This window comes from Streptomyces sp. NPDC001401 (assembly GCF_042895385.1).
GTDB lineage: Bacteria > Actinomycetota > Actinomycetes > Streptomycetales > Streptomycetaceae > Streptomyces.
Genome location: NZ_JBIAWI010000020.1, coordinates 163,627 through 219,365, shown reverse-complemented (window position 1 = coordinate 219,365; position 55,739 = coordinate 163,627). Strand labels below are relative to the sequence as shown.

Below are 55,739 nucleotides of genomic sequence, written 5' to 3'. Positions count from 1 at the left end.
CTACAACGCCGCCGGCGGCACCGGCTACTACTTCGGCCTCCCGGGCATCAACACCTTCTGCTGGCCCTGGTCGACCGCCAGGCTCGTCAAGCGGCTGAACGCCTTCGACCCGGCGGTCTACACCTGGTCGCTGCCGCTGCCGGCCCAAGCCGGCGCCGAGCGGGACGGCCTGCCGGCCCGCCCGTCGGGCCGAATCCGGTAGGTCCCGGTCACGCGCTCGGCGAGTTGCACCTCTGTCGATTCACCGCGCGTTACGGCGCACACAGCGGGAAACACAGGGCCTACGTCACCACGGCCCGCTACAACAGGCTCGTCGAGCGCCTGCGGGCCACCGGGCACGTGGGCGGCCTCGCGGCGGCGTCCGCGACCTGCTCGCCGAGTCGCGTTCTTGGGAGGTCAGTCCCGCAGGGTGGATGCAGTGGACAGGACCTTCAGGGCCACGGCATCCACACCACCGTCGCCTGGCAGCGACTCTCCGCAGACGACTGGGCCACCTGCGCCGCCGAAGTCAGCCGGGGCCGGTGAGAGCAGATCAACACCCGGCCTCGAATACATGATCATGTCTCGACGCTCCTCGCCCACCTGCTGCCAACTGCGCAGCAGACCCTCCCGCTCAAAGCCGACACGCTCAGCCGTCCGCTGTGACACGGCATGCCACGGCTCGGCTCGACGTACAACTGAAGACGGGCAATCCGCAGGTCATCGACGGCCCAGCGGACAACCGCCCGGTGGGCTTCCGCCGCGATCCCCTGGCCACGAGCCGACCCGGCAAGCCAATGCCCCAGCGACGCTCGTCCCTCGCTCCGGTCCCTCACTCAGAAGCCGACCACCCAAGCGGATGCCCGTCCCCGATCCGCACGATGACGAAGGGATACCTGCCGCCAGTAGATGCCCGCGCCCACTGGCGCCGGACAGAGGCTTCACCCGCCGTCTGCGAGTACGCGGAAGGAACGGTCGTGATCAACGAGATGTAGTCGTCGCTCGACACACCTCCCGGACGAGAGGCAGATCTCCGAGCTCCCAGGCGCGGAGCACAAACCTGTCACCAGCAGCCAGGCGCGGGACGTCCAAGGGGGCAGCGACCATGCTCGCATCGTGTCGGGAACGCCGCCTCAACGCACTCCATGGCTGTGGGATGACGCTCAGCACGTTGACGAAGCGCTGGGTTCGCGACGCCCGAGATGGGCAAGATTTGTGATCTTGCTGGGCACTCTGTGCCTATTCGTGCACGACGACCGTGTGTGTATGAAGGATCTGGACATGCCCTACGCCTCAGTAGGCTTGTGCGTCGAAACAAAGGAGCGCTGCGCATGAGCTTTCGCCTCAAGGCGATCACCTGTGAGGATCATCTGGCCTTCGTCCGGGCTCGGCCTGCGGTGAGTCACATGCAGGTTCCCTCGTGGGGAGATGTGAAGCCGGACTGGCGGGCGGAGAGCCTGGGCTGGTTCGACGAGAGCGAGCGTCTCGTCGGCGTGGGGCTGGTGCTGCTGCGGCCGTTGCCGAGGCTGAAGCGGTATCTCGCCTACCTGCCCGAGGGGCCGGTCATCGACTGGGCCGCGCAGGATCTGGAGCGATGGCTTGAACCGATGCTCGCGTACTTGAAGGGGCAGGGGGCGTTCTCGGTGAAGATGGGGCCGCCCGTGGTGGCCCGCCGCTGGAGTGCCGAGGCGGTCAAGGCGGCGATCGCTGACCCGAGGGCTGGGCGGTTGCGGGATGTGGAGGCGACCGTGCATGAGCCGTCGGCCTTCGACGTCGCCGACCGGTTGCACCGGATGGGCTGGCAGCAGAGCGAGCCCGGCGGCGAGGACGGTTTCGCTGCGGGCCAGCCGCGTTACGTGTTCCAAGTGCCCTTCGCAGGGCGGTCGTTGGAGCAGATCCAGCGGGGCTTGAACCAGCAGTGGCGCCGGAACATCAAGAAGGCGGAGAAGGCCGGTGTCAAAGTCGTTGAGGGCGGATACGAGGACCTGCCCGCCTTCTACGACATCTATGTGGAGACCGCCGAGCGGGACCGGTTCATTCCCCGCCCGCTGGCCTACTTCCAGCGGATGTGGACCGCACTGAGAGCCGAGGACCCCGACCGCATGCGCCTCTACCTCGCCCACCACGAGGGCGAGGTGCTCGCGGCGGCCACGATGCTGATGGTCGGCGAGCACGTCTGGTACTCCTACGGCGCCTCCACCAGCCGCAAGCGCGAGGTCCAGCCGAACAACGCCATCCAGTGGCGGATGATGTCCGACGCCCATGCGTTCGGCGCTGGTGTCTACGACTTCCGCGGCATCACCGACACCCTTGAGGAGAGCAACCACCTGCTGGGACTGCTGCGGTTCAAGGTCGGCACCGGCGGCGAGGCCGTCGAATACCTCGGCGAGTGGGACTTCCCGCTCAACAAGGTGCTGCACAAGGCCCTCGACCTCTACATGTCCCGCCGCTGACACTGCGGCCGCCTCGTGCTGATCGTCGACGCCGATGCGGTCAGCGCGGAACGTCGGCTGCAGACCGGCCGGTTGGCCTGCCCGCACTGCATTGGTGTCCTCGCGCCGTGGGGGCACGGCGGCCGCGGGAAGTAGGTGACGATCTCAAGGCTCGGCTGTTCGTACGCCCTCGCCGGTCACGGGGTTCGGGTCGCGGGATCACGCACGTGCTGCTGCCGGAGTCCCTTTGACCGCGACGAAGTGGTCTCACATGCACACGGTGTCGGGGACGAGGACTGCCGCTGGGCGGAGATCGCCCGGCAGGTCGGTCTGTGCGGTCACAGCACCTGGCGGGCATCGGCAGCGCGGCCCGTGGCATCGACACTCCAACGCACGCCGTGCTGGACGAGGAATTCCAGGAAGTCGGCGGGGGAGTAGGCCTGAGCCGGGGCAAGGACGCCAGGCTTGGCGCCGTCGGCAACGAGCCGGCGCGCGCTTTCGACCGCGATGACCGCTGTGCTCCCCTGCATGTCGATGCCCTGGACGACGCCGCGAGCGTGCCGGCCGTCCTCGCCGGTCGCCTCGACGACGATGATCCAGCGCGCGGTGCGGCGGCTGTCCGCGGGCGGTCCTTCGGGAACGCTGTCGATGAGCGCGGGGGTGATGTCGGCGAATGCGGCCGCCAGTTCCGCAGGGACCACACCCTCGACCCGGCGTGCCGCGACGTGGTGGGGAACCGTGACCACCGCCGGAAGGGGAAACTTCACCACCGGCACCGGGTCGGAGCCGTCCGGAAAGGTGAGTGCCGTACGCCGCGCGGCGATATCGGGATGCCAGCGGCCGTCTTCGTAGCCGAGGCCGCCGCCGGTGAACGCGTCGATGTTCTCCAGCGCCGACCGGAGAGTGCCGCGGGACGGCATCGCGCCACTGCGGACCAGCTCCAGGGCGATGACGAGGTCCCGTACAGGACGGACACGTTCGGCGACGAGGTGAGCGAGCAGGTCACTGGGCAGACCGTCGTCGTTGGTGCCCGGGACCACTGTCACCCCGCCCGCCGCGGCGGGCGCGGCGAAGGCGCTGAAGATCCGATCGAGGTGGTGCTGTTCACCAGCGATGTCGACGTAATGACACCCGGCGGCGATGGCGGCCCGCACGACCGCTTCGCCGGACAGAACGAACGGGCCCGCGCAGTTGATGACCGCGGCACAGTCCTGGAAGGCATGGACGAGTGCGGTGTGGTCCCCGGACTCGGCGCACCGTATTACGGCGCCGTCGACCGCGGCGAGTCCAGCTAGTGCGGCTGCCTCGCCGAGGCGTTCGACGTTCCGGCCGACCAGCACCGTCTTGATGTCCCGCCGGGCCAACTCGGCGACGACGAGCTTGCCGGTGTAACCACCGGCGCCGTATGCCGCGATCCGCATGTCCGATCCCCTTTCGACGACCTCCGAAGGCAGCGTATGGCTCTTGACCGAGACGGTTAATTCGTCAACGTCTCTTCTGCATACGTGATCGTCTTGGGCACCGAGCATCCGGATACGCTGGCCGAATGGACCTGCTCAGCGACGTGATCGCCGCCATGCGCACGGGGCGGGCGCACTATGCGCGCAGTGAGCGGCACGCCCCGTGGGCGGTACGCCACCGGCCCTTCGCCGGTGCCGGCTTCCACCTCGTCCTGGAGGGCAGGAGCTGGCTGATCCCTCCGGACGGCGCACCGATCGAACTCCGGGCCGGAGACGTCGCCTTCCTCCCCCACGGCAGTGCACACTCCGTGGCTGGTGATCCCGCCGTGCTGGTGGCCGACCTCCCCTCCTCACCGCTCGCCGAACCCCACCAGGACAACCGCCCCGGCGGCGCCGGGGCGGGGTCCCGGACCGTGATGCTCTGCGGCGCCTACCTCATGGACCGGGCCCGACCTCACCCACTATTAGGGGAGTTCCCGGAGTTCGTTCACCTGCCGGCCCGCCTCGGCCGGCACTCGTCACTGCGCGGAGCCACCGAACTCCTCGCGACCGAACTGGCACAGCCCCGCCTGGGCAGTGACGCCCTGCTGCCCGCACTGCTCGACGCCCTGTTGCTGTACGTCATGCGGGCATGGCTCGATGAGCGGCCCCGGCACGATGCAACCACCGGCTGGACCGCGGCCCTGCACGACCCGGCCGTCCACGCCGCGCTCCAGGGCATTCACGCCGCGCCGCACCGGCCGTGGACGGTGCAAGAGCTGGGAGCAGTGGCCGGGCTGTCCCGAGCGGCATTCGCACGACGGTTCACCACCCTGGTGGGTCAGCCACCGCTGTCGTACCTGACCTGGTGGCGCATGACCTTCGCAGCCCGGCTCCTCCGCGCTTCCGATGCACCGCTGAAGACCGTGGCCAACCGGATCGGATACACATCCGAGTTCGCGTTCAGCACCGCCTTCAAGCGCGAGCACGGCCTGACCCCCAGCGCCTACCGACGCCAGACGACATCCGCAGATCTTGACACCACGGACGCCGACCGCCGCGTCACCGAATCTGGCGGACGTATGCGGTCACAACACTGATTTGTGGGGCCGACCTGTCAAGGGGCAGTCTTCAGCGGCGTCTCGGGATACGGGTATTGGGCGGCGCCGCTTGCGTGCGTGGGGCCGGACGGTGCCTGCTGGCGCGCGTGTCGGTCTCGACGCGTGGTCCATGCTGATATGCGCCGGTTAGTTATCGCAGGACGGGCTGTTCGGCGGGAGCGTTTCCGGGGGTCTGGAGATTGAGCGTGGCGGCTGTCACCGCTGCTCATAGTGCTGCCGCGGGTCGCTCCTCACGCCGCCGCCACCAGGTCGCCTGCCGGCCGGTCTGTGGGCCCGTCTCAGTCGGGCAGGGTGGCCAGTGACCAGCACCAGCCCGCCAGTTCGCGGGCGATGGCCGCGTTCGCGACTACCGGCCGCTTGTGGTGGGCGATGAAGGTCTTCCAGCGCTGGTTGAGCCGCTGGTTGCCCAGGTGTCCGCGGGTGCGCGCTGCGGCCGGTGCGCGTTGCTGATGGCGATTCTCGAAATCGGCCGGGGCTGCTCCTTGCCTCACCTGGTTGGTCCTTGAAGCGAGTGAGGGCGGTGGGGAGTCAGGAGCGCGTCTTGATCACTCGTCGGTAGGCTCGGTCCATGAGCGGTGACTGGCGGGCGGACCGGATCGGGGCTGCTCTGCGGGGTGAGAACCCGACCGTGCTGCGGCGACTTGAGTCTGGCTTCGCGGTGATCGGCGACGTTCAGTTCCTGCCGGGGTACTCGGTTCTCCTCGTGGACGAACTGGGTGTCCAGCGGCTGTCTGACCTGCCGAGGGCCAAGCGACTGTCGTTCCTGTCCGACATGGACCAACTGGGAGAGGCGGTTGAGCGGGCATGTCGTCGGCTGGACGCCGGCTTCCGCCGGGTCAACCTGGAGATCCTCGGCAACACGGACCCGTTCCTGCATGCCCACGTCTGGCCGAGGTTCGAGTGGGAGCCGACCGAGCTGGTGGGCAAGCCGGTGTGGCTGTATCCGCGTGACCGCTGGAGTGACGAGCGGTTCAGGCTCGGCTCCCAGCACGATGTGCTGCGGGATGAGATCGGTAGCGAACTGGAGCGGCTGGCTTCGATGGCGTGAGGGTGTGGGCCCGCAGACCGTCAGGTGGGAGGGCTCGGTGATCAGTGACGGTCAGTGGACGTCAGGGAGTTCGTCGCAGCGGGACGATGTCGGGTGTGGCCGTGGGGACGGAGGGGCGGGCCGCTTCCGGGGTCGCCAGCAGCGCGACGATGGTGACCGGCTGCTGGCAGACCGGTTCAGGGGGAGGTGTGCGACCAGCCGTGATTGGAGATCTGGTGGCCGCTGTCAAATATCCGCGTCAACTGGCCGGCTGGGATCACCGCATCCGGCGTGCCGGAGCAGTTGCTCTTGTTCAGCCATACCCCAACATCGTTGGTGGTGGCGTTTGTGACGTCCAGCTCGGTGGTGCTTGGTGCGTCGCTGTCCACCGTGCAGCCAGTCTGATCAACGTCGACTTGATCTTGCAGCAGCAGGCCGTCGCTGTTGCGGTCGAGGAAGTCGATCCCCCCGAGAGCCTGGGCGGGCCCCGTTGAGATGGCGAGCGTGGTGGTCGCAACGGCCGCGACCGCGAGGGACAGGATTCGAAGGTGTTTACGGGGCATGGCGGACTTCCTTCCGCAGGGACGAACGCCGTGTGACGCGTCATCCACCACTACCTAAGATGTCAGTGGAGGCGAGTACGAACAGCGGCGCGCGCAGGGGCGCGCGCAGCGCGGCCGTGCCGGGCCAGTCCGCCCGCACGCTGGTGTAACTTGCCCCGCTGTTCGTCGCCCCGGACCTCGGCAGCCCGGTCCGTCCCCGGCTCCCACCGCGAACTGCGCGAGTACGCCAACGACTCCTGTGTCCTCTACGAGGCGCCGGTGATCTGCGTGTTGGTCCGCCCGACCTGCCATCTGCCCGATGCGGCCTAGTACTCCCAGTGGGCTCGATGAGAAGAGCGGAGTGACGGGAGACTTTCACGCTCCGTTCCGTGGGAGCCCGGAGGTGCGATTCAGCCGGTCACGCGACCCTTTGTCGTCGTCAGGAGTTCGCTTGCAGCGCATCAGCCTGGCGCTTTACGAGCAGTCGAACCAGTGGGTGTAGGGCTGGTCGGGGCACTGTTGGCAGATGAAGAGGTAGATGCCGCCCATGTCGCCGAACATCAGTCCCGGCGGGCTCTGGATCAATCGGCGGTCCTCGTAGGGGAGGTCCCAGATGGTGCCGGTATCGGGTGTGTCCTCCACGGGCAGCCAGGTTCGCCATGATGCCCCGTCGAATTCCGCGCTGTTGACCGTGAGCAGGTGGTCCATGCGCTGACCGCAGCCCGCGCAGTCGGGCCAGACCGGTTCCTGTGTCCACGTCGGGTATCCGCCGACCTTGACGCCGTCGGCCACCGACAGGTGCTGCCAGTACGACCAACCGGTCTCCTTCTCCACCCGATCGAACCGCTCCTCCAGCGCTTCGGCGATCTCGTCGGGCAGATCCCAGCTCGGATAATCGACGACCCGTTCAGGGTGCAGGACACACGGGTCGGGCAGGTAGTCCTCCTCGGCGCCGTCCGGCCGGGGGTGCGCGGCGAGTTCCCCGCTACACCTGGAACTGTCGCGCCAGTACAGCTTCGGCAGGGGAATGTAGCCGTGGTCGAAGGGGCACCACAGAACCTGCAGGACGTCCGTGCCGGACGGGAAGGGCAGTTCGGGAACGTCGGTGGCCAACAGCTGGAGCACGGGCACCAGGGGCACCGCACCCGCTCCAGGACTGAATTGACCGTGGTCGTCGTCGCAGTGCGGCCAGGGCAGGGAGTGCGGCCACAGCAGAGGACCACCTATCGAGCTGTCCCGGGGACCGGGATTTCCCGTTCGTGGATGCAGCCGGACGGTGTCCTTGCGATAGGCAGCAACCTCGGGAAACAACATCTCCACGTCGACGGGACGCGGCGGGGTGGTACGAGCCATCTCAGACTCCTGGGGGACCGGCACGCCATCGGCTGATGCCGCGGCGAACGGCAGCGTAATCGTTGGGTGTGACACCCTTGCCGCGCGGCGGCTGGCTCGGGCATTGGCTCGGGCAACACGACAAACCGGTGCCTCCGCCGAGCCCACGCGGCCCCTGCCGGCCCACGGCGCGCGGACTCGGCTCACGCCGAAGCCGCGTTCCGCGCTCGCCTTCAAGAGATGGGGCCATGCTTCTGGAGCCGGAAGGATGGGTGCCCTCAAGCCGCACCGCGTTCTGTGGGCGTCAGTAGTCAGGAAAGGGCAGGGATTTGCCGCCCGCGTGTCGTCGAGGCGCGAATGGTTCCGCGCTCGCCCGAGACCGAGGCGGCCTTGCGGCGCCGACCTGTTGAGTTCGGCGCCACCCTGGTTGAGCCTGAGTGGCTCGGTACCTCGGTCCTTACCTGACGTCGACGAAGTCGCCGGGCGCTGTCGAGGCGGCGGTGGTGGCGGTGCCCGCGAAGACGTAGCGGTAGTACCCGTCGACCGTGGCCGTGGTGGTGGTCTTCAGGACGCCGGTGCTGCTGGTCGTGACGGTCTTGAGGGTGGTGTAGGTGCTGCTGCCCTTCTTGCGGAACTGCAGCTTCGCGGGCTGGGACGCGTAGCCCGCGTACTTGCCCGTCGACCAGTTCGCGCGGGCGAGCTTGCCCGTGACCGTGATGGTCTTGCCCTTCTTGACCGGCTCGGGCGTGGCATCGGCGGTCAGCGTGGAGAGCTTCTTGATCGCGACGATGGCGACGTTGTCGTTGTAGCTGGCGTTCGCGTACAGGTCCCACGCGCCCAGGAACAGCTTCCAGGTCCCGGCCACGCCGTTGTCCTTCATGTCGGTGGCCGGGTGGATGTTGAAGACAGCCTTGCAGTTGTAGACGCCCTGGGTTGCCGTCTCCGTGCAGCTGGGGTCGTCGTCCGTCCCCAGGCCGCCGGTGATGCCGTCCGTGGTCGAGCTGTCGGTGCCCTGCCACAGGAAGGCCTCGGTGAGGGCGACGCCGTTCTGGTCGGTGGCGGTGTACGTGACGGTGACGGACTTCGTGCCGGTGGTGCCGAGGACGATGTCCTTGCCGCCGTTGATGACCGCGTTCGAGAACTTGGTGTTGCCCAGCGAGTCGTTCGGACGAACGGTCTCCGAGGCGAAGGAGCTGAGCTTCGCCGACACACCCGCACGCTCCGACGCCTGGGCGGCAACCGGAAGAGCGAGCGCGGACAGAACGACGGCACCGGAAACTACGGCGGCCGCAACGCGTATACGCATGAATCCCCCACGGGAACCTGAGAGGCCCGCCGAAGTCTCCCTCTGGCCAGGCCTGTTGATCGTCGCATCATATGAACTCAGGTCGGAAATAGTGAAGATCCTTTGTGCAATAAGTGCGTAACGGCCTAGTAGTGCTTCGTTAGGTTCTGGCTCTGAGTCTGCCTGTGGTGAGGGGGCGGCCGCAGGTGGTGCAGGTGCCGGTCCAGCACCTCAGCAGGTCCTGCAGTGCGTCCAGGACCTGGTAGAGGGTCAGCCCGGTATGTCGGCTTTTGGGGCGAGCCGTTGCAGGGTGAGGAAGGCCTGGGCGGTGGTGACGAGGGTGACGTGGTGGTGCCAGCCGCGCCAGGTGCGGCCTTCGAAGTGGTCCAGGCCCAGGCCGTGTTTGAGTTCGCGGTAGTCGTGTTCGATGCGCCAGCGCATCTTCGCCCATCGCACCAGATCGGCGGTCGGGGTGGTGGCGGGCAGGTTGGTCATCCAGTAGCGGGTCGGTTCGGCAGCGGTGTGGGGCTGCTCAATCAACAGGGTCCGCACGGGCAGCACACCGTCCCACCGGCTGCGTCCACCCGCGTGCTCCTGGGCGGTCCGGGTGGCTTCCTTGCCTGAGGGCCGCACCTCCAGCACGGCGAAGCGTGAGGTCATCGTGCCCTTGCTGCCTTCCCGCCAGACGACTTCCTTCAGCCGGGTATCGGCGTCGATGAGCTGGGGCAGTGGCCGGGGAGGTTCTCGGTAGCGGGGCAGCGTGGGCGGCCCCAGCCCGCCGTAGGCAGGCTGATACGGCTCGGCCGCAGCCGGGCGGGCGATCTCCTTGGGGTCGACGGCCATGACATATGACCAGCCGCGTTCCTCCAGGGCGAGCGGGAAGGATACACTGCGGCCGTAGCCGGCGTCGGCCACGATCACCGGCACCGTGGGCAGCCAGGTGGCCAGCCGGTCCAGCAGCCCCAGCGCCAGCCGGGTCTTGGACACATACCCGATGCCGTCCGGCACTCTGGCTGCCCGGCGCCGCTTGTCGTCCGCCGCCCACTCCCGGGGCAGGAACAGCTCCCACTCCAGTGGGCAGGAGGCAGTGTCGGTCGCCGCGTGCACGCTGACCGCGACCTGGCAGTTGGCCCGCTTGCCCAAAGCCCCGCAGTACTGGCGGGCCACCCCGACCGACGCCGTCCCGCACTTGGGAAACGACACATCGTCCACGACCCACACCTCAGGCTGGACCGCCTCACACAGCCGCTGCGCGATCCGCCGACGCACCGGTGTCCACTCCCACGGCGACTGGTTCACGAACTGCTGCAGGGCCTGCATGTTGCCGTCCGGCAGCCGCTCGGCCATCGGCTGGATCGACTTGCGCCGACCGTCCAGCATCAGACCCCGCAGATAGCACTCGCCCCACCGCCGCTGATCCCGCCGCGGCAGAGAACCAAACACATCAGCAACGAACTCCGATAACTCACCCCGGAGCCGTTCCACCTCCCCGAGCTTCACACCCGCCAGCATGCCGCTGACCAGGCAAGATCGGCAGAGCTAACGAAGCACTACTAGGGCGCCCGGGAGCTTCCAGCGAAAAACAACGCTAGGAAGTTGATCTAGGCGCTGCCGGGCTGCCGCTCGCGACAGGCAGCGCTCCGGAACGCATCTCAACGACGACCCTGAACCGTGCGTGTTGACCTGGTCGGATCTGAAGCTTGCCTGCACCCTCACGCGATACGGCAACGGTTCCTGGTCGAGACGGCGTGTTTGATCGCCGTACCAAAGGGGCGGACGCTGAGCCGGCTCAACGTAACCCCGAGCGATACCGGCAGATGCGCGACGAACACGGCCCGCATGAGCCCCGCTTGGTGCAGTTCAGCGCCAAGCGGGTCGGCTGGTCCCGGTCAGGCTGCCCGGGCGGTCAGGACGGTCTTGGCAGCCAGCCGGAGATTCCTGATCATCGGATTCGGGTCGCCCTTGCGGCTGACCAGGACGACCTGGCTGGGGGGAGCGTCCTCGATCGGGATGGTGACGAGGTCGGGACGCAGTGAGCTACGCCGATCGCCGACCGGTAGCACGGCGATCGCCCTGCCACTCGCGACGAGTTCGAGCTTGTCCTCGTAGCTCTCGATCGGCGGCACGCCGGCCCCGAGGATCCGGTAGGAAGTCCAGTCCGCAGTCTCGAACGCGCACGGCGCCGCTTCCTCGCCGGCCAGTTCTTCCGCGGTCACCGACGCGCGGTCGGCCAAGGGATGGCCGCGCGGGACCGCGAGCATCCGGGGCTCCTCGTACAGCGGGGTGGTGAACACGTCGTCGGCGGCGAACGGCAGTGGGGCCCGCGTGATCAGGGCGTCGACGCGCTTGTCGGACAGCGCCCCGACGTCGCGGCAGCTCAGGTACCGGGTGGCGATCTCGGCGTCCGGACAACGGCGGCGCAGTTCCCGTACGGCGGGAGTGATCACCAGGTCTTCGACGTAGCCGATGGCGATTCGTTCGGTCTCGGCTTGTTCACGCACGGCCAGCTCGGCCTGGCGGGCGGCCTGCAGCAGGGCTTGGGCCCGGGGGAGGAAGCTCTGGCCGGCCGGAGTGAGCCGGGTGCCCTGGGGTGTGCGGTCCAGCAGCCGTACGCCGAGATACTTCTCGAGCCGTTGGATCTGGCGGCTCAGCGCCGGCTGGGCGACGTGCAGGTCGGCGGCGGCCCGGCCGAAGTGCTGGTGCGCCGCCACCACGGTGAAGTAGCGCACCAGCCGCAGTTCCAGGTCCTGTCCGAGATCGTTCACCCTTCCAGCGTACGCGTCATGCCGTTTCGGAATGATCAGGTTGCCGAACCGGTCTTGGACGGTCATGCCGTCCTGGGCCTTGACTGAAGGAGCAACGTTTCCCCAGGAAAGCGACAGGCGCGATGAAGGCGATTCAGTTCCACGCAGCGGGCGGGCCGGAGGTTTTGCAGTATGACGAGGTGCCGGTTCCCGAGATCGGCCCCGGCGAGGTGCTCGTCCGGGTGCACGCGGCGGGCATCAACCCGCCGGACTGGTACCTGCGTGAGGGGATGAAGGTCATGCCGGCCGAGATGAGGCCGGCGCTGGAGTTCCCCCTGATCCCCGGGACGGACATGTCGGGCGTGGTCCAGGCGGTCGCTCCGGACGTGCGGGGGTTCGCCGTCGGTGACGAGGTCTTCGGCATGCTGCGATTCCCCGGATTCGACGGCCGGACGTACGCCGAGTACGTGGCCGCGCCGGCTGCGGACCTGGCTCACAAGCCGGCCGGTATCGACCACGTGCAGGCGGCCGGGGCGCCGATGGCCGTGCTGACGGCCTGGCAGTACCTGGTTGATCTCGGCCACGACGTGCCGTCTCCTTTCACCGGCCGGGTGCACCGGCCGGTGCCGATCACGCCAGGGATGACCGTGCTGGTCAACGGGGCCGCCGGTGGGGTGGGCCACTTCGTGGTGCAGCTGGCGAAATGGAAGGGGGCACACGTCATCGCAGTGGCCTCGGGCCGGCACGAGCAGTTCCTGCGCAAGCTCGGCGCCGATGAGTTCATCGACTACACCAGGACGCAGGCCGCGGACGTGGTCAGCGGTGTGGACCTGGTGATCGACACCGTCGGGGGCCCGGACAGCTCACGCTTTCTGACCGTGCTCAAGCGCGGCGGCACCATGCTTCCGGTGTTCTTCGCCGAGTACGACCCGGAAGAGACGGCGAGTCGGGGCATCGCAGTCTCGAACATTCAGGTGCGTTCCAACGGTCCCCAGCTCGCCGAGATCGGGCGCCTGTTCGGCGAGGGCAGGCTCCAGGTCGGGGTGGACAGCACCTACCCACTGCCCGAAGCGGGCAACGCACACAAGCGAGCCGCGCAGGGCCACCTCCAAGGCAAGATCGTGCTGACGGTGGTCTCGTGATCGCCGAACTCCAGCAGGCGGTGGCGAAGTACGCCCACGCCCTGGACGAGCTGAACGTGCCCGAGCTGGAAGCGGTCCTGACCGAAGACACCACCTGGACCTTCACCATGCCCGGACAGGGAGTGCTCGGCCCGGTCGCCGGACGCGCGGCGGTGCTCGACTTCGTCCGCGACGGGCACACGGTCCAGACCGGAAGGGTGCGGCACCACCTGGCCAATGTCGTGGTCACGACGACGGACGCCACCACCGCCGAGGCGCGGGCCTATCTGGTGCAGACGAGGAACACCGGCGAGAGCATCCAGACGATCTCGACCGGGGTCTACACGTTCGGCCTGCGCCGGTCCGACGGCGGGTGGCGGATCGCCGAGCTCACCCTGACGCTGGACAACGCCTTTTAGGGCGGGGCTAGGCATGGACTAGGCAGTGTGTCCGGCGGATCATCGGGTGCCTGCCGGCGGCGCCCGGTTACCGATTGGGCCGACGACGAACAGCGCGGCCTTCTGTAGGGAGATGGTCAGCCGGTCGGCGCGTTGTTGAACGCCAGCAGGTTCGGCTGCCCACTGGCAGATCGAGCAGACGGTCGGGGTGTCGTCGTACTCGCAACCGCAGGGGTGATCCAGGTGCGGGGCTGCTCGCCCTGCGGGCGAATACTGCAACTCTCGAATACCGACACTCCACCAGTGGTGCGCAGGCGTGACCACGCTCCAAGGCCGGCCCCTGCTGCGCAAGCTGCGCTGCAGCACCGGCCGCAGCACCGACGTCGTCCGCGCCGTCCTGAGCCTGGAACTCACGGCCTGGCGCCTGCACCACTTCGGCCGCGTCGACCACACCCTGATCAAGCTCTCCTGACCACGCCCAACCTTCGCCGGAGAAGGAAGATTGCAGCAAAGGCGGGCGGGTCGGAGCGTTCGCCCCGCCCACCGGACGCCCAACGGCACCGGCTGCAAGGACGCGGGGCTGTGGCTCGCAGGGAATACGAGTGTCCCTTGCAGCGCTCGGCATGACACGCTGTGCCTTCAACCGTGCAAACGCAGGAGGTCACCATGACTGCCGATTCTTCACCGCAGGACAGTCCCGAGCCGGCCGACGCCGAGCGCTCTGCTCTGACGCCCGACGAGGACGGCCAGTACGACCTCAAGCGCAAGTTTCGTGAGGCCCTCGCGCGCAAGCGCGGTGGGCAGACCGAGGGTGCCGCGCACACGGATGCGTCGAAGATCCGCGGCGCGCACGGCCCGGCCGCGAGCCAGCGGTCGTTCCGGCGCAAGAGCGGGGGCTGAGTCCCGCGGGGGCGGGGGGGGGGGGGGGGGGGGGGGCCCCGCCCGCCCCCGGGCCCCCCCCCCCCCCCCCCCGGCCCCCATTCACGCCGATCGCCGTCGCACCGCACGGCATCTGCACCGGGAGCACCGGGACTTCGGCACCCCTCAGGACGCCTCCACCGCCGCCTTGATGCGCTGCCCGAACGCGGGCGCGTCCTTACGTGCCGCACCCAGTGCGAAGCCCACCAGCAGCTTCCCGATGCCGTGGCCCTCGAGGACATTGAAGATCCTCACCCTGGTCGTGCCCGGACCGGTGGACTCCAGGTCGTAGCCGCCCTCGTCCGCCGTGACGACGTTCTTGGAGGTCTCCGCCCAGCGGATGCGGTGGGGAGCCTCGAATTCGGTGATCCGGAACTTCCGGCCCGTCTTCATGCCGGCGTCCTTGACCGTGCTCGTAAAGACCGTGCCGACTGCCGTCGGCCCCTCCGGAGTCTTCGTGATCGCCTGGACCCTCGGGCTGAACTTGGGATCGTTGGTGCCGTCGGAGAGAAAGGCGAAGACTTCCTCGATAGGACGGTTGATCTCGGCTGTCGCCTCAAACTGACCGGCCACGATTCCTCCTGTGCTGCGGTCGCTGGAGTTCCGGCTGAGCGCACGCCGTTTTGCCGAGCACCATCAGCGTATCGCCGCGGCTCCACCGCGGGCACATGGTCGTCGATGTCCCACTACGCTCTGCATGATCGATATTGCACGACGCCCGAACACCCGCAGTCCGACACCCCGGGCCTGGCTTGCCGGCCGGGCGTTCGGGAACGTGTTCGGCGAGGAGGCGCCGGTCCGGGTCACCAGCGTCCGGGGTGTCTGTCCGTCAGCCTTCTCGGGCTCCTGTGGGCCAGAGAATGAAGTCGGCGAACGCGCGTCGAGCGGGTTCGGGCCCGACTTCGTCCAGGGCCGCGCGCACGGCGTGCAGGTGGGCCGGGGTCATCTCCAGCGGGGGTTCGTCCGGCTGGTACGTGGTGCGGATCGGGTAGTCGACGCCGGGCTCGCGTGTCATCTCGATGTGGCAGCCCAGTAGGTGGGTGACGGCACGGCGGTCGGCGAACGCGATCAGCCGGTCGATGGTCCGTGAGAAGGCCGGCCAGTCCTCGATGTACAGCCGTCCGCGGTAGACGGTGTCTCCGGTCAGCAGGAATCCGGTCCACGAGTCGTAGAAGGTGACGGCCGCAGCGTCATGGCCCGGAGTCGCGAGGGCTTCCAGCACCCGCCCCCCGAGGTCGAGCGGCCGCACCGCCTCCGGGTCGTCTGCGAAACCGAAGTACGCCCAGGCCGCATCCCGATCGCCACCGACCACGATCGTGTCCGGCCGGTCGAGGAACTGGCTGTCGCCCGCGACGTGATCGCCGTGCGAGTGCGTGTGGAGTACGAGAAGGCCATAGGAGTCGCGGGGGTTGCGAGCCAGCCACGCCTCGACAAGGTCATCGACAGTCCGGCGCAGCGGAAAGAATTCCGCTGACGCCGTGGCACCCGTGTCGATCAGGACCGCCTCGCGATTGCCGAACAACAGGTACAGGAACGGAGCCTCGTAGTTGATCGCCTTGTTCTGCCTCAGCAACACCGTGTGCTGGTCGTACCAGTGCACTTGAAGATCGGGGTCGGTGTTGTGCTTGGCCGACGGCGACCCGTGAATCCAGTCGACGCCCAGTGGCTCTGCGCTGAACTTCCGGACAGCTGGTTCGCCCGCACCGGACACGATGCCTCCCGAAGTGCGTCGTCTTGGCGGGCCGGGTACGTCGCACAGCTCGTCCGGGAAGACACGCGCTCGCGTCTCCAGCCGGGACGCTATCACCGCAGATCGAGTACGAGCGAGCAGCTGCCCGGTAGGGGATCAGGGCGCGGTGAACAGGGTCGGGAAGCGGGGCGCGAGCCAGGGTTTGCGTCCCCAGGCAACGACCTGTCCCCGCCCGATGGCCCGCCACGGGTTGCGTCGGCCCAGCGCGATGAGGAGGAAGGTCACGGGTTCGATCAGGATGGTGCAGTCCGGACGTTCCGGGGGCGCCGGGGTCACGTGCACGGCGCCGTCGTCCAGGCTGACGCCGAACGCCGCGCCGCCGCGGAGGCGGATGGCGTAGCGGACGGCCAGGCCGGCGATGGCCGCCGTGTCGACGACGCGTGGCATGACCGAGAGCATGAACGGCATGCACAGCGCGACACGGTCGCGGTCGATCATGTGCGGGCGGTTCAGCGCGCGAGCGAGGTCGTAGCCGTGGCCCAGCATGTGCGTCAGCAGGTAGGACGCGAGAACGTGCCGGTCCATGGAACCCAGCGGTGTGACGAGTGCAAGGCCGGCGGCGCTCTCGTCGCTCGCGGCCCGATCCGCGGCGTCGAGGAACACGGCGGCCTGCTCGGCGATCATCGACGCCAGCGGCTGTGTCCCGCGCTCCGCGAATACGGCGAGGGCCTGTGCGTTGGCAGCGGCCAGACTCTGCGGCGTGCCGTCCCCGTAGGGGCGTACGTGCCCGGATGCGAGGTCGGCCATCAGCTCGTTGGCCAGTGCCAGATGGGCGGCCGCCTCACCGACCGTCCACTCCGAATCCGGTACGGGAACGGTCGTGTCGGAGGCGCCTTTCAACAGCGTGGCGATGTCGCCGGCGGTCTCACGTATCGCTCGTGCGAGCCCTTCGGGCAGCGGCCCCTGGATGTACTGCTGCGCCGTTGGCTGCACGTTGCCTGTTCCCTCCCGCCCGCCGCGCCCCTCGCGTGTCCGGCGCGCCGTACCCAATCAGACTTGGGGACGCGCGACAAGCCGTCATACCGGATCGCCGAAACCCGAGGACTCGTCGGAGGCCCGGGCCGAGACCGCCGGTTCCGGGGCGGCGGGCGGGTCGTCGAGGAAGTCTGCGGTGGGTACGTGGAACAGGGTGCCGGTGACCGCCGTGGAGAAGTCGAGGAGCCGGTCGTGGCTGCCCGGCGGATCGCCGATGAACATGTTCTCCAGCATCCGCTCGATGACCGACGGGGTGCTGGAGTAGCCGATGAAGTACGTGCCGAACTCGCCGCGTCCGGGAGCGCCGAAGGGCATGTTGTCGCGCAGAATCTGCCGCTCCGTGCCGTCCGGGTCGGTGATCGTGGTGAGCGCAACGTGCGAGTCGGCGGGTTTGAGGTCGTCGGGGAGCTCGATGTCGGAGAGCTTGCGGCGGCCGACCGCAAGCTCCTGTGCCTCGACCGGCAGGGCATTCCACGCCGCCAGGTCGTGCAGGTACTTCTGGACGACGACGTAGCTGCCGCCGGTGAAGTGCGGGTCCTGCTCCGGGTCGGCGGCGCCGATCACCACGGCGGTGCCGGCGGCGGGGCCGGTGGGGTTCTCGGTGCCGTCGACGAAGCCGAGGAGATCGCGTTCGTCGAAGTACTTGAAACCGGATACCTCGTCGCGGACGGTGACCCTGCCGCGCAGCCGGTCCATCAGCTGCGTGGCCAGTTCGAAGCACAGGTCCGGCTGCTGGGCCTTGATGTGGAAGAGCAGGTCCCCCGGGGTGGCGGGTGCGGTGTGCCGGGCGCCGGCCACTTCCCGGAAGCGATGCAGCTCGGCCGGCCTGGGGCCGGCGAACAGGCGGTCCCAGGCGTCGGAGCCGATGCCGGTGACACAGGTCAGCTCCCCTTCCGGGATCCGGAAACCGACGGCCCGCACCAGACCGGCGAGGTCGGTCAGGAGCTCCCGTACCACCGGCTCCCCGCCGGGATCGACGGTCACGACCAGGAAGACGGCGGACCTGGTGAGTGGGCTCAGTACCGCCTGCTGGACGGGTTGCGGCTCGGGCACGAACGCTCCTTGATTCTTCGGCGAAATCCTTCGGTGAAATCCTTCGGCGAACACGGAGGCCGGACTCGATCAGCCTCTCAGCAGGAGCCAGGCCGCCGGGAGATGCGCCCGCCATGGGCCCGCCTTACGAGCTGTGGGTTGCCGGGGCGGGGGTGCTGGCCGCGGGGGCCTGCTTGCGGCGTCGGAGGGCGGGCAGGGGCGGTGGGGTGAGGAAGCCCTCGGCGCGGGCGCTGGCGAGGCCGATGCGGGGGATGTCGCTGGTCTTGGCGAACAGCAGGAAGCGGGGCTCCCACACGGGCCGGTACTTGGCGTTGGCGCGGTAGAGGGACTCGATCTGCCACCAGCGGGAGAAGAAGGTCAGCACCGAGCGCCACAGCCGCAGCACCGGGCCCGCGCCCAGTCGTGCGCCGCGCTCGAAGACCGAGCGGAACATCGCGAAGTTAAGCGACACCCGCCGCACGCCCAACTCTTCGGCACGCAGCAGGAGTTCGACGACCATGAACTCCATCAGGCCGTTCTCGCAGGCACGCTCCCGGCGCATCAGGTCCAGCGACAGCCCGTGCTCGCCCCAGGGCACGAAGCTGAGCAGGGCGCGCGGCTCACCGTCGGCGTCGCGGCACTCCAGCATCACGCAGCGGCCGTCGCCGGGGTCGCCGAGCCGTCCCAGCGCCATGGAGAAGCCGCGCTCGGTCGGGCCGTCGCGCCAGTGGTCGGCCTTGTCGATCAGCCGGGTCATCTCGTCGTCCGGGATGTCCTCGTGGCGGCGGAGGCGCACGGTGTATCCGGCCCGGCGCACGCGGTTGTGTGCCTGCCGTACGACCCGCATCGCGCGCCCTTCGAGGGTGAAGTCGGCGATCTCCACGATGGCCTCGTCGCCCAGCTCCAGGGCGTCCAGTCCGTGCCGGGCGTAGATCGTCCCGGCCTCCTCGCTCGCGCCCATCACCGCCGGGCTCCAGGCGTGGCGGCGCGCCTCTTCCAGCCATGCGTCGATGGCGCCGGGCCAGGCCTCGGGGTCGCCGATCGGATCGCCGGAGGCCAGGCTGACGCCGCCGACCACCCGATAGGTGACGGCCGCCTTGCCGCTGGGGGAGAAGATGGCGGTCTTGTCGCGGCGCAGGGCGAAGTAGCCCAGGGAGTCACGGGCGCCGTGCCGGGCCAGCAGGTCGCGCAGCCGCTGTTCGTCGTCCTGGCCGAGCAGGGCGCGGCCGCGCGGGGCGCGGAAGCAGGCGTACAGGACGAGGAGGAAGGTCGCGGCGATCAGGATGTTGATGAGGACGTCGACCCAGCGGGGCGCGTGCACGGCGTCGATGCGGTCGGCGAGCGGGCCGACGCTGATGCCGCGCAGCAGGGTGTAGGCGATCTCGTCGGCCAGGGAGGCGTGGGGCTGCGTGTTGGTGGCGCCGACCAGCAGCGTGCCGAGCGTGCCGCTGACGAGGATGCCGCCCGCTCCCGTGGCGAGGGCCAGCTTCGGATTGGAGCGGTCCCCGATGGCCGTGAACTCCCGGCGCCCGACGAGCAGCGCGGCCACGAACAGGCCGGTGAGCAGCAGGGAGGCCCAGTTGGTGGCGTGCCTGCGGTACGCCTCCTGGGTCATGGCCAGCGTGTAGAGCGCGAACAGTCCGCCGGCCAGCAGCAGGTTGAAGATCCAGGCGGCCCGTTTGCGGCGCCGCATCACCACGGCGAGGAAGAGTGCCAGCGCCGCCGAGATGAGCCCGGCGGTGGCCAGGTAGGGCGTGAAATGCTCGCCGACGTTGTGCTCGTGGACCTCGTCGCCGAACGATACGGAGACCACCGCGGCCAGGTTGAGCAGGGCGAGCAGCCGCAGGTACCAGACCGTGGCGGAGGCTGCCGCTGTGCGCAGTCGCGGTGGCGCGGACGGGGAGGGGACGCGGTCCGTGCGGGGCGGGTGCTGTCGGGGGATCAAGGCCGAGGGGTGTGCGGGCACCGTGGGGATTCACCTTGGAAGGAGGCCGGGGTCACCGGCGTGGACGGGGACGGAAGCGGGGCTGCGCCGCGTAGGGCGCGTCTCGGGGAGGGCGGGGACTGCTGCTGATGCGTGACCTGCGCTGTTCGTTCGGCGGCGTATCGTACGGGTTCCCAGGCGCCGAGGCCGTCGGCGGAGCGTCGAGAGGGAGATCGTCGCCGAATTCCTTCCGGAGTTCAGCCGATGCCGGCGCCCGGCCGGCTCTCGTCGACCTTCGCCCTGCACTCCTGAGGTGTGCGCGTTAGCTTGACCATGTTTGTTTGTTCCTGGCTCCAGCAGTCGACCCTACATTCTGTAGGGTAATGAACACCGTACACGTCGTCGAGGGGCGAGGGACGGATGATGACCAGGGCCCCGCACACCGCGACGCTGCGTCGCACCCGCGGTCAGAAGCCGCCACTGGCCCCGGTCGCGGGACGGGACCGCAAGGGCGAGTGGTGGCTGGCGGCGGTGGCGGGGGCCTTCACCCTGGCCCAACTGGTGGTCGTACGGCCGGGGATGAGGCTGGGCTGGGACGAGGCGGTGTACGTCAGCCAGGTCAGCCCCCATGCCCCGGCCGCGTTCTTCAGCGCCCCCCGCGCCCGCGGCATCTCGCTGCTGGTCGCGCCGATCGCCGGCTGGTCGTCGTCCACCCCGCTCCTGCGGGTCTACCTGGCGCTGCTGTCGGGCCTCGGCCTGTTCCTGGCGTTGCGCGCCTGGCGGGGCCTGTTCCCGGTCCGGGTACTCGCGCTGGGCGGCGCCCTGTTCGCGAGCCTGTGGGTGACCGTGTTCTACGGCCCCCAGGCCATGCCCAACTACTGGGTGGCGGTCGGCGCCCTGGCCGGCGTCGCCTGCTTCCTGCACGCCCAGGCCGACCGCACCCGGCAAGGTCCGGTGTGGGGGCTGGCGGCAAGCGCCGTACTGATGGCGTGGATGCGGCCCACGGATGCACTGTGGACAAGCCTGCCGTTGCTCTTCGCCCTGGTGTGCCTTCGCCGGTGGCGGCACGGGCGCCTGCTCACCGCCCTGGCGGGTGGTCTGGCGGCCGGAGCGGCCGAGTGGGTGATCGAGGCATACGTCCGCTTCGGCGGCCTCGGCCAGCGGCTGTCCGAGGGCTCCGAGATCCAGGGCGAGCTGGGCTGGCACATCGCCATCGGTGACCAGCTGCGCAGCCTGGGCGGACGCTCGCTGTGCCGCCCGTGCACCGGCGCGATGCCGAACCCGGCGGTGACGGCCTGGTGGTTCGCCCTGCCGGTGTTGGCGGCCCTCGGACTGGCCGTGGCCGTGCGGGCCCGGCGCACGCCGCTCACCGCGCTGCCGCTGGCCTGCGCGGCGACCGCGGCGATCCCGTACCTGTTCCTCATCGGATACGCCGCGCCCCGCTTCCTGCTGCCCGCCTACGCGCTGCTGGCCATCCCGGTCGCCGACGCGCTCGCCTGGCTGGTCACCGCGCCGAGCCCGGCCTGGCGGCCCATCGCCGTGACGCTGCTGGCCGTGGGGCTGGCCGGGCATCTGGCGGTGCAGTACGCGGTGCTGGCGCACACCGCCCGGCGCACCACCGCCGACCACGAGGGCTGGGCGCGCACCGCCGCCGCGCTGCACCGCATGGGCGTACGCCCGCCGTGCCTGCTCACCGGGCCGTCGGCCATCCCGATCGCCTTCTCCGCGGGGTGCGGCTCCGCCAACACCGGTGGCCCCAACGCCAACACCAACGCCGCGGCCATCGCCCGGGCGGCCCAGCGGATGCCGGTCGCCGTCCTCACCACCGGCACGGCCCGCCCGCCGTCGTACGCCCGCGGCTGGACGTTGACCCGACTGGACGGTGGCGTGTACGCCTACCTCGCGCCCACCGCACGACGGGTTCGAGCCCGATGAACGCAGCGCCACGCCGGCCATGGCGGTGGGCTGGGGTTCGCCGACGTGGGTCGGGGCTGACGGAGATCGCCGACGGGGCGAGCTGCCGGATGCTGTGGCTGTAGCGTCCCACGGTGACACGGCCCTCCAGGAAGCGGTCCAGGACCTCGGCCACCCGTGCACCCCCGCACACGCCGACGCAGAGGCAGCCGTCCCCGGCGAGCGCGTCGGCGACTTCCCCGACCTGAGCTGAAGGCGCCCACCGCCACCTGCCAACTCACCTACCCTGTGACGCCGACGAAAGCAGCCGGCCAGAACACCCCCCCTGCCGACGGTCCCAATGACTCTTGTCAGCGTCGCGGAGGTCCGATGTGAGAGATGTCGTGATACGAGGCGGAGCAGACGGCGAAAAGGGCCGTATGGCACCCGAAACCGGAGGGTCGGACGGCCGGCGCCTTGCGCTCGATAATGCAAGTCACCGGCCAGACCCGAAACACGCAGAAAAGTGACGAAGCTCTGGTGATGCCTACATGAATGGCACAACCGATCTACCTGTGAGCAGCACATTCCGGGCTCCGGCGTACGCCACCCGGGCCAGGGAGGCCACCAGAAAATCTGGAAAGCGTTTTCTGTGCGCCTGTTCAAAGGAATTAGAGCCTGGATAACGTCGAATCATGCCATCCGTTGAATCCGCCGCAGGCTTACAGGCTGAACTGCTGGCAACGGGGAAAATCCGGAGCGGGCTGTCGATCGCAGCCGCCGGCCCCACTGAGATCACCTACAGGCGCGTCTCAATCCAGCCGTCCGGTTTCACCGGATGGCACTACCATCCCGGACCTGTCGCGGTAATAGTCGAATCCGGTGTCCTCACCCGGATGTTCTCCGACGGATCGAGCGAGGTGTCGGGCCCCGGCGACATCATCATCGAACCGGCCGGACCGGAGCACGTCCACGCCGGGCACAACCAGGGCAACGTCCCAGTGGTGCTGTATATGGCCTACTTCATCCCGTGCGGTGCGGAACACACCGTCGCCGCCGAGGCCCCGCGCGGCTGTCGGCCAACCGGCCGCACAGCACAAGCGGGGCTGGAGACGGCCGCTTGAAGAACATCCCCTTTGGCGAACGCGCGCCACGGCGCTACTGAGCCGCACATCGCTGTCCGAAAAAGCGAAGTCACCCGCCGCCACCTGCCCATGTGCCGCAAGCCGTACGCCAGATGATGTAGCGGCGGATCATGCTGCCCTGCGCCTCGTGGCCGGCGTGGTCGGTGCCATCCAGCGCGACGTAACGCAAGGCGCGCCGTAGGGGAGAAGCCCGGCCTGGACGGCCTCGAGCACCTGCACCCGTGTGATCACGATTCGTCGCACCCGGAGCGGGGCGTCGCGCAGCATGCGATGTGGGACTGGACCTGGGACGCGGTGGAGGAACCGCCCCAGCAGCTGCCGCTGGTGCTGATGCTGCGGCACTTCAGCGGCATCACCTCGTACCAGGAGATCGCCGCCGCCTGCGAGACACCGGTCGGCACGGTGCGCAGCCGGCTCAACCGGGCTCGGGCGAAGCCGGCCCAGGTGCTGTTGTCGACCGCCGCCCAGTCGCACGACGACTTCCGTGCTCACCGAGCTCAGCAGGCAGGAGTCCCTGGCGACCCTGCAGGGGGCAGCGCGCGGCGATTTGCCCTGGCAGGTCGCCGAGTTGTGGCTCGCGGAGACCGAACTGCTCGGCACGCTCAGCCGCGGCAACGGACCGCTGGTCGGCGTCTTCGTAGCCGCTCGACGCGGTGGTTGAGATCCAGCCGCCGGTCGTGCTGGCGACGCCCTCGCCGTGGCCCTGGGCTGCAAGGACGGCCCGGTCCCCGCTCTGATATCGGAGCGCAGACGCGCCCGGCCGAGGCGTCATCACTGGATTCGGGTGATCTCCCCGGATTAGGCTGGCGACTCGCCTGGAGGAGAATGCGCGATGGCTGATGGGCCGGGCAGAGTCGGGTTGATCGACCGGCACGATCTGGTCGCCACCCTGGACCTTGCCGTACGGCAGAGAGTCACGATCGTCTCGGCGCCGGCGGGCAGCGGGAAGACCTCCTTGTTGCGGGCCTGGGCCGATCGGTTCGGCCAGGAGCGGCCCATCGCGTTCGTCTCCGTACGACTCGGCGAGCACGACGCCCAGCTGTTCTGGCTCGATCTGGTCGGCGCCGTCCGCGGTGCTCTGAACAAGGTGGCGGAGCAGCCGCACGCGACGCCCGGTTTCGATGGCGGCGCCATGGTGGACCGAGTGCTGTCGGAGCTCGTCGAGACCGACAGACCCATCACCCTGGTCGTCGACGATCTTCATGAGCTCGGCTCGGCGGACGCCCTCGAACAGTTCAGCCGGCTTCTGACCTGCCTTCCCCGCCACGCACATGCGGTCCTCGCCACCCGCCGCGATCTTCCCCTGGGGCTGCACAGGCTGCGTCTGACCGGTGATCTGGCCGAGATCCGCGGCCCGCAGCTGCGCTTTGCCGAGGCCGAGACCCGCGCTCTGCTGGCGGCGTCCGGCCTGGAGCTGCCTGACCACCTCACCGCCACGCTGCAGCAGCGGACCGAGGGCTGGGCTGCCGGCCTGCGGCTCGCGGCGCTCTCCCTGGCCGGCCATCCCGACCCCGAGCGTTTCGTCGCCGAATTCTCCGGCAGCGACCGCACGGTGGCCGAGTATCTGATGGCTGAGATGCTGGAGCGGCAGCCCAAGGACGTCCAGCGACTGCTCCTGCGCACCTCTGTGGTGGACCGGGTCAATGGCGAGCTTGCGGACCTGCTCACCGGTTCGTCCGGGTCCGAGCGGATCCTGCTGGAGCTGGAGGACGCCAACGCGTTCGTCGTGTCGCTCGACACCGACCGCACCTGGTTCCGCTACCACCACCTGTTCGCCGGGCTCCTTCGGCTGGAACTACGCCGCACACAGCCCGAGGAACTGCCTGAACTGCACCGGCTCGCCGCCCATTGGCTGGCGGGGCGAGCGCGGATCGCCGATGCCATCGAGCATCTCCAGGCCGCGGGTGACTGGTCCGAGGCGGCCCGTCTGCTCACCGACCACGCCCTGAGCCTGACCCTCGACGGCCAGGCCGACACCATCCAGGCGCTGCTGGATTCCTTCCCCGCCAGGACGTACGAGAACGAGCTGGCCCTGGCATACGCGACCGCCGACCTCAACCGGTTCCGTCTGGAGGAGGCGTCCGCCCATCTGGGGATCGCGCGGAGCTATGCCAAGTCGACGCCGTCGGATCGCGGCAACCGCCTGACCATGGCGATCTCCTCCCTTGAACTGCAGCTGGCGCGGATGCGCGGCCATTTCGACGGCGTGTTCGAGCTGATGGGCTCGCTGCCGTCGCCCGCGGCCGGCCGGTCCAGCGCCGACATCGCCCTCAGCAGCGATCTGCAGGCCGGCGGGCTGCTCAACCTCGGCGTCACGGAGGCGTGGCTGCTGCGGCTCTCCGACAGCGAGCGTCACCTCACGGAGGGCGCCGCCCTCGCCCGCGCCGGCCGGCGGCCCTACCTGGAGGTCGCCTGTCTCGCGCACCTCGGTTTCGCCGCCGCCGTCCATTCCTTCGGTCTGGCCCGTCGGCGCTGCGAGGAGGCGATCGCGCTGGCGGAGCGGCACGGCTGGGACGACCATCCCGTCATCGTCCCCGCGCTGGCGACGCTCGCCGGGGCCAAGATCTGGATGGGCGAGTTCGACGACGGTGAACGCTGGCTTGAGCGCGCGACGAAGGCCGGCAGGTCGGGTGCCGAACCGGGGATCCGGCTGCTCCTGCACCTCATCACCGGGGTGCTGCACGCCGCACGCGGCCGCAACGACCGGGCGCTGGAGGAGTTCGACGCCGCCATGCGGGTGAACGCTCTCATGGCCGGGGAGCACGCGTTGGAGGTGCGGGTGGCGTCCTGGACGATCGCCACGCAGGCCCGGCTCGGGTTGCTCGAACAGGCCCGGGCGGGGCTGGCGGTGCTGACAGACCGGCAGCTGGCCAGGGGCGAGCTCTGCAACGCCGTTGCGACGCTCCGTCTCGCCGAGCACGACCCCGTCGCCGCCCGAAGCGCGCTCGACCCGGTGCTGGAAGGAACCGCGCCGGTCAATCCGCACCTCACTCTGATCGAAGCCCACCTCCTGGACGCTCTGGCTCATCACGAACTGGGCGGGCGACAGGCGGCAGCGGCGGCCGTCGAGCGGGCACTCTCCCTCGCCGAGCCGGACCGGCTGGTCCTCCCGTTCGCCATGACCGGTGCTTGGAGACTGCTGGAAACGCTGCCGGTGCGGGGGAACAGGCGCAGTGGGCAGATCACCGGCATCCTCGACGCCGTGCACGGCCGTGCCAGGCCCGTCGACGCCGACCAGGACCGGGCCGAATCCCTCAGCCCGAGCGAACTGCGTGTGCTGCGCTACCTGCCGACCAACCTCACCCGGCAGGAGATCGCCAACGAGATGACGGTCTCCCTGAACACCATCAGCACCCACATTCGCAACATCTACGCCAAGCTCGGGGTCACCGACCGCTCGGCAGCCGTGCAGCGCGGCCGTGACCTGCGCCTTCTGCCTGTCGGCAGAAGGTGAGAACCCGCCAGGGACACGGCTGCTACTCGGTGGCTGCCTCGTTCGCCGTACGGCGGATGACGGCGACCCCCCAGGGCATGCCGAGCAGGACGACGAGGGCCAGTCCGAGAGGCAGCGGCGCCGGGCGGATGACGGCGAGAGCCAAGCAGAGAACGCCCACGGCGGCGCAGGTGCGGGCAACAGGGCGGTAGAGGGCTCGGTCGCCGATCCATGCCTGGAGAGTCGCCGCCAGGGCCATCGCCGCGCCGAGCGCGACGACCGTGGCGGCACACAGCAGCCACGCGATGGAGGCCGGGGTGCGCCCGTCGGGGGCGTGTTCGACCAGGCCCGGCATGGTCGCGCCCATGGCAGTCACGGCGGCCGCCAGTGGCAGATGGGCGAGGACCCACGGGACGGTCGCCGCACGCGTCGGTCGCGGCGGGCGGTGGCCGACGAAGTCGAAGTACGTCCACCACGCGCCGAAACCGATCACGACGGCGACGAGCCCGACAGCGATCGTGACCACGTCTGCGGGCCCGTGGGCCAGCCCGTCGACGACGCCGATCACCGTCTCGCCGAGCACGATGATGATGAACAGGCCGAACCGCTCGATGAGCGCGGGCGTGACGGTGAGGCCGGGTGCCGCCGTGCCGATCATGACGCCCAAGCCGGCGAGGTAGACGAGGTCCAGCAGGAGCCAGGCCGCGAGGCGACCGTCAGCCGACAGCGAGGCCGTCGCGGCCAGCAGGGCCGCACAGGCGGCGGTCCCGGCCACGAACATCCGGCTGGAGCGGCGGTACTCCGCACTCGTGCCGCGCCCGGCGAGGCGCCACACCAGGGCGAGGACGGCGAACAGCACCGCGGCGCTGACCGAGAACGCGAAGCCGCGTGAGTCGTCGGCCTCGGGGATGAACGCGCCGAGCGGGACCATGGCCAGAATCTGCACGAGCAGCACGGTGCGGCCGCGGGCGTCCTCGCGGCCGTGCAGGTCGTGGTAGAGGCTGCCGTTGAGCCAGGTGATCCAGATCAGCGTGAACACCGCGGCGAATTCCGTGAGCCCGCGCCAGGTCAAATGTCCCGTCAGGTGTTGGGCGCTCTGGCCGACCAGCACGACCACGACCAGGTCGTAGAAGAGTTCCAGCGGGCTGACGGCGCGTTCGAGCGGCTGCTCGCCGTGCGGGCGGGGCGGCTGCCACAGCCGGCGGCGCAACCGAGCCCAGCGTTCGAGTGCCTCGGGCATGATGCGTGTGGGTGCGGATCAGAGCTGAAGCGGGCGTGTATCGGTCCAGTTGACCAGGAGTCGGCGCTCGGCGAACAGCCACTCCCCGTCCCGCTTGACCATGGTGTCCAGGTAGCGGATCGAGGCGACCATCATCGTCCGTGACCCGTCGTCGGCCTCTGTCAGATGGTGGGCCAGGCAGTAGGTTTCGCCGGTCGCGCGGTCGCCTTCCAGCTCGATCGTGCTCTGTCCGTTGAAGTGCATGGTGGCGGCGTAGGCGTTGAGCGCATCGAAGACCGGCAACAGCGACTCACGGTCGTGCAGCTCCTGCGTGGGCTCGGGGTCCCTCGCGTCCATGTACACCACGAAGCGGGTGTCCTCGGTGAACAGGGCCATCTGGCCCTTCGCGTCGCGCCGGTCGGCGCAGTGCGCGTAGGCGTCGACCAGCTCGCGCAGGGCGAGCCGGTCGGCGGCCTCCGCTTCGGTGACTGCGATACGGATACTCACGGCGACATCTCCTTCACGGGCCACGGCGCCATCACTGCACGCCCCTGTTCAGAGTTGCCGTAGGCCAGGTGAAAGGTCTTCACCGGATTCCGGTGATTCCCGCCGGCCGGCACGCCTTTCGCCCGCACAGCCCTATGCCCCGAGCCGGGTGATCTGGTCCGTCCGCAGAATGCGGGGTCCGCGGCCGTCTCGCCGGGCAACGGCGATCATCGCCCGCCCGAGGTGCTCGGTGCTGGTCACGTAGCGAGGTGCCACACGGCGCAGAAGGGGATAGAGCCAGGACGTGAGCCGGTAGAACAGTCGGTACCAGCGCGTGCCGGAGGTCTCACCGTGGACGGGCTGGATCCATCCGGGACGGAAGGCGTACGCGTGCATGTCCATCGCCATCAGCGCATTCTCCGTCCGGCCCTTCACCCGGGCCCAGGAGACGCGTCCCCGCTCGGTGCTGTCGGTGCCTTCCCCCGACACGTACACGAATGTCAGGTGCGGATTGCCGGCCGCCACTGCTCGCGCGGCCTCCAGGGTGTAGCCGTACGTGATCTTCTCGTACTCCTCGGGGCTGTGCCCCGCCGACGACACCCCGAGGCAGTAGAAGCATGCGTCCGCCCCTGACAGCTCCGCTGCGATCGGGGTGAGATCGGAGAAGTCGGCGTGCCGCACTTCGCGAAGCTTGGGCGCGTTCTTGCTGAGTGGTCGTCGTACGACGGCGATGACCTCGGTCACCTCCGGTTCTTCCAGGCACGCGCGCAGAACGCCTTGGCCGACCATGCCTGATGCCCCGAAGAGGACTACCTTCACGTCGACTCCGTCCGGGTTGCGGGGTTACCTGGTCTGTAGCGCTACGGTCGTTCAGCGGTGGCACGGGGGCGTAGCGCCAACCGTGATCGCGGCTCGCACAGCCGGGTTCAGGAGCGCCTCCTGCTGCGCACGACTCGTGTCCAGAGTCACCGGCGGCAAGGTGAAAGGGAATCACCGGAATCCGGTGATTCCCACACGACCACGTGCCCGACTGCCCTGGCCAATTGCCCGGCCTTCCCCGGCAAGCAGTGTCTCGACGGTGCGCTGGAAGGCGATCCGGAGGCGTCGCGATCTGCCCGGCGGATCCCGGTCCGGAGTCCGGCTTCGGCCGCCGGGCTGTGCGACGGCAGGAATTCGAACGAGCCATGTCGATGCCTTCTCCGATGCCAGGGCCGGGGGAGGGCGGCAAAGTGCGTCCTCCCCCGGCCGATGGGTCCTGCCGTCAGGACGTGGAGAGTTCCGCACGGACCGCGCGGGCGGCGGCGACCAGGTTCTCCAGGGAGGCGCGGGTCTCGGGCCAGCCGCGGGTCTTCAGGCCGCAGTCGGGGTTGACCCACAGCCGTTCGGCGGGGATCGCCTCAAGTCCCGTGCGCAACAGGGCCGCTGCCTCGGCCGCGCTCGGCACGCGCGGGGAGTGGATGTCGTACACGCCCGGTCCCGCCTCGCGCGGGTAGCCGTGGGAGGCGAGTTCGCGGGCGACCTGCATGTGGGAGCGGGCCGCCTCCAGGCTGATGACGTCCGCGTCGAGGTCGTCGATGGCCTGGACGATGTCGCCGAACTCGGCGTAGCACATGTGCGTGTGGATCTGGGTGTCCGGCCGCACCCCGCTCGTGCTGAGCCGGAACGCCTCGGTGGCCCACGCCAGGTAGACCGGGCGGTCGGCGGCGCGCAGCGGAAGCGTCTCGCGCAGCGCGGGCTCGTCGACCTGGATCACCGAACTCCCGGCCGCCTCCAGGTCGTTGACCTCGTCGCGCAGCGCGAGGGCGACCTGCCGGGCGGTGTCGCCGAGTGGCTGGTCGTCGCGGACGAAGGACCAGGCGAGCATGGTGACCGGACCGGTGAGCATGCCCTTGACCGGCTTGGCGGTCAGGGACTGGGCGTACGCCGTCCAGCGCACCGTCATCGGCTCGGGGCGCGAGATGTCGCCGGCCAGGATCGGCGGGCGGACGTAGCGGGTGCCGTAGGACTGCACCCAGCCGTGCTGCGTGGCCAGATAGCCGTTGAGCTGCTCGGCGAAGTACTGCACCATGTCGTTGCGTTCGGCCTCGCCGTGCACCAGGACGTCCAGGCCGGCCTTCTCCTGGAAGGAGATCACCTCCTGGATCTCGGCCCTGATGCGCTCCTCGTAGCCGGCCGTGTCGATACGCCGGGCCCTCAAGTCCGCGCGGGCGACGCGCAGTTCGCCGGTCTGCGGGAAGGAACCGATGGTCGTCGTCGGCAGCAGCGGCAGGCCGAGGTGGGCACGCTGAGCGTCGGCGCGCTCGGCGTACGCCTGGGAGCGGCGGCCGTCCGCGTCCGTGACGGCGGCTGCCCGCTCGCGCACGACGGGGTCGTGGGTGATGGGGGAGCCGGCCCGGGAAGCCAGATCGGCGCGGTTCGCGGCGAGTTCGGCGGCGATGGTGTCGGTGCCCTGGGCGAGGCCCTTGGCGAGGGTGACGATCTCGGCCGTCTTCTGCCGGGCGAAGGCGAGCCAGCGCAGGATCTGCGGCGCGATGTCCCGCTCGGCGGAGGCGTCGAGCGGGACGTGCAGCAGCGAGCAGGAGGCGGCGACGTCGACCCGGTCGGCCAGCCCGAGCAGGGTGCCGAGAACGGACAGCGATGTCTCCAGGTCGTTGATCCAGATGTTGCGGCCGTTGACGACGCCGGCGATCAGGCGCTTGCCGGGCAGTCCGCCCACAGCGGCGAGGGCGTCGAGGTTGGCGGCGGCCCCGGTGAAGTCCAGTGCCAGCCCCTCGATCGGGGCCCTGGCCAGCACCGGCAGGGCCTCGCCGAGACGGTCGAAGTAGGACGCGACCAGCAGCTTGGGCCGGTCGGCGAGGGTGCCCAGTTCGCGGTAGGCGTGGCCGGCGGCGTCGAGTTCGGCGGAGGTGCGGTCCTGGACGAGGGCAGGCTCGTCGAGCTGCACCCATTCGGCCCCAGCCGCGCGCAGGTCGGAGAGGACCTCGGCGTACACCGGCAGCAGCCGGTCCAGGAGCGTGAGCGGCTCGAAGTCGGCGGGCACGCCGGGAGCGGGCTTGGCGAGCAGCAGATAGGTGACCGGGCCGACGAGGACCGGCCGCGCGGCCAGACCCAGGGCCAAGGCCTCCTTCAGTTCCGCGACCTGCTTCGCGGAGTTCGCGGTGAACACGGTTTCAGGGCCCAACTCAGGGACCAGATAGTGGTAGTTGGTGTCGAACCACTTCGTCATCTCCAGCGGCGCCACGTCCTGGGTGCCGCGCGCCATGGCGAACAACCCGTCCAGGGCGTCCGCCTCGACGGCGGCCCGGTGCCGGGCGGGGATCGCGCCGACCATGACGGTGGTGTCCAGGACGTGGTCGTAGTACGAGAAGTCACCGGTGGGCACCTCGTCGATGCCTGCCTGGGAGAGCTGCTGCCAGTTGCTGCGGCGCAGTTCGGCGGCGGTGGACCGGAGGGCGTCGGCGCTGACGCGGCCCTTCCAGTAGCCCTCGACCGCCTTCTTCAGTTCCCGGTTCCGTCCCTGGCGGGGGTAGCCGTACACGGTGGCCCGTGCCGCCACGGCTGCGGACTTCGCTGTCACGGAAATCTCCTTCGCGAGATGTCTCCCTGGGATCCCGGGACGGGACGCGAGCGCGAAGGGGTGACGAACCGGACGGAATCAATCTCGCGCGGCACAGCGCGATCCTCCGCCTGATATGTACGCCGACCCGCCCACGAGGCCACCGGGACATCCGCGCACGCATCGTGCGTACACGGGCAACGGGCAGGTCTTCGGACTCACGAGCACGTCCTCACGGGGGAGGACACCTACTGGCCGTCGCTTCCCAGACCCTGTTCGTCGGGTCCAGTGCGTATGACGGCGGTCGTTCCCGTTCACCGCTGCGGGGCAGTCCCGGATTCCCACCGGGTTCCCTCTTACGACGCATCCCGCCTGGCGGACGGGGCGAACCAGCTGCACCCGCCAGCCTAGCCGTATACGTGGAATCCGCGGCCCGTCTTGCGGCCCAGCAGCCCCGCCTGGACCATCCGCTGGAGTAGCGGGGGCGGGGCGTAGAGAGGTTCCTTGAACTCGTCGTAGAGGGACTCCGCAATCGAGGCGACGGTGTCCAGGCCGATCAGGTCCGCCAGCTTCAGCGGGCCCATGGGGTGGGCACAGCCCAGCTCCATGCCGGTGTCGATGTCGGCGGCGGTGGCGAAGCCGGACTCCGACATCCGGATCGCCGACAACAGGTAGGGGACGAGGAGGGAGTTGACGACGAAGCCCGCCCGGTCCTGGGAGCGGATCACGGTCTTGCCCAGCACCCGGGTGGCGAAGTCCTCCACGGCCGTGACGGCCGCGGGCGCCGTGTGGAGGGAGGTCACGATCTCCACCAGGGGCAGGACGGGTACGGGGTTGAAGAAGTGCAGGCCGAGAACGTGGTCGGCCCGGTGGGTCGCCATGCCAAGACGCATGATGGGAAAGGAGGAGGTATTGCTCGCCAGGACCGCGTCCGCGGCTTCGACGATCTTGTCCAGGGCCGCGAAGATCTCTGTCTTGGCGTCCGCGTTCTCCACGACGGCCTCGACGACGAGCTGCCGGTCGGCCAGGTCGTCGAGGCTGCCGCTGAACACCATCCGGTCCAGCGCCTCCTGCGCCGCGGCCCGCTCCAGCTTGCCGCGTCCCACCGCGCGGTCCAGGGAGGCCGCCACCCGGTCGCGGGCGGCGCGGGCGGCGACCGCGTCCACCTCGCACACGACGGTGTCCACTCCGGCCCGCGCGCACACCTCGGCGATGCCGGCGCCCATCTGGCCGCCGCCGACCACTCCCACGCGGTGAATGCCCGCGCTCATGCCGTGGCCTCCGCGTGCCGGACGAGGTGACGGGTGTAGGCGTCGGGAGTGAAGAACAGCGGCAACTCCTGTGCCAGGGCGGTGCGTTCGAAGAGGGCCCGCACCTCGTCGAGGGCCGCCCACGGGTTCTCGGCACCCAGCGCGGCGAGTTCGTCGTCGAGCACCTCCAGCACCGTCTCCCGCTCCACGATCCGGTGCCGCAGCCACTGCCAGATCTGCACCCGGGCGATCTCGGCGGTCGCCGCGTCCTCCATCAGGCCGTCCAGGGCGACGGCCCCCTGTCCGCGCAGCCAGGCGGCGAAGTAGCGCAGCGCCACCGCGATGTTGGTCCGCAGCCCCTCCGGTGTGGGCGGACCGCTGATGCGCCGCACCGACAGCAGGTCCGCCGCCGTCACCTCCACATCGTCGCGCGTGCGGTCGAGCTGATGGGGCCGCTCGCCCAACACCCCGTCGAACACGGCGCGGCAGACAGGCACGAGCCGGGGATGGGCGACCCAGGAGCCGTCGAAGCCGTCCTCTGCCTCGCGCTCCTTGTCGAGGCGGACCGTGGCCAGGACCGCCTCGTCGGCGGCCGGGTCCTTGCCGGGAACCTGGGCGGCCATGCCGCCGATGGCGTGGGCGCCGCGCCGGTGGCAGGTGCGCACCAGCAGGTCGGTGTAGGCGCGCATGAAGGGGGCGGTCATCGTCACCTTCGCCCGGTCGGGCAGCAGGAAGTCGGTGCGGTGGCCGAAGGCCTTGATCAGGCTGAACAGGTAGTCCCAGCGGCCGGCGTTCAACCCCGAGGCGTGCTCGCGCAGTTCGTAGAGGATCTCCTCCATCTCGAAGGCGGCCGTGATCGTCTCGATGAGGACCGTGGCGCGGATCGTGCCCCGGGGGATGCCCAGCAGTTCCTGGGCGGTGACGAAGATGTCGTTCCACAGCCGGGCCTCGTAGCGGTTCTCCAGCTTCGGCAGGTAGAAGTACGGGCCGCGGCCGGCGTCGATCTGCCGCTGGGCGCAGTGGAAGAAGTACAGGCCGAAGTCGACGAGCGCGGCGGGCACCGGCGCCTCACCGCCCCGGCCGTCGAACTCCAGGTGCTCCTCGTCGAGATGCCACCCGCGCGGCCTGACCACGACCGTGGCGAGCTGTCCGCCGAGCCGGTACTCCCTGCCTTCCTCGGTGGTGAAGTCGATCCGCCGCTCGATGGCGTCGAGCAGGTTGAGCTGGCCGCCGATGACGTTGGCCCAGGTGGGTGCGGTGGCGTCCTCGAAGTCGGCCAGCCACACCTGCGCGCCGGAGTTGAGGGCGTTGACGGTCATACGGCGGTCGGGCGGACCGGTGATCTCCACGCGGCGGTCCGCCAGTCCGGGAGCCGGCGCAGCCACCCGCCAGGTGGGGTCCGCGCGGACGGCGGAGGTGACCATCGGGAAGTCGAGGGGTGATCCGGCCGCGAGCCGGATCGCCTGCCGCCTGCGCTCCTTCAGGAGCTCCTGACGGCGCTGGCCGAAGGCGGCGGCAAGGCGGCCGACGAAGTCCAGGGCGGCGGGGGCGAGGATCTCGTCGTGGCGGTCGCCCGGTGCCGCGAGGACGCGGACGTGGTGGGTCAGTGTGCTGGTGGACATCAGGATCTCCTGATCGGGGGAGCGGAGCGGGGGCCTGCGGGACGGCCGCCCGGCTCCTCCCGGTCAGGGGCGGATGCGCGCGGGCGGCCGTGCGGGGCCTAGTGGAACTGCGCCTCCTCGGTGGAGCCGGCCAGGGCAGTGGTGGAGGAAGCCGGGTTGACGGCGGTGGAGACCAGGTCGAAGTAGCCCGTGCCGACCTCGCGTTGGTGCTTGACGGCCGTGAAGCCGTGCTGCTGGGCCGCGAACTCCCGCTCCTGCAGGTCGACATAGGCGGTCATGCCGTGCTCGGCGTAGCCGCGGGCGAGGTCGAACATGCCGTGATTGAGGGAGTGGAAGCCGGCCAGGGTGATGAACTGGAAGCGGTAGCCCAGGGCCCCGAGCTCCCGCTGGAACTTGGCGATCTGGTCGTCGTCCAGCGCGGCCTTCCAGTTGAAGGACGGCGAGCAGTTGTAGGCGAGCAGCTGGTCCGGATAGCGCGCGTGGATCGCCTCGGCGAACTCGCGGGCCTGGGCGAGATCGGGCGTACCGGTCTCCACCCAGATCAGGTCGGCGTACGGGGCGTAGGCAAGGCCGCGGGCGATCACGGGCGCCATGCCGTTCTGCACGCGGTAGAAGCCCTCGGCGGTGCGCTCGCCGGTGACGAACCGGGCGTCCCGCTCGTCGACGTCGCTGGTGAGCAGGTTCGCGGCGAGGGCGTCGGTGCGCGCGACGATGACGGTGGGTACGTCGGCGATGTCGGCGGCGAGGCGGGCCGCGTTGAGGGTGCGGATGTGCTGGGAGGTGGGCACGAGGACCTTGCCGCCGAGGTGGCCGCACTTCTTCTCGGAGGCGAGCTGGTCCTCGTAGTGGATGCCGGCGGCGCCCGCCGCGATCATCGCCTTGGTCAGTTCGAAGGCGTTGAGGGGGCCGCCGAACCCGGCCTCGGCGTCGGCGACGATCGGCGCCAGCCAGTCGGTGGTGTCCAAGCCGCCCTCGGCGGTGGCGATCTGGTCGGCGCGCAGCAGCGCGTTGTTGATCCGGCGCACCACCTGCGGAACCGAGTTGACCGGGTACAGGCTCTGGTCGGGGTAGGTGTGCCCGGCCTGGTTGGCGTCCGCGGCGACCTGCCAGCCGGACAGGTAGATGGCCTGCAGCCCCGCCTTCACCTGCTGGACGGCCTGGCCGCCTGTCAGCGCGCCGAGCGCGTGGAGGTAGTCCCGCTCGTGCAGCTGCCGCCACAGCCGCTCGGCGCCGCGCCTGGCAAGCGTGTGCTCCTCCCGGACGCTTCCGGAGAGCCGGATCACGTCCTCGGCGGTGTAGGTGCGCTCGATCCCCTGCCAGCGGGGGTCGGTGGCCCAGCGCCCCGCGAGTTCCTCGGCCGCCGTCGTCCTCGACTCTGCCATGACCTTCACCGTCTCCTCGGTCGTCCGATCTGCCAATCTCCCGGTCGTCAGAAAAGGGAGGTGGCACTGTGTGTCTCGATCTGGGGTGCGGCCCGCCGCCCCGTCGCCGGGCGGAGCTGAGCAATGCTGCCGCGGCAGCAGGCATAGCTGCCGGGATCTCCTACGTCAGGGCATGAATCGCGCCCGGTGCTGTGCGCCTGCTGCCGGAGGTCCGGCGGGCCGCACTGGAACTCTGGCACTGGCACTGAGTGCCATCAAGGATGGATGGCTGCCAATTTCTGCGAATCTTCACAGCGCCTCTTGCCAAGTTTGCGAAGGCCGTGGGGGCTCGTTCTTCGCATACGCTGGCGGTCGTCCGTCCCCGGCGACGTGAGGAGTGCGGTGAGCAAGATCTACGCGGGAGCGCGGCTGCGGCGGCTGCGCGAGGAGCGCCGGATGAGCCAGGCCGAGCTGGCCCGCGCTCTCGAGATCTCGCCCAGCTACCTGAACCAGATGGAGCACGACTCCCGCCCGCTCACGGTGCCGGTCCTGCTGAGGCTCACCGAGACCTTCGGCGTCGACCCGGCCTTCTTCTCGGAGCGCGATACGAGCAGGCTGGTGGCCGACCTGCGGGAGTCGCTGGCCGGCGAGATCGCCGAGGCCCGGGTGGCACCGTCCGATCTCGCCGACCTCGCCGCCCGCATGCCCGCGGTCGCCCAGGTGCTGCTCGACCTCGGCCGCCGCAACCAGGTCCTGGCCGAACGGCTCGCCGACGCGGCCGACGGCCGGGACACCGAGCAGGCGGCACCCCGCTCTCCGCACGAGGAGATCCGCGACTTCTTCTACCGCCGCCAGAACTACCTGCACGACACCGACCTCGCGGCAGAACGGCTCGCCCAGGAGATCGGCATCCGCCCCGGCGAGGTCGTACCGGCGCTCGCCGCGCGCCTCGGCGACCGGCACGGTGTGCGGCTGGCCGCCGAGACGGGCGAGGGCCTGCACCACTACGACGAGCCGACCCGCACCCTGCACCTGTCCACCCGCCTGCGCCCCGGACAGCGCGCGTTCCGCATGGCCACCCAGCTCGCCCTGCTCGAGCACGGCAACGAACTCGACCGCCAGGCGGCCGAGGACTTCCCGGCCGGCTCACCCGCCCACGCCTTGGCCCGCATCGGCATCGCCAACTACTTCGCGGCGGCCCTGATCCTGCCGTACAGCGCCTTCCACACAGCCGCCGAAGAGGTCCGATACGACATCGAACGCCTCACCGACCGCTACGGCCTCGGCTACGAGACCGTCTGCCACCGCCTGAGCACCCTGCAACGCCCGCGGCTGCGCGGCGTGCCGTTCTCCTTCGTCCGCGTCGATCGCGCCGGCAACCTCTCCAAACGCCAGTCCGCGACCGGCTTCCACTTCTCCCGGGCCGGCGGCACCTGCCCGCTGTGGAACGTCTACGAGGCGTTCGCCGCGCCCGGCCGCATCCATGTCCAGATCGCCGAAATGCCCGACGGGCAGCGCTACTTGTGGACCGCCCGCGCGATCACCCGCCACCGCGGCGGCTGGGGCGAACCCGGCAAGACCTTCGCCATCGGCCTCGGCTGCGAGATCCGCCACGCCCAGCGGCTGGTCTACTCCGACGGCCTCGACCTCACCAACGCCTCCGCCGCCACGCCCATCGGCATGGGCTGCCGCGTCTGCGAGCGCCTCGACTGCCCCCAACGCGCGGTGCCACCCCTCGGCCGCCCGCTGCGGATCGACCAGAACAGCAGCACCTTCGTGCCCTATCCGGTGGCGGATCAGGCGACGTGACGAGGGCGTGGCCGCAGACGATCCGCATGCGCAGAGCCCGGGTGCAGGACGTACGCCGTCAGCGTTCCCCGAGCGCCTTCAGCAGCGCTGGGCAGCCCTTTTGATCCCGGATGCGCTGGGCGCACCTCGCTGTTCTCGGTCTCCCGCCACGGAGGTAGGGCTGCTGCGCGGTCATGGCCTGTGCGACCGCGACACCGGCGTGCGGTAGGGCGAGAACTCCCGCCTCGACACGCTTCAGGCCCGCCTGCTGAAGGTGCGGCTCGACCACATCGAGGAGTGCACACGGTGCCGGCGCGACCTCGCCCGCGTCTACGACGAGCAACCCCCCGGGCTGCCGCTGCGCCGTCGGCTGCGGCCAGGAGGCACAGAGCCGTCCGAGGGGTCAGGACGGTGAGGGGGCCTCGGTGACGAGGGTGTAGAGCTCGACGATCACGCCGTCCCTGCAGTGGGCGATGTCCATTCCCCTGACGACCGGCGGTTGGCCCGAGGGGCCGTAGCGGAAGCCGAGGTGGCCGAGGTCGTCGTTGGCCGAGACGGGGCCGTCCGGGTGGAACACCCAGTCCGGGCTCTGCTGCCGCAGCTCTTCGGCGCGGTGCGCGAGAGCCTCGCGACCGCGGATGACGCGATCGGGCTCGTGCCAGACGACGTTCTCCGCGTAGGTCTCCGCGATCGCCTTGGCCCGGCGGTCGGGGTCGGGTTCGTTGAAGACGTCGAGGAGGTTGCGGCGCATCAGGTCGGCGACGGTGTTGTTCATCAGTGTCCTCCGGGTCGAACCGTGGTGGGGATGGGCGTTCAGGCTCGCCGGTTCGGGGCTGGGAACTCCCGGTCCAGCTCCTTGCGCGAGGCCTCGTCGAACCGCACCGACGCGGTGTGGAGGTTCTCGGTGAGGTGGGTGAGGACGCTGGTGCCCGGGATGAGCAGGATTTCGGGGGCGAGGTCCAGGAGCCGGCCGAGTGCGATCTGTGCAGGGGTCGCGCCCATCCGCTTGCCGAGCTCGGTCAGGGCGGGGTTGGTCAGGATCCGGTTCTGTACGCCGCGTGGCCAGCCGAGGGGGCAGAACGGGACGAAGGCGATGCCCCGGTCCGTGCACTCCTCGAGAACGTCGAGGGAATGCTGGTCGGCGAGGTTGAACAGGTTCTGGACGCAGACGATCTGCGTCTGCTCGACGGCCCGCAGCAGATGCTCGCGCGAGATGTTGCTGAGGCCGATACCGTCGATCAGGCCCTCATCGCGGGCCTGGACCAGGGCGGCGAGTTGGGCGTCGAACCGCTTGCCGGGAGCGGCCGTCCGGTCGACCATCCTCAGGTTGACCGCGGCCAGGCGGTCTGTGCCGAGGGCGGCGAGGTTCTCCTCGATGCCCTGGCGCAGCTGGTGCGGTTCGTCGAAGGGCAGCACGGCGCCCGTCTCGTCGCGGCGGGCGGCGACCTTGCTGACGATGGCCAGGTCGCCGGGGTAGGGGTGGAGCGCTTCACGGATGAGCTCATTGACAATGCCGGGGCCGTAGTACTGGGCGGTGTCTATGTGGTTGACGCCGCCCTCGACGGCCGCACGGAGCACGCGCAGTGCTTCGTCGCGGTCGCGGGGCGGGCCGAAGACGTTGTCGCCGGACAACTGCATCGCGCCGTATCCGATGCGGCGCACCTGCCATCGGCCGAGGGCGAAAGTCCCGGCGGATGCGATCGCAGGGGGGTGCTCGGACATGGTGCCTCCCAACCGTGGTGCGCGCGGTGCCGACCACCCGCGTGCGGCCTGCGCGGTCTGTTCAGGTGCGCAGGGTCTTCATGGCCGTCGACCAGGCTTCGATCTCCTCGAACAGCTTGGAGGCTGCGGCGTCGTGGTGCTCACCGGGCTTGAAGAGGGTGAGGTTCTCGAAGTCGGCGAACAGCGAGAAGGACAGTTGCTGGTGAACGTGGGCGAGTTGGACCGCGCTGGCGATGGTGCGCAGATGCTCGGCGGCGCGGATGCCGCCGACGGTGCCGTAGGAGACGAAGGCAGCGGCCTTGTTGTTCCACTCGGCGTACGCGAAGTCGATCGCGTTCTTCAGCACAGCCGGGATGGAGTGGTTGTACTCGGCGGTGACGAAGACGTAGCCGTCGAACGAGGCGACCTTCGCGGCCCACTTCTTGGTGTGTTCGCCCTGGTACTGGCCCATGGACGGCGGCAGCGGCTCGTCCATGAAGGGCAGCGGCCAGTCGGCGAGGTCGACCAGTTCGTACTCGGCTGCGGTGCGGGCGCCTGCCCGGTCGACGATCCAGTCGGCGACCGCCTTGCCGTTGCGGCCGGGGCGGGTGCTGCCGAGGATCACGGCGATCTTGAGAGTGCTCATGACGTTCGCTCCTTCCTCCACCGCGCCGCTAGGCGGGGCTGCCGTCGGTGCGGCGGGCCCGGACGGTCGCGGTCAACTGGAGGCGGCGCCCGGCCATGCCCTTGAGCCTGGTGACGCCGTGGGCGTAGCGGTCGACCGTCGCCGTGGCCTCGACGGCGATCTCGTCGCCGTCGACCTCGGCCGTCGCCACGGTGAACGTGACGGGTGCGCGGACGCCGTGCGCGGTCAGCAGTCCTTGGAGGGCCCAGGCGCCGCTCTCGTCCAGCTCGGCCCCGGTGGAGGTGAAGACGATGTCGGGGTAGCCGTCCGTGTCCAGCAGCGTCTTGGACAGGACTTGGCGATCCCGGTTCTTGTTGCCGGTGTCGAAGCTGGACGCGTCGGCGACGGCTTCCACGCGGCTGCCGGTGAGCGGCTCGGCGAGGGAGATGGTGCCGCCGCGCAGCCGGAAGCTGCCGCGCACGGTACCGAGGCCGAACATGTGCTTGGTGGTGAAGGTGATCTCGGAGCGGGGGACGTCGATGGCGTAACGTCCTGGCGCCGGCGTTGCAGTGGTCATCATGACCTCCTGTTTAACTTGAGCCTTCAAGTCAAACCGTACCGCTTTTGACTTGAAGGCTCAAGTTGAATCTCAGTGTTCAGGCGAGGCCGAGCTGTGCGGCGATGACCGTGCCGGAGGGGTAGCAGTCGAAGCGCTTGATCTTGCCGTCGACCAGCTCGAACACGTCGCAGCAGGGGGCGTCCATGCGCTTGCCGGTGGGCGGGACGGTCCCGGAGGGCAGCTCCAGTGGGCCGAGGTGGGTGCCCTGCAGGCGCAGCTGCACGACCACCACATCTCCTGTCACATAGAACCGCTCGAGCTCGCGATGCATGTCGGGGAAAGCCTTGGCGTAGACCTCGACCGTCTTCCCGAGCTCGTCGGCGCCGCGGTAGGTGTACGGGATCGACATGTCCGTGAACGTGCCGTCGTCGGTGAACGCCGCGACCCAGCCGGCGACGTCCTGCTCCTCGGCGACCTGGTACGCGTTGCGGATGCTCTTCTCGTTGTCGAGGGACATCTCAACTCTCCTTCAGCGGTGGGTGCGCCTTGTGGATTCACTTTAACATTCAAGTCAATGCTGAGCGCAACCCCTGCCACGGCATCGAAGTTTCAAGAAGGAGCTAAAAGATCACTTGATTCAGCAAGTCAACGAGCGGGCGAGTCGATGCGCTGCAGGATGCGCTCGGCGTCCTGGCCGAGGCGGCGCAGGCGCTCGCCGGAGAGGTTGTCCACGACCAGATGGCGGACGTAGGCCACATGTGCGGGGGCGGCGGATTCGAGCTTGCTCATGCCTGCGGGCAGGAGGATGGCGTTGGTGAACCGCCCGTCCGCCGGGTCCGGCTCGCGGCGGACGTAGCCGCGGCTCTCCAGCCGCTTGACCATGTGCGAGAGCCGCGACAGCGACGTGCTGGTGTTCTCGGCGAGCACGCTCATGCGCAAGGTCCACTCGGGGGCCTCGGACAGCATCGCCAGGGCCATGTACTCGACCATGCTCAGGTCGGCGTCACGCTGCAGCTGCGCGTCGATGGCCCACGGCAGGCGGGTCATCAGGCGGACCACCGACAGCCAGGAGGCCAGCTCACCGGGGGCGAGCCAGAGGTCTGCATGCTCGTCTGCCTGCGCCTCGGGCGCCTCGTCCTGGGTGGTCACCCTGGGAGCGTATCAGCCGCGCCATGCGGATGACATGGACCGGTCTCAGGGCTCCTTGCCACGCGCCATAACTTGAATGCTCATGTGATGTCGACGTGCGCTCAAGATTGAATGCCGGGCATTCGGAATCGAGGGCGGCACCCGATGCCCGGACTGCTGACACCCACGGTCGAGGTCCGGCTGACCGGCTGGAGGTCGACGACGAACTGCTCGGCGGATCACCGTCCACCGTGACCTCGGGCACGGACCGGCACCGGGGCGCGACCGCGATCCGGATCCGCGACCGGTACGCCGCCCCGCACGCGCGCGGCTGGGCCCTGGGCGGCAGGTCACGCCGCTCAACTGCCTTCACAATGGCCGCGGCATGCGCTCGATCGCCACCATGGCGGCGTCATCGCCCAGACGGCCGCCGACGTGCCGCAGCAGGTCCTTGCGCAGGTGGGCGAGGAGGGCGTCGGGACCGGTATCGGCCCTGCCGGCCACCCGTTCCGTAAGCGGGTAGAACGTGCCGTCCTGGTTGCGGGCCTCGATGACACCGTCCGTGTAGAGCAGGGCGATGTCGCCGTGCTGGAAGGAGAACGTTTCCGCGGAGAGGTCGGTCTCCACGAACTCGGTGAGTCCCAGGGGCGGTGCCGACTGGCGCGTTTCGAGCGGGCTGACCTGGCCGCGGCGCAGCAGCAGGGGCGGGGGGTGCCCGCAGTTGATCAGGTGAAGGACGGGCTCGTCGTCCGGGATGTCCATCACGGCGGCGGTGATGAACGACTCGCCGCGGTCCTCGGCCGCGACGTCGGGGGCCGCGGGGTCGTCCAGGTCCGAGGAGACGGTTCCCTCCAGGAAGGTGACCAGTGCGGGCAGGTCGGCCTGCCGGTGTGCCGCGCCGCGGAACGCGCCGAGCAGGAGGGCGGCGTCCCCGACCGCCTCCAGGCCCTTGCCCCTGACATCGCCGATGACGATCCGGGTTCCCTGCTCCGTGCGGGCGGCGGCGTACAGGTCGCCGCCGATCTGTGCCTCGGATTCGGCGGCCAGGTAGACCGAGGCGATGCGCAGCGGACCGATCCGATGGGGAAGCGGCTTGAGGACCACCTCCTGGGCGGCCGTTGCCACCGAGCGCAGCTGGGTCAGCTCTGTTTCGTGGCGTTCTCGCCAGGCGGCGAAGGAGACCGCGAACGCCGACATCAGGATCAGCGTGATCAGCTGGAAGGTGTGGTTGAGATCAACGAGGCTGGTGCGCACCGCCGCGACCACGGACTGGGCCAGGACGGCGAGCGCGCCGACGCAGGCGGTCGTGCGAGGTCCGGCGAACGACGCCGTGACAGCGGGGGCGGCGACCAGGAACGGCCCGAGGTGGACGCCGGGCGGAGCCAGGATGTCGACCACCGTGACCATCCCGATCAGGACGATCGGTACCGCCAGCAGGGCATGACGTGGCTCCCCTGACAAAGGATGATGTCTGAGGCGTCCAGGAACCATATGTTCTGGATACACCGCATCGTGCCCCGGCGCCCGTGCCGGCTGAATCCAACCAAGGCCCGTCCGGCGATCAGGTCGCAGCAAGTCGACGGCGCTGCATTGGCGCAGATGGGCGGGCCAGGCCCCGCGTCGGCGGCATGATGCGCCGGACGGGCCCTAACGCCGTTGGTGGCGTTGGGCCTTGGCGCGGTTGCCGCAGGTCGCCATGGAGCACCAGCGGCGCCGCCTGGTCGGTGACGGATCGAGGAACAGCCATGAACACCGCCCGCAGACCGCGATCTGGGATCGTTGCTCGCTGGTCAGCAGCGCCGCGCCGGTCAGGGCCAGCCGTCTTGTGAGGACGTGCAGCCCCGCCTCGTCCGGGTCGATCACCCATGCTGTCTGGGTGCGGAATCGATCCGAGAGGTGCGCGTCCCGATATGCGGCCTCGATGTCGGCCTTGACCCGGTCGCGCACCGCGGGCTCGCAGGCGGTGTTCTCGACACCGGCCAGCAGGAAGGCGTGCAGCGCTTCGCGCTGGGTGTGCAGGTCCGCAAGCGCCGCGCTCGCTTCGCTGGGGGCGCGCTCGGCACGAGCCCGCAGGTTTTCCCGCTCGTCGTCGTCGAGCACGTTGGCCGCATGTGCCCAGTCGATGGCGTCGACGAACTCGCCCAGGCGCTCCACGGTGCGGTCCTTGGTGCGACCGGCGACCGTGTTGACGAAGTCGAGTGCCGGGTGGCCGCCGAGGAAGGACGCGTCTGTCCAGGTCGTCATTGTGTTCCTTCCCGCAGGGTCGGCGCAGGGTTGACAGCACAGTGCATCGCCACCACCATCCTAACCAGAAATCGCAGAAAAGGGGTTAGTTGTGGCTGGGGTGATCACAGACATGCCGTGGGAGCTGCCCGGCGCATTCGACTTTCGAGGCCAGCAGGTCCGCTACGGGGTAAGGGGCACGGGCGATCCGCTGGTGCTGCTGCACGGCACGCCGTTCTCCTCGGTGGTCTGGCGGCGTATCGGGCCGCAGCTCGCGCGCAACTACCGGGTGTACTACTTCGATCTGCTCGGATACGGCCAGTCGGACAAGCGACACGGCCAAGACGTCTCCCTGGGGGTGCAGAACAGGGTCTTCGCCGCCCTGCTCGACCACTGGGACCTCGATCGCCCCCACGTGGTCGGCCACGACTTCGGGGGCGCCACCGCACTGCGGACACACCTGCTCGACGGGCGCGACTACCGGTCCCTCACCCTGATCGACCCGGTGGCGCTGAGCCCACACGGCTCCGCCCTCGTGCAGTCCGCACGGCGACATCAGGATGCTCTGACCGAACTGCCCGGATACATCCACGAAGCGATCCTGCGCGCCTACATCGCAGGCGCGGTACACCGTGAGCTCTCCGAGCAGGAGATGAACCGCTACCTCCAGCCCTGGCTGGGCGATCAGGGCCAGGCCGCGTTCTACCGCCAGATCGCCCAGATGCACGACCGGCACACCGATGAGATCCAAGACCGCTACGACGAAATCCGCTGCCCCGTCACGATCCTCTGGGGTGAACAGGACGGCTGGATCCCCGTCGACAGGGGGCACACCCTCGCCGGCCGCATACCGGGCGCCGGCTTCCGGACCGTACCGGAAGCCGGCCACCTACTCCCCGAGGACGCCCCCGAAGCCGTCGTCGCCACCGTGATCGACTTCCTCACCCGCCTCACTTGAGACGCGGCGCAGCACGGCGAGGGCGTCTGGGTGAGTGGTGCAGCCGGCTACGTGCCGGCCGGCGAGGCGGCGCCTGCGGACTCATCCACGGCGCGCGGGCCGAGGCGTCGCCATGCTTGAGCCCGCGCCCAGCCTGACCTTCCCCCATGCGCGACGGTTGGTCTCGTATCACCGGTGGGGGCCTGGACGCGGACACCGGCGCGGGCGCCCGCAGTGCCGGTGGCCGGGTGCCGGCGATGGCCCACTGGACGAATCCGACGCGGTCGCCGTCGCCCTGGACGACCCCGACCCCTGGCACGGCTTCGTCGGCTACCTCGAGACCGCCTGCGCGATGCAGGCCGCCGACCAGGGCTTCGCCGACGTCCTGACCACGACCTTCCCCACCGCCAAGGCCATGGAGGAACGCCGCAACGAGGCCTACGAGGGCATGGTGCGGCTCATCGGCCGGGCCAAGGCGAGCGGCCGCCTGCGCGAGGACTTCGACCCCTCGGACCTGGTGCTGATCCACATGGCCAACGCCGGCGTCGTCAACGCAACCGGCGACGCCGCCCCCGACGCCTGGCGCCGCGTCGTCGCCCTGTTCATCCAGTCCTTCGAGGCCCCGGCCCGTGGCCCCCTGCCTCCCTCGCCCGAGCACGACGACCTCTATAGGGCGATGCTCCGCACCGGCCCGACCGGCCTTGCCGAGCCCGCCCCCGGCAAGACCGACTGATCTCAGCAACGGAACGAGTGCGCCGAGGTGCCGGTGGCGTGCTTCAGGAAATGGTTCGGTGCCCCGCGGATACGCCCCGCGGGGCACCGTTCATTCGGCGATCAGCCACCCTGGCCCTGCGGTCCCACGAACTGCATGTCCAGGTGAATCTTCACAGCATCACCGAGAAGCCCGGCCCCGAAGTCCAGCCCGAAGTCGCTGCGCCGGATCTCACCCGTCGCCTCGAACCCGGCGTGCTTCCTCTGGTCCAGAGGGTGGTCCACCACCCCGCCGAACTCGACGGCGAACGTGACCGGGCGGGTCACGTCCCCGATGGCCAGGTCCCCCGCCATCGTCCAGTCCTCGCCCTCTCCGGACACCCGCGTCGAGCGGAACGTCATCGTCGGCCGCTTCTCCACGTCGAGCAGCTCGGCCGAGCGGGTGTGCGCGTCGCGGTCGGAGTTCCCGGTGTCGATGGAGGCGAGAGCGATCTCGGCGGTCACCTGTACGTCGTCGAAGGTCTCACCGACGTACAGCCCGGTCCTGAACTCGGTGAACCGGCCGCGCACCTTGGCGATCCCGAGGTGGCGGATGGTGAAGTTGACCGCCGAGTGAAGAGGGTCGAGTTCCCAGTCGCCGGGGGAGAGGGGCAGCGCGGCGACGGAAGTGGCAGTGGTGTTCGGGGAGTTGTCATTGCTCATGGCGTCATCGTGCAAGCTCCGTGACCAGGGAGGGAGGCCGGGCGAAGAGTGGTAGTGGCAGGGCCATCCTCCGCGACGGCACCCGTTGTACGGTTCGGCAGGTGAACGACAACGAGTTGGGCACCTTCCTGCGCACCCGCCGTGAGGCTGTCACCCCCGCCGAGGTGGGTCTGCCCGTGGGGCCCCGCCGCCGCACGCCGGGGCTGCGCCGGTCCGAGCTGGCCACCCTCGCCGGCATCAGCGTCGAGTACCTCACCCGGCTCGAACAGGGCCGCGACCGCAACCCCTCGCCCAAGGTCCTCGCCGCGATCGGCGACGCCCTTCACCTGCCGACGGCGGACCGACTCCTGTTGCACCGGCTGGCCAAGGAACACGGCGCGGACAAGGAGCTGTGCCACACGGTGACCGCACCGCCGGTGCGCACGGTGCGGCCCACCCTCCGGGCGCTCCTCGACCGCCTGGAGCCCTCGCCGGCCGTCCTGCTCAACTCGATGGGGGACATCGTGGCCTGTACACAGGGCTACGAGCGGTACGCCCGACCGCTCGGCCTGCTCGACGGCGACCCGCCCAACATGGTGCGGTACCTGTTCACCGACGACCGGGCCCGCGCGTTCCACCCCGGCTGGCACAGGCTGGCCGACGAGCAGGTCGCCCATCTGCGCAACGAGACCTCGCCGCACGACCCTCAAGTGGTCGCCCTGGCCGAGGAGTTGACGGCGGCGGTGGGGGCGCCGTTCAGCGACCGGTTGGCCGCCCTTCCGGTCATGCCCGCCCGGTTCGGGACCGAGCTCGTGGACCACCCGGAGGCGGGCCGCCTGCGCCTGTCGTACGAGACACTCGCGCTCCCGGACGAGGGCCAGCGCCTCGTGGTGCACATCCCGGTCGACGAGGTCACGGCCACCGCGCTCGACCGTCTCAACGGCCGCAGGCCGGGGGCGCTGCGGGCAGTGAGCGGCTGACCTCACGCGCGGTCGGCAGCGTGGGACGGCCAAGTCCGCCGTCCTGCACGCCGCCGCGATCGCCGTTCCGGCCGTTGCTCACGGCCTCGCCGCCGACGGCAGCTCCAGTCCCGCTCCGCCTGGTCGGTCGCCGTTGGCATCGGCCCGTACACGAAAGACGCCGCAGGTCGACGCGTAGTACCGCGGTACTACGCGCACCGCGTGGGTCAGCCTCCCGGTACCACGGGATCGGGCGGATCGGCTCCTAGCGTTGCCGGTGCGGCGTCGGAAACGTGCGGCGCCGGAGGCCGACAGGAAGAACGCGAATGATCGACGCACGGCAGTTGACCAAGCGATATGGCGAGAAGACGGCCGTCGACGGGCTGGACTTCGACGTGAAGCCGGGCACAGTGACCGGCTTTCTGGGGCCCAACGGCGCGGGCAAGTCCACCACGATGCGCATGATCGTCGGACTCGACGCCCCGACGAGCGGCTCCGTCACCGTGAACGGCCACCACTACGCCCGCCATGCGGCACCGCTCCAGGAAGTCGGGGCCCTGCTGGAGGCGAAGTCGATCCACCCGGGCCGCTCGGCGTACAACCACCTCAGGGCCCTCGCGCTGACCCACGGCATTCCGCGCCGCCGGGTCGACGAGGTGATCGACCTCGCCGGACTGGGCAGTGTGGCCAAGAAGCGGGCCGGTGCCTTCTCCCTCGGGATGGGCCAGCGGCTGGGCATCGCGGCGGCGCTCCTGGGCGATCCGCAGACGGTGATGCTGGACGAGCCGGTCAACGGGCTGGACCCGGAGGGCGTGCTCTGGATCCGCAACCTGCTCAAGGCGCTCGCCGACGAGGGCCGCACGGTGTTCGTGTCCTCGCATCTGATGAGCGAGATGGCCCTGGTGGCGGACCATCTGATCATTGTGGGGCGTGGCCGGCTGCTGGCCGACACGACCGTGGGGGACCTGATCCGCGAGGCGGGCGGCGACACGGTGACGGTCGCGACACAGGACCCGGCGCGGCTTCGGGACGTACTGGCCGGGCCGGGCGTCGACATCACGGGACGCGTCGGCTCCGAGGAACTGCAGGTGACCGGGCTGACCGCCCGCCAGATCGGGCTGACGGCGGCCGAGCACCGGATCCCGCTGTTCGAGCTGAGCGCGCGGTCGGTGTCGCTGGAGGAGGCGTTCATGGACCTGACCAGGGAGGCCGTGGAGTATCACGGATCCACGACGGGGATCGAGACCCTCGGGAGGCCGGCATGAGCACCCTCACCGCAACCGCCGAGGAACCCCGCACCGCCCCCGCCCGCCCCGGCTACCGGGTGACCGGACGGCGCGTGCTGTCCTCGGAGTGGGCCAAGCTGTGGTCCCTGCGCTCGACCTGGATCACCTTGGGCCTGGGTCTGCTGTTCCTGGTGGCGTTCGGTCTCATCGCCGCGAGCCGCTACAAGTCGGGGATCAACTCCGGCCACATGGACCGGGACTTCGCCGCGTCCACGGCCGTGAGCCTGTCCCTGTTCGGCACGAACTTCGCCCAGCTGGCCCTGGGCGTGCTCGGTGTGCTGGTCACGGCGGGGGAGTACTCGACCGGCATGATCCGCTCGACGCTCGCTGCGGTGCCGCGCCGACTGCCCGTGCTGTGGTCCAAGGCGGCGGTGTTCGGGCTGGTCGCGCTGGCGGTGGGCACGCTGGGCGCGTTCGTCGCCTTCCTGTTCGGGAGCGGCATCGTCTCGGGCACGCCCGCGGCCATGAGCCTTTCGCACGCGGGTGTGCTGCGCAGTCTGCTGGGCGCCGGGCTGTATCTCGGCCTGGTCGGCGTGATCGGCGTCGCGCTGGGTGCGCTGCTGCGGTCGGTGGCCGGCGGGATCTCGGTGCTGGTGGCCGCACTGATGCTGATCCCGGGACTCATCTCGCTGCTGCCGAGCTCCTGGCAGGACAACATCAGCCCCTACCTGCCGTCCAACGCAGGGGAGTCGATGTTCGCCCTGACCCACGACTCGACGACCCTGTCGCCCGGCGCAGGGCTGCTGGTCTTCCTGTGCTGGACGGCGCTGGCGCTGGGCGGCGCGGCGTACCGGCTCGCGCGCAGCGACGTCTGACGCCCGGCACCATGGACAGGTGACGTCCGTGACCACCGAAGACATCAGCGGGATGGGACCGCTGGTCGCCCGGCTGTCCCGGGGCGGCCAGCGGTTGCGGCAGGCCGACCGGACACATCCGTGGGTGCTGGACACCGCGGTCGTGGTCCTGGTCTTCCTGATGTTCTGCCTGCCCGACCTGCTCCACGGCGGTGCCGGCGACGGCGACGGCCCGCGCCGCTTCCGGATCGCCTTCACCCAGCTGCCCGTCGCGGGAATGCTGGCACTGCAGGCCGGACTCGTACTGCCCCTGCTGTGGCGGCGGCGCAGGCCCCTGGCGGCCTTCGGCGTCATCGCCGCGGTGTTCGTCCTGCAGTGGTCCATCGGCGCGGCGCTGCGCGCGGACGTCGCCCTCTTCATCGCCCTGTACAGCCTGGCCCTGCACGGGCGGCTGCGGCAGCTGCCATGGGCCTGCGCCACCATGGCGGGCGCCATGGTGCTGGTCGCCGTACGCGCCTCCTCGGCCGTGTCCGTCTGGGACGCGCTGTTCTTCCTGCTGAGCACCACCACCGCGGCCCTTACGCTCGGCCTGATGATCCGCATCCGCCGGGCCCAGCTCGCCGGACTGCGGGAGCGGGCCGCCCGGCTGGAGATCGAGCGCGACCAGCGCAGCAGGCTGGCCGCGGCCACCGAACGCACCCGCGTCGCCCGGGAGATGCACGACATCGTCGGCCACAACCTGTCCGTCATCATCACGCTCGCCGACGCCGGCGCCTACGCCACCGACATCGCACCCGAACGCGGCAAGGAGGCCCTCCAGCTCATCGGCGACACCGGCCGACAGGCCCTCGGCGAGCTGCGGCGCGTACTGGGTGTGCTGCGCGAGGCGGCGGACGGTCCCCAGGGCGGGCCCGAGCTCAGCCCGCAGCCCGGCATCTCGGACATCGACGCACTGTGCGCCAATGTGCGCGCCGCCGGACTGGAGGTCGTCTACCGCACCTCCGGCGACGTGGACGCCCTGGACAGCGGGGTGCAGCTGACGGCGTACCGCATCGTCCAGGAAGCCCTCACCAACACCCTGAAGCACGCCGACACCGACACCCGGGTGCACCTGGCGATCATCGAGACGGACACCCGGCTGACCATCCGGGTCCAGGACACCGGCCCGGCCACACCGCCGGGACCGCACGAGGAAGGACACGGCCTGGTGGGTATGCGGGAACGGGCGGCCCTGTACGGCGGGACCGTCAGCGCGGGGCCGGCGGGCGGCGGAGGATGGAGCGTCGAGGCCGTCCTCGACCTCACGCCCCAAGGCGGTGTCCGGTGACCACCGTGCTCGTCGTGGACGACCAGCCGCTGCAGCGCTACGGCTTCCGCATGCTCCTGGACTCCGTCCCCGAGACCGAGGTCGTCGGTGAGGCCGCCCACGGCGCCGAGGCCGTCCGCAAGGCCGCCGAACTGCGCCCGGACGTCGTCCTGATGGACATCCGCATGCCCGGCATGGACGGCATCGAGGCCACCCGCCGCATCGTCGCCGCCGGCGAGCGTTCCCGCGTCCTCGTGCTCACCACCTTCGACCTCGACGAGTACGTCCACGCCGCCCTGCGCGCCGGTGCCAGCGGCTTCCTCCTCAAGGACGCGCGCGCAGAGGAACTCCTCGCCGGCATCCGCGCCGTCGCCGTGGGCGACGCGGTCATCGCGCCCGCCCTCACCCGCCGCCTCCTGGACCAGTTCGCACGCTACGTCCCCGCCCACCGCACAGACGCCGCCGAGGACCCGAGGCTGAGCTCCCTCACCGACCGCGAGCGCGAGATCCTCGTCGCCGTCGGCAGGGGCTGGACCAACGGCGAGATCGCCACCCGCTTCGTCCTGTCCGAGTCCACCGTCAAGACCCACGTGGGCCGCGTCCTGGCCAAGATCGGTGCCCGGGACCGCATCCAGGCCGTGATCTTCGCCTACGACATCGGCCTCGCCCGGCCCGGCGCGGACTGAGCCGGGAAAACGCCGGCGGGCCGCCCAGGCGGCTGTCACCTGGGCGGCCCCGCGAGCGGTGGAGGCTCAGCCGTTCGAGCCTGCCGGGGTCGTGGTCGTCTTGAATCCCTCGGTCTTATTGGCCTTGACGGCGAAGTCATTGGTGAACGTCGGGCCGAGGTTCACCTTCGAGGTCGCGTTGCCGACCAGTTCCTCGCTCGCCAGAACGGTCTTCGGGCCGCCCGCCGGCATGATGCCGTCCGGGAGGAACTGGCCCTTGTCCTGGGTCAGCGCCGTGATGTAGTCGGCCTTGGTCACCAGCTGGTTCTGCACGAACGACGACGGCAGCTTGTTCGCGATGTCGGCCGCGCTGTGGGTGTTGATCCAGTGCAGGGTGGCGACGATCGCGTTCACGACCTTCTGCACCGCGTCCTTGTGGGAGTTCACCCAGTCGGTACGGGCGAGGACACCCGCCGCCGGCCAGGCGCCGCCCAGCGCCTGCTGGGCGCCCGCGGTGGTGGCCAGGTCGATCGCGGAGGAGCCGACGCCCTTCTTCTCGATCGCGGCGACCGTCGGCTGCGTGGTCATGACGCAGGCCGCCTTGCCGTTCTGCAGTGCGGCGACCGCGGTGGAGCCCGCGCCGACCCCGATCCGGCTGAACTGCTTGGTCTTGACGTTCTGCTTCGCGGCCAGGTACTGGGTGAGCATGTCGGTGCCCGAGCCCAGGTCGGTGACGCCGAGCGTCTTGCCCTTGAAGTCGGCAGCCGACTTGACGTTGCTCTTCGTCGTGCACATCTCGCGCTCGCCCGGCGCGCCGGACATCTGGACGACGTCCTCGACCGCCTTGCCCTTGACCTGGAAGTCGATGGTGTGGACGTACCAGGCGCCGGCCATGTCGACCTGCCCGGAGGCCATCGCGTCCTCGGCGCCGACACCGCCGTCCTGCTCGGTGCTCAGCACGACATTGACGCCGTACTTCTTGTAGAAGCCGAGGCTCTGGGCGAGCTGGTACGGCAGGTAGATCTGCTTGTCGAGGCCACCGACCATGATCTTCACCGTCGGCGTGCCACCGGAACTTCCGGTGCTGGCACTGGAGCTGCTGGAACAGGCGCTGACGGCGCCGAGGGCGAGAACGGTGAGGACGGACGCGGCGACGGCGGCGGGTCGTCTGGACATGGCTGACCACATTCCTTTGCTGAGGTGGAACAACAGGGGGAACCCGAAGGGGTGGGGGAGAGCGGCGTCAGAGGGTGTTGGCCTCGGACGGGGCCGGCGGGCGCCAGGACAGGAGCCGGTGCTCGAGCTTGCCGATCAGCCACTCGGCGCCGAGCACGATGACCGAGATGACGAGCATCGTGGCGAACACGCCGTTGGGGTCGAACTGGTTCTGCGCGGTCTTGATGACCAGACCGAGGCCGCGCTGCGCGCCGAGCACCTCGCCGACCAGCGCACCGACGATGGCGAAGCCGAACGCGCTGTGCAGGCTGGCGATGATCCAGGTGAGCGCGGACGGCACGATGACGTGCCGGATGGTCTGCAGCTGCGAGGCACCCAGCACCCTGGTGTTGGCAAGGATGTTGGGGTCGACCTCGCGCACGCCCTGGAAGGCGTTGAAGAAGACGATGAAGAACACCAGCACCGCGGCGAGCAGGATCTTCGGCAGCACGCCGATGCCGAAGGCGACGATGAAGATCGAGCCGAGGACGATGCGCGGGATCGCGTTGACCATCTTGATGTAGGGGCCGAGCACATCGGCGAGGAAACGGCTCTGGCCCAGCGCGACACCGAAGATCACTCCGGTGACGGCCCCGAGGGCGAAGCCGACGAGGGCCTCCTGGATCGTGGTCCAGATGTTCTGGTAGAAGGACCCGAACTCGGTGCCGTTCTGGAAGAGGTCGGCCAGGCGCCTGGCGATGCCGGACGGCTGCCCGAAGAAGAACGGGTCGACGATCCCCCAGGTGGTGAACGCCTGCCAGCCGCCGATGACGAAGGCCGCGAGGCCGATACGGCCCGCCCACACCAGGGCGATGCGCCGCCGGGCGTTGCGTTTGGCCAGGGCCGCGGCCGAGACCGGTGTGCCGTCCTTGACCCGGGCAGCGGAAGCGGTGGACGTCGTACTCATGCCGTACCTCCTGCGGTGCGTGCGTAGGCGCGCTCCACCTCCTCGCGCAGCGAGTCCCAGATCTGGTGCTGAAGTTCGATGAAGCGGGGCTGGAAGCGGATCTCCTGCACCGAGCCGCGCGGGCGCGGCAGGTCGATGTCGAAGACCGCCTTGACCGAGCCGGGGCTGGAGGTCATGACGACGACCCGGTCGGCGAGCGCCACCGCCTCGTCGAGGTCGTGGGTGATGAAGATGACCGACGGACGGATCTGCTCCCACAGGGCCAGCAGTTCGGTCGACATGATCGCCTTGGTCTGCACGTCCAGCGCCCCGAACGGCTCGTCCATGATCAGGATCTTGGGTTCGTTGATCAGCGCCGCGGCCATGGCCACGCGCTTGCGCATGCCACCGGAGAGCTGGTGCGGATAGCGGTCCTCGAACCCGGACAGACCCACCCGGCGCAGCCAGTCGCGCGCCGAGGCCTGGGCCTTCTGCTTGGACACCCCGCGGAAGACCGGGCCCATCAGGACGTTGCCGAGGACCGTCTTCCAGGGCAGCAGCGCGTCGCTCTGGAACATGAAGCTGACGCCGCCGGTGACGCCGTCCACCTCACGGCCGCCCACCTTGACCGAGCCCTCACTGGGCCGGTCGAGCCCGGACACCAGGCCCAGGGTCGTCGACTTGCCGCAGCCGGTCGGGCCCACCACCGCGCAGAACTGGCCCGGCTCCACGGTGAACGACACGTCCTGCAGTGCCGTGAACACCTCACCCGCAGGGGTCAGAAAACGTTTGGTGAGCCCTGAAATCTCGACTCGCGCACTGTCCGGGCCGATCTTCTCGGCAACGGAGCCAGTCGCGGCATCGTTTCGCGAAGCCATCTGAGGCCGTCTCCTTCCTAACCTCGGAGGTCGAGGAAGGCAGACGCTAAAAGGCCACCTGGCGTTACGTCGCTGTTTCAGACGTATCTCGCGTTAGCCGTATTCGCAGGGGTTCTGCTCGTTCTGCTCAGCAGGAAGGGGGTGGGCAGAAAGTCCCCGGTGGGACACAATCGCGCCACCACGGGTACGGCGAAGGGGCCGGGCCCGGCAGCACGACAAGGGCGAAAGCTTGTGATGCCCATCCGTATCCGGATCGGCCGTGGCCGAAAGAGGAGGCTCTCCGCGCGGATCCTGGCCAGCCAGCTGGCCATCCTCACCCTCACCGGAGCCATCGGCTTCGTGCTCTTCGCATTCGCCCAGCGATCCGAGATCGACCGCGCCTACGAGGGGCGGGCACTGGACATCGCCCAGACAACCGCCGCCGACCCGCAGATCCGGCAGGCCATGGCGCACGGCGGCGGCGACGGCATCGTGCAGAGCGTCGCCGAACGGATCCGCAAGGCGTCGGGGGCGTCCTACGTCGTCGTGCTCGACCTGCGCGGCGTACGCCACTCGCACCCCGACCCGGCGCTGATCGGCGAACCGACGGGCGACGTGATCGTGGTCCTCGACGGCAAGCCGCACGTCGGCACCGACCAGGGCGCGACGGGCCGCTCCGCCAACGGCAAGGCCCCGCTGCTCGCGCCCGACGGCACCCTGGTCGGCGAGGTGTCCGCGGGCATCCCCGAGCACTACGTGCTGGGCGAACTGTGGCGCGAGCTGCCCACCTTCGGCCTGTACTCCGCCATCGCCGTCGCGCTCGGCTCGGCCGCCGCGTTCCTGCTGGCCAGACGGCTGAAGCGGACGACGTTCGGCCTGGAACTGGAGGAGATCGCCGGACTGCTGCAGGACCGCGAGGCGATGCTGCACGGCATCCGCGAGGGTGTCATCGCCTTCGACCCCGACGGCCGGATCACCGTCGTCAACGACGAGGCCCGCAACCTGCTCGGCCTCGGCACCGCGCTCGGCAGCACGCTCGAGGAGGCGCTGCCCGACGGACGGCTGCGCCGCGCCCTGGACGGCACCCTCACAGGCACCGACCTCAACGTGCTGACCGACGACCACTGCCTGGTGGTCAACCGGATGCCGGTGACACTCCACGGCCGGGAACTGGGCGCGGTGGTCACCGTCCGCGACCGCACCGAGCTGATCGGGCTCCTGCGCGAACTGGACTCCGTACGCGGGCTCACCGACGCCCTGCGCGCCCAGCAGCACGAGTTCACCAACCGTATGCACACCGTGGCCGGGCTACTGGACATCGGCGACCACGACGCCGCCTACGAATACGCCGTCGAGTCGGCCGGCGCCGACCAGGCGCTGACCGAGTCCGTACGCGAACGAATCGGCAACGCACTGCTCGTCGGACTGATCGTC

56 protein-coding genes and 2 riboswitches (2 of these 58 only partly in view) are annotated in these 55,739 nt (G+C 69.8%); of the genes, 23 read left to right on the top strand and 33 right to left on the bottom strand.

What is annotated here, in order from left to right:
- Positions 1-202: the final stretch of a flavin-containing monooxygenase gene (locus ACFY10_RS44960; protein WP_390671154.1), read on the top strand. It extends 1,337 nt beyond the left edge of the window; the window shows 202 of its 1,539 coding nt (coding positions 1,338-1,539); its start codon lies beyond the left edge, outside the window; the stop codon is at positions 200-202.
- 355 nt (positions 203-557) lie between these two features.
- Here the strand turns inward: ACFY10_RS44960 and ACFY10_RS44955 are convergent, their stop codons facing one another.
- Complete coding sequence (locus ACFY10_RS44955; protein ID WP_390671153.1) at positions 558-815, bottom strand: GNAT family N-acetyltransferase; 258 nt, start codon at positions 813-815, stop codon at positions 558-560.
- A gap of 495 nt (positions 816-1,310) precedes the next feature.
- On the opposite strand from ACFY10_RS44955, the gene ACFY10_RS44950 reads away from it, so the two are divergent.
- Positions 1,311-2,432, top strand: coding sequence for a lipid II:glycine glycyltransferase FemX (locus ACFY10_RS44950; RefSeq protein WP_390671152.1), 1,122 nt, complete (start codon positions 1,311-1,313; stop codon positions 2,430-2,432).
- 317 nt (positions 2,433-2,749) lie between these two features.
- Here the strand turns inward: ACFY10_RS44950 and ACFY10_RS44945 are convergent, their stop codons facing one another.
- Entirely contained in the window at positions 2,750-3,832 is a 1,083-nt protein-coding gene (locus ACFY10_RS44945; RefSeq protein WP_390671151.1) for a saccharopine dehydrogenase family protein, read from the bottom strand.
- Positions 3,833-3,957: 125 nt separating this feature from the next.
- Between ACFY10_RS44945 and ACFY10_RS44940 the strand changes: the two genes are divergently transcribed.
- Positions 3,958-4,950, top strand: a complete 993-nt coding sequence (locus ACFY10_RS44940) for an AraC family transcriptional regulator (protein ID WP_390671150.1) — start codon at positions 3,958-3,960, stop codon at positions 4,948-4,950.
- A 299-nt stretch (positions 4,951-5,249) separates the two neighbouring features.
- On the opposite strand, the gene ACFY10_RS44935 is transcribed toward ACFY10_RS44940, so the two are convergent.
- Entirely contained in the window at positions 5,250-5,462 is a 213-nt protein-coding gene (locus ACFY10_RS44935) for a hypothetical protein (protein WP_390671149.1), read from the bottom strand.
- Between the two features lie 77 nt (positions 5,463-5,539).
- Here ACFY10_RS44935 and ACFY10_RS44930 point away from each other — a divergent pair, with 77 nt between their 5' ends.
- Positions 5,540-6,019, top strand: coding sequence for an HIT family protein (locus ACFY10_RS44930; protein ID WP_390671148.1), 480 nt, complete (start codon positions 5,540-5,542; stop codon positions 6,017-6,019).
- Between the two features lie 176 nt (positions 6,020-6,195).
- On the opposite strand, the gene ACFY10_RS44925 is transcribed toward ACFY10_RS44930, so the two are convergent.
- The gene (locus ACFY10_RS44925; RefSeq protein ID WP_390671147.1) at positions 6,196-6,561 is read right to left on the bottom strand and encodes a hypothetical protein; all 366 of its coding nucleotides are present in this window, start codon (positions 6,559-6,561) and stop codon (positions 6,196-6,198) included.
- Between the two features lie 150 nt (positions 6,562-6,711).
- On the opposite strand from ACFY10_RS44925, the gene ACFY10_RS44920 reads away from it, so the two are divergent.
- Positions 6,712-6,870, top strand: a complete 159-nt coding sequence (locus ACFY10_RS44920) for a hypothetical protein (protein ID WP_390671146.1) — start codon at positions 6,712-6,714, stop codon at positions 6,868-6,870.
- A 144-nt stretch (positions 6,871-7,014) separates the two neighbouring features.
- On the opposite strand, the gene ACFY10_RS44915 is transcribed toward ACFY10_RS44920, so the two are convergent.
- The 4 genes from ACFY10_RS44915 to ACFY10_RS44900 all read right to left on the bottom strand — a co-directional run bounded on the left by ACFY10_RS44915 (position 7,015) and on the right by ACFY10_RS44900 (position 11,922).
- Positions 7,015-7,893, bottom strand: coding sequence for a DUF1963 domain-containing protein (locus ACFY10_RS44915; protein WP_390671145.1), 879 nt, complete (start codon positions 7,891-7,893; stop codon positions 7,015-7,017).
- A 436-nt stretch (positions 7,894-8,329) separates the two neighbouring features.
- Positions 8,330-9,178: a hypothetical protein gene (locus ACFY10_RS44910; protein ID WP_390671144.1), complete on the bottom strand. Its 849-nt coding sequence runs from the start codon at positions 9,176-9,178 to the stop codon at positions 8,330-8,332.
- A 249-nt stretch (positions 9,179-9,427) separates the two neighbouring features.
- On the bottom strand, positions 9,428-10,657 hold the full coding sequence (locus ACFY10_RS44905; RefSeq protein WP_390671143.1) for an IS701 family transposase: 1,230 nt from the start codon (positions 10,655-10,657) through the stop codon (positions 9,428-9,430).
- Between the two features lie 389 nt (positions 10,658-11,046).
- Positions 11,047-11,922, bottom strand: a complete 876-nt coding sequence (locus ACFY10_RS44900) for a LysR family transcriptional regulator (protein WP_390671142.1) — start codon at positions 11,920-11,922, stop codon at positions 11,047-11,049.
- A 122-nt stretch (positions 11,923-12,044) separates the two neighbouring features.
- Here ACFY10_RS44900 and ACFY10_RS44895 point away from each other — a divergent pair, with 122 nt between their 5' ends.
- The 4 genes from ACFY10_RS44895 to ACFY10_RS44880 all read left to right on the top strand — a co-directional run bounded on the left by ACFY10_RS44895 (position 12,045) and on the right by ACFY10_RS44880 (position 14,320).
- Positions 12,045-13,043, top strand: a complete 999-nt coding sequence (locus ACFY10_RS44895) for an NADP-dependent oxidoreductase (RefSeq protein WP_390671141.1) — start codon at positions 12,045-12,047, stop codon at positions 13,041-13,043.
- Positions 13,040-13,441, top strand: a complete 402-nt coding sequence (locus ACFY10_RS44890) for a nuclear transport factor 2 family protein (RefSeq protein WP_390671140.1) — start codon at positions 13,040-13,042, stop codon at positions 13,439-13,441. The genes ACFY10_RS44895 and ACFY10_RS44890 overlap by 4 nt, the downstream gene beginning before the upstream one ends.
- Before the next feature lie 295 nt (positions 13,442-13,736).
- Complete coding sequence (locus ACFY10_RS44885) at positions 13,737-13,892, top strand: hypothetical protein (RefSeq protein ID WP_390671176.1); 156 nt, start codon at positions 13,737-13,739, stop codon at positions 13,890-13,892.
- A gap of 194 nt (positions 13,893-14,086) precedes the next feature.
- Positions 14,087-14,320, top strand: coding sequence for a DUF5302 domain-containing protein (locus tag ACFY10_RS44880; RefSeq protein ID WP_390671139.1), 234 nt, complete (start codon positions 14,087-14,089; stop codon positions 14,318-14,320).
- Between the two features lie 144 nt (positions 14,321-14,464).
- Here the strand turns inward: ACFY10_RS44880 and ACFY10_RS44875 are convergent, their stop codons facing one another.
- The 5 genes from ACFY10_RS44875 to ACFY10_RS44855 form a co-directional block, all read right to left on the bottom strand.
- The gene (locus tag ACFY10_RS44875; RefSeq protein ID WP_390671138.1) at positions 14,465-14,911 is read right to left on the bottom strand and encodes an SRPBCC family protein; all 447 of its coding nucleotides are present in this window, start codon (positions 14,909-14,911) and stop codon (positions 14,465-14,467) included.
- Between the two features lie 256 nt (positions 14,912-15,167).
- On the bottom strand, positions 15,168-16,049 hold the full coding sequence (locus tag ACFY10_RS44870; RefSeq protein ID WP_390671137.1) for an MBL fold metallo-hydrolase: 882 nt from the start codon (positions 16,047-16,049) through the stop codon (positions 15,168-15,170).
- Between the two features lie 12 nt (positions 16,050-16,061).
- Positions 16,062-16,130, bottom strand: a riboswitch (guanidine-III (ykkC-III) riboswitch).
- Between the two features lie 54 nt (positions 16,131-16,184).
- Entirely contained in the window at positions 16,185-17,021 is an 837-nt protein-coding gene (locus tag ACFY10_RS44865) for a maleylpyruvate isomerase family mycothiol-dependent enzyme (RefSeq protein ID WP_390671136.1), read from the bottom strand.
- A gap of 84 nt (positions 17,022-17,105) precedes the next feature.
- Positions 17,106-18,116: a Dyp-type peroxidase gene (locus ACFY10_RS44860; RefSeq protein WP_390671135.1), complete on the bottom strand. Its 1,011-nt coding sequence runs from the start codon at positions 18,114-18,116 to the stop codon at positions 17,106-17,108.
- A gap of 124 nt (positions 18,117-18,240) precedes the next feature.
- A complete protein-coding gene (locus ACFY10_RS44855) occupies positions 18,241-19,977 on the bottom strand; it encodes a phosphatidylglycerol lysyltransferase domain-containing protein (RefSeq protein ID WP_390671172.1) in 1,737 nt (578 codons plus the stop codon).
- Positions 19,978-20,442: 465 nt separating this feature from the next.
- On the opposite strand from ACFY10_RS44855, the gene ACFY10_RS44850 reads away from it, so the two are divergent.
- From ACFY10_RS44850 to ACFY10_RS44840, 3 genes are all read left to right on the top strand, one after another.
- Entirely contained in the window at positions 20,443-21,954 is a 1,512-nt protein-coding gene (locus ACFY10_RS44850; RefSeq protein WP_390671171.1) for a hypothetical protein, read from the top strand.
- A gap of 94 nt (positions 21,955-22,048) precedes the next feature.
- The gene (locus ACFY10_RS44845) at positions 22,049-22,186 is read left to right on the top strand and encodes a hypothetical protein (RefSeq protein WP_390671134.1); all 138 of its coding nucleotides are present in this window, start codon (positions 22,049-22,051) and stop codon (positions 22,184-22,186) included.
- Positions 22,187-22,607: 421 nt separating this feature from the next.
- Positions 22,608-23,036, top strand: coding sequence for a cupin domain-containing protein (locus ACFY10_RS44840; RefSeq protein WP_390671133.1), 429 nt, complete (start codon positions 22,608-22,610; stop codon positions 23,034-23,036).
- Positions 23,037-23,284: 248 nt separating this feature from the next.
- Here ACFY10_RS44840 and ACFY10_RS44835 read toward each other — a convergent pair whose 3' ends face one another.
- Positions 23,285-23,458, bottom strand: a complete 174-nt coding sequence (locus ACFY10_RS44835; RefSeq protein WP_390671175.1) for a hypothetical protein — start codon at positions 23,456-23,458, stop codon at positions 23,285-23,287.
- Between ACFY10_RS44835 and ACFY10_RS44830 the strand changes: the two genes are divergently transcribed.
- Positions 23,388-23,897 carry a sigma factor-like helix-turn-helix DNA-binding protein gene (locus ACFY10_RS44830; protein WP_390671170.1) on the top strand — a complete coding sequence of 170 codons (510 nt, stop codon included), beginning with the start codon at positions 23,388-23,390 and terminating at the stop codon, positions 23,895-23,897. The genes ACFY10_RS44835 and ACFY10_RS44830 overlap by 71 nt on opposite strands.
- Entirely contained in the window at positions 23,890-26,511 is a 2,622-nt protein-coding gene (locus ACFY10_RS44825) for a LuxR C-terminal-related transcriptional regulator (protein WP_390671132.1), read from the top strand. Before ACFY10_RS44830 ends, ACFY10_RS44825 begins: the two co-directional genes overlap by 8 nt.
- Positions 26,512-26,533: 22 nt before the next feature.
- Here ACFY10_RS44825 and ACFY10_RS44820 read toward each other — a convergent pair whose 3' ends face one another.
- The 7 genes from ACFY10_RS44820 to aceA form a co-directional block, all read right to left on the bottom strand.
- A complete protein-coding gene (locus tag ACFY10_RS44820; RefSeq protein ID WP_390671131.1) occupies positions 26,534-27,730 on the bottom strand; it encodes a low temperature requirement protein A in 1,197 nt (398 codons plus the stop codon).
- An 18-nt stretch (positions 27,731-27,748) separates the two neighbouring features.
- Positions 27,749-28,216 (bottom strand): nuclear transport factor 2 family protein, encoded by a 468-nt coding sequence (locus tag ACFY10_RS44815; protein WP_390671130.1) that lies wholly within the window; start codon positions 28,214-28,216, stop codon positions 27,749-27,751.
- Between the two features lie 132 nt (positions 28,217-28,348).
- Positions 28,349-29,014, bottom strand: coding sequence for an NAD(P)H-binding protein (locus ACFY10_RS44810; RefSeq protein ID WP_390671129.1), 666 nt, complete (start codon positions 29,012-29,014; stop codon positions 28,349-28,351).
- A gap of 442 nt (positions 29,015-29,456) precedes the next feature.
- The gene (metE, locus tag ACFY10_RS44805) at positions 29,457-31,772 is read right to left on the bottom strand and encodes a 5-methyltetrahydropteroyltriglutamate--homocysteine S-methyltransferase (RefSeq protein ID WP_390671128.1); all 2,316 of its coding nucleotides are present in this window, start codon (positions 31,770-31,772) and stop codon (positions 29,457-29,459) included.
- A gap of 164 nt (positions 31,773-31,936) precedes the next feature.
- Positions 31,937-32,169: riboswitch (cobalamin riboswitch) on the bottom strand.
- Entirely contained in the window at positions 32,159-33,022 is an 864-nt protein-coding gene (locus ACFY10_RS44800; protein ID WP_390671127.1) for a 3-hydroxybutyryl-CoA dehydrogenase, read from the bottom strand. It overlaps the preceding riboswitch by 11 nt.
- The gene (gene aceB / locus ACFY10_RS44795) at positions 33,019-34,623 is read right to left on the bottom strand and encodes a malate synthase A (protein WP_390671126.1); all 1,605 of its coding nucleotides are present in this window, start codon (positions 34,621-34,623) and stop codon (positions 33,019-33,021) included. Before aceB ends, ACFY10_RS44800 begins: the two co-directional genes overlap by 4 nt.
- A 98-nt stretch (positions 34,624-34,721) precedes the next feature.
- Positions 34,722-36,005 carry an isocitrate lyase gene (aceA, locus tag ACFY10_RS44790; protein WP_390671125.1) on the bottom strand — a complete coding sequence of 428 codons (1,284 nt, stop codon included), beginning with the start codon at positions 36,003-36,005 and terminating at the stop codon, positions 34,722-34,724.
- A 381-nt stretch (positions 36,006-36,386) separates the two neighbouring features.
- Between aceA and ACFY10_RS44785 the strand changes: the two genes are divergently transcribed.
- Complete coding sequence (locus ACFY10_RS44785) at positions 36,387-37,793, top strand: short-chain fatty acyl-CoA regulator family protein (protein ID WP_390671124.1); 1,407 nt, start codon at positions 36,387-36,389, stop codon at positions 37,791-37,793.
- A gap of 382 nt (positions 37,794-38,175) precedes the next feature.
- Here ACFY10_RS44785 and ACFY10_RS44780 read toward each other — a convergent pair whose 3' ends face one another.
- The 8 genes from ACFY10_RS44780 to ACFY10_RS44745 all read right to left on the bottom strand — a co-directional run bounded on the left by ACFY10_RS44780 (position 38,176) and on the right by ACFY10_RS44745 (position 44,029).
- Positions 38,176-38,547 (bottom strand): nuclear transport factor 2 family protein, encoded by a 372-nt coding sequence (locus ACFY10_RS44780; protein ID WP_390671123.1) that lies wholly within the window; start codon positions 38,545-38,547, stop codon positions 38,176-38,178.
- Positions 38,548-38,585: 38 nt separating this feature from the next.
- Entirely contained in the window at positions 38,586-39,494 is a 909-nt protein-coding gene (locus ACFY10_RS44775; RefSeq protein WP_390671122.1) for an oxidoreductase, read from the bottom strand.
- Positions 39,495-39,555: 61 nt separating this feature from the next.
- Positions 39,556-40,119: an NADPH-dependent FMN reductase gene (locus ACFY10_RS44770; protein ID WP_390671121.1), complete on the bottom strand. Its 564-nt coding sequence runs from the start codon at positions 40,117-40,119 to the stop codon at positions 39,556-39,558.
- Positions 40,120-40,147: 28 nt separating this feature from the next.
- Positions 40,148-40,678, bottom strand: a complete 531-nt coding sequence (locus tag ACFY10_RS44765) for a YceI family protein (RefSeq protein ID WP_390671120.1) — start codon at positions 40,676-40,678, stop codon at positions 40,148-40,150.
- A gap of 76 nt (positions 40,679-40,754) precedes the next feature.
- Positions 40,755-41,174, bottom strand: a complete 420-nt coding sequence (locus tag ACFY10_RS44760) for a nuclear transport factor 2 family protein (RefSeq protein ID WP_390671119.1) — start codon at positions 41,172-41,174, stop codon at positions 40,755-40,757.
- Between the two features lie 128 nt (positions 41,175-41,302).
- Entirely contained in the window at positions 41,303-41,806 is a 504-nt protein-coding gene (locus tag ACFY10_RS44755; protein ID WP_390671118.1) for a MarR family winged helix-turn-helix transcriptional regulator, read from the bottom strand.
- 348 nt (positions 41,807-42,154) lie between these two features.
- Entirely contained in the window at positions 42,155-43,276 is a 1,122-nt protein-coding gene (locus tag ACFY10_RS44750; protein ID WP_390671117.1) for a PP2C family protein-serine/threonine phosphatase, read from the bottom strand.
- Between the two features lie 156 nt (positions 43,277-43,432).
- Entirely contained in the window at positions 43,433-44,029 is a 597-nt protein-coding gene (locus tag ACFY10_RS44745) for a CGNR zinc finger domain-containing protein (protein ID WP_390671116.1), read from the bottom strand.
- Positions 44,030-44,120: 91 nt separating this feature from the next.
- On the opposite strand from ACFY10_RS44745, the gene ACFY10_RS44740 reads away from it, so the two are divergent.
- Both ACFY10_RS44740 and ACFY10_RS44735 read left to right on the top strand, forming a co-directional pair.
- Complete coding sequence (locus ACFY10_RS44740; protein ID WP_390671115.1) at positions 44,121-44,966, top strand: alpha/beta fold hydrolase; 846 nt, start codon at positions 44,121-44,123, stop codon at positions 44,964-44,966.
- A gap of 112 nt (positions 44,967-45,078) precedes the next feature.
- Positions 45,079-45,678: a hypothetical protein gene (locus ACFY10_RS44735; protein ID WP_390671114.1), complete on the top strand. Its 600-nt coding sequence runs from the start codon at positions 45,079-45,081 to the stop codon at positions 45,676-45,678.
- A 101-nt stretch (positions 45,679-45,779) separates the two neighbouring features.
- On the opposite strand, the gene ACFY10_RS44730 is transcribed toward ACFY10_RS44735, so the two are convergent.
- Complete coding sequence (locus ACFY10_RS44730) at positions 45,780-46,358, bottom strand: YceI family protein (RefSeq protein ID WP_390671113.1); 579 nt, start codon at positions 46,356-46,358, stop codon at positions 45,780-45,782.
- A 101-nt stretch (positions 46,359-46,459) separates the two neighbouring features.
- Between ACFY10_RS44730 and ACFY10_RS44725 the strand changes: the two genes are divergently transcribed.
- The 5 genes from ACFY10_RS44725 (at position 46,460) to ACFY10_RS44705 (ending at position 51,368) form a co-directional block, all read left to right on the top strand.
- Positions 46,460-47,317, top strand: a complete 858-nt coding sequence (locus ACFY10_RS44725) for a helix-turn-helix domain-containing protein (RefSeq protein ID WP_390671112.1) — start codon at positions 46,460-46,462, stop codon at positions 47,315-47,317.
- A gap of 305 nt (positions 47,318-47,622) precedes the next feature.
- Positions 47,623-48,561 (top strand): ABC transporter ATP-binding protein, encoded by a 939-nt coding sequence (locus tag ACFY10_RS44720; RefSeq protein ID WP_390671111.1) that lies wholly within the window; start codon positions 47,623-47,625, stop codon positions 48,559-48,561.
- Positions 48,558-49,397, top strand: coding sequence for an ABC transporter permease (locus ACFY10_RS44715; protein WP_390671110.1), 840 nt, complete (start codon positions 48,558-48,560; stop codon positions 49,395-49,397). Before ACFY10_RS44720 ends, ACFY10_RS44715 begins: the two co-directional genes overlap by 4 nt.
- A 52-nt stretch (positions 49,398-49,449) precedes the next feature.
- Entirely contained in the window at positions 49,450-50,703 is a 1,254-nt protein-coding gene (locus tag ACFY10_RS44710; RefSeq protein ID WP_390671169.1) for a sensor histidine kinase, read from the top strand.
- Entirely contained in the window at positions 50,700-51,368 is a 669-nt protein-coding gene (locus tag ACFY10_RS44705; protein WP_390671109.1) for a response regulator, read from the top strand. The genes ACFY10_RS44710 and ACFY10_RS44705 overlap by 4 nt, the downstream gene beginning before the upstream one ends.
- A gap of 66 nt (positions 51,369-51,434) precedes the next feature.
- Here the strand turns inward: ACFY10_RS44705 and ACFY10_RS44700 are convergent, their stop codons facing one another.
- The 3 genes from ACFY10_RS44700 to ACFY10_RS44690 all read right to left on the bottom strand — a co-directional run bounded on the left by ACFY10_RS44700 (position 51,435) and on the right by ACFY10_RS44690 (position 54,326).
- On the bottom strand, positions 51,435-52,523 hold the full coding sequence (locus tag ACFY10_RS44700; protein WP_390671108.1) for an ABC transporter substrate-binding protein: 1,089 nt from the start codon (positions 52,521-52,523) through the stop codon (positions 51,435-51,437).
- Between the two features lie 67 nt (positions 52,524-52,590).
- The gene (locus ACFY10_RS44695; protein WP_390671107.1) at positions 52,591-53,469 is read right to left on the bottom strand and encodes an ABC transporter permease; all 879 of its coding nucleotides are present in this window, start codon (positions 53,467-53,469) and stop codon (positions 52,591-52,593) included.
- Complete coding sequence (locus ACFY10_RS44690; RefSeq protein WP_390671106.1) at positions 53,466-54,326, bottom strand: ABC transporter ATP-binding protein; 861 nt, start codon at positions 54,324-54,326, stop codon at positions 53,466-53,468. The genes ACFY10_RS44695 and ACFY10_RS44690 overlap by 4 nt, the downstream gene beginning before the upstream one ends.
- Positions 54,327-54,560: 234 nt before the next feature.
- On the opposite strand from ACFY10_RS44690, the gene ACFY10_RS44685 reads away from it, so the two are divergent.
- Positions 54,561-55,739: the 5' portion of an ATP-binding protein gene (locus ACFY10_RS44685; protein WP_390671105.1), read on the top strand. It continues 489 nt past the right edge of the window; 1,179 of the gene's 1,668 nt are visible here — the first part of the coding sequence; the start codon lies at positions 54,561-54,563; the stop codon falls past the right edge of the window.

What these genes read in the sequence shown, in the direction of transcription:
- ACFY10_RS44775 (WP_390671122.1), bottom strand. Translation starts at nt 39,494, where the DNA reads ATGTCCGAGCACCCCCCTGCGATCGCATCCGCCGGGACTTTCGCCCTC.
- aceA (WP_390671125.1), bottom strand. Translation starts at nt 36,005, where the DNA reads ATGGCAGAGTCGAGGACGACGGCGGCCGAGGAACTCGCGGGGCGCTGG.
- ACFY10_RS44840 (WP_390671133.1), top strand. Translation starts at nt 22,608, where the DNA reads ATGCCATCCGTTGAATCCGCCGCAGGCTTACAGGCTGAACTGCTGGCA.
- ACFY10_RS44715 (WP_390671110.1), top strand. Translation starts at nt 48,558, where the DNA reads ATGAGCACCCTCACCGCAACCGCCGAGGAACCCCGCACCGCCCCCGCC.
- ACFY10_RS44730 (WP_390671113.1), bottom strand. Translation starts at nt 46,358, where the DNA reads ATGAGCAATGACAACTCCCCGAACACCACTGCCACTTCCGTCGCCGCG.
- ACFY10_RS44735 (WP_390671114.1), top strand. Translation starts at nt 45,079, where the DNA reads ATGCTTGAGCCCGCGCCCAGCCTGACCTTCCCCCATGCGCGACGGTTG.
- ACFY10_RS44895 (WP_390671141.1), top strand. Translation starts at nt 12,045, where the DNA reads ATGAAGGCGATTCAGTTCCACGCAGCGGGCGGGCCGGAGGTTTTGCAG.
- ACFY10_RS44830 (WP_390671170.1), top strand. Translation starts at nt 23,388, where the DNA reads ATGCTGCGGCACTTCAGCGGCATCACCTCGTACCAGGAGATCGCCGCC.
- ACFY10_RS44910 (WP_390671144.1), bottom strand. Translation starts at nt 9,178, where the DNA reads ATGCGTATACGCGTTGCGGCCGCCGTAGTTTCCGGTGCCGTCGTTCTG.
- ACFY10_RS44760 (WP_390671119.1), bottom strand. Translation starts at nt 41,174, where the DNA reads ATGTCCCTCGACAACGAGAAGAGCATCCGCAACGCGTACCAGGTCGCC.
- ACFY10_RS44710 (WP_390671169.1), top strand. Translation starts at nt 49,450, where the DNA reads ATGGGACCGCTGGTCGCCCGGCTGTCCCGGGGCGGCCAGCGGTTGCGG.
- ACFY10_RS44750 (WP_390671117.1), bottom strand. Translation starts at nt 43,276, where the DNA reads ATGGTTCCTGGACGCCTCAGACATCATCCTTTGTCAGGGGAGCCACGT.
- ACFY10_RS44780 (WP_390671123.1), bottom strand. Translation starts at nt 38,547, where the DNA reads ATGAACAACACCGTCGCCGACCTGATGCGCCGCAACCTCCTCGACGTC.
- ACFY10_RS44745 (WP_390671116.1), bottom strand. Translation starts at nt 44,029, where the DNA reads ATGACGACCTGGACAGACGCGTCCTTCCTCGGCGGCCACCCGGCACTC.
- ACFY10_RS44800 (WP_390671127.1), bottom strand. Translation starts at nt 33,022, where the DNA reads ATGAGCGCGGGCATTCACCGCGTGGGAGTGGTCGGCGGCGGCCAGATG.
- ACFY10_RS44825 (WP_390671132.1), top strand. Translation starts at nt 23,890, where the DNA reads ATGGCTGATGGGCCGGGCAGAGTCGGGTTGATCGACCGGCACGATCTG.
- ACFY10_RS44880 (WP_390671139.1), top strand. Translation starts at nt 14,087, where the DNA reads ATGACTGCCGATTCTTCACCGCAGGACAGTCCCGAGCCGGCCGACGCC.
- aceB (WP_390671126.1), bottom strand. Translation starts at nt 34,623, where the DNA reads ATGTCCACCAGCACACTGACCCACCACGTCCGCGTCCTCGCGGCACCG.
- ACFY10_RS44700 (WP_390671108.1), bottom strand. Translation starts at nt 52,523, where the DNA reads ATGTCCAGACGACCCGCCGCCGTCGCCGCGTCCGTCCTCACCGTTCTC.
- ACFY10_RS44820 (WP_390671131.1), bottom strand. Translation starts at nt 27,730, where the DNA reads ATGCCCGAGGCACTCGAACGCTGGGCTCGGTTGCGCCGCCGGCTGTGG.
- ACFY10_RS44720 (WP_390671111.1), top strand. Translation starts at nt 47,623, where the DNA reads ATGATCGACGCACGGCAGTTGACCAAGCGATATGGCGAGAAGACGGCC.
- ACFY10_RS44690 (WP_390671106.1), bottom strand. Translation starts at nt 54,326, where the DNA reads ATGGCTTCGCGAAACGATGCCGCGACTGGCTCCGTTGCCGAGAAGATC.
- ACFY10_RS44915 (WP_390671145.1), bottom strand. Translation starts at nt 7,893, where the DNA reads ATGGCTCGTACCACCCCGCCGCGTCCCGTCGACGTGGAGATGTTGTTT.
- ACFY10_RS44930 (WP_390671148.1), top strand. Translation starts at nt 5,540, where the DNA reads ATGAGCGGTGACTGGCGGGCGGACCGGATCGGGGCTGCTCTGCGGGGT.
- ACFY10_RS44925 (WP_390671147.1), bottom strand. Translation starts at nt 6,561, where the DNA reads ATGCCCCGTAAACACCTTCGAATCCTGTCCCTCGCGGTCGCGGCCGTT.
- ACFY10_RS44770 (WP_390671121.1), bottom strand. Translation starts at nt 40,119, where the DNA reads ATGAGCACTCTCAAGATCGCCGTGATCCTCGGCAGCACCCGCCCCGGC.
- ACFY10_RS44950 (WP_390671152.1), top strand. Translation starts at nt 1,311, where the DNA reads ATGAGCTTTCGCCTCAAGGCGATCACCTGTGAGGATCATCTGGCCTTC.
- ACFY10_RS44695 (WP_390671107.1), bottom strand. Translation starts at nt 53,469, where the DNA reads ATGAGTACGACGTCCACCGCTTCCGCTGCCCGGGTCAAGGACGGCACA.
- ACFY10_RS44945 (WP_390671151.1), bottom strand. Translation starts at nt 3,832, where the DNA reads ATGCGGATCGCGGCATACGGCGCCGGTGGTTACACCGGCAAGCTCGTC.
- ACFY10_RS44940 (WP_390671150.1), top strand. Translation starts at nt 3,958, where the DNA reads ATGGACCTGCTCAGCGACGTGATCGCCGCCATGCGCACGGGGCGGGCG.
- ACFY10_RS44765 (WP_390671120.1), bottom strand. Translation starts at nt 40,678, where the DNA reads ATGATGACCACTGCAACGCCGGCGCCAGGACGTTACGCCATCGACGTC.
- ACFY10_RS44850 (WP_390671171.1), top strand. Translation starts at nt 20,443, where the DNA reads ATGACCAGGGCCCCGCACACCGCGACGCTGCGTCGCACCCGCGGTCAG.